51 protein-coding genes and 3 pseudogenes are annotated in these 57,671 nt (G+C 67.8%); 13 read left to right on the plus strand and 41 right to left on the minus strand.

All coding sequences use genetic code 11. The features are described from left to right. Positions 1–109 precede the first annotated feature (109 nt). Positions 110–913: a hypothetical protein gene (locus Manayef4_RS12125; RefSeq protein ID WP_023841428.1), complete on the plus strand. Its 804-nt coding sequence runs from the start codon at positions 110–112 to the stop codon at positions 911–913. Next, entirely contained in the window at positions 910–1,560 is a 651-nt protein-coding gene (locus tag Manayef4_RS12130) for a 2'-5' RNA ligase family protein (protein WP_070131670.1), read from the plus strand. Before Manayef4_RS12125 ends, Manayef4_RS12130 begins: the two co-directional genes overlap by 4 nt. Positions 1,561–2,299: 739 nt before the next feature. Here the strand turns inward: Manayef4_RS12130 and Manayef4_RS12135 are convergent. Then, positions 2,300–2,821: a GIY-YIG nuclease family protein gene (locus Manayef4_RS12135; RefSeq protein ID WP_070982392.1), complete on the minus strand. Its 522-nt coding sequence runs from the start codon at positions 2,819–2,821 to the stop codon at positions 2,300–2,302. A gap of 176 nt (positions 2,822–2,997) precedes the next feature. On the opposite strand from Manayef4_RS12135, the gene Manayef4_RS12140 reads away from it, so the two are divergent. After that, positions 2,998–3,693 (plus strand): hypothetical protein, encoded by a 696-nt coding sequence (locus tag Manayef4_RS12140; RefSeq protein ID WP_023841424.1) that lies wholly within the window; start codon positions 2,998–3,000, stop codon positions 3,691–3,693. A gap of 10 nt (positions 3,694–3,703) precedes the next feature. Here Manayef4_RS12140 and Manayef4_RS12145 read toward each other — a convergent pair whose 3' ends face one another. Further along, complete coding sequence (locus Manayef4_RS12145) at positions 3,704–4,534, minus strand: endonuclease/exonuclease/phosphatase family protein (RefSeq protein WP_023841423.1); 831 nt, start codon at positions 4,532–4,534, stop codon at positions 3,704–3,706. Beyond that, the gene (locus tag Manayef4_RS12150; RefSeq protein ID WP_070131671.1) at positions 4,531–5,631 is read right to left on the minus strand and encodes an aldo/keto reductase; all 1,101 of its coding nucleotides are present in this window, start codon (positions 5,629–5,631) and stop codon (positions 4,531–4,533) included. The genes Manayef4_RS12145 and Manayef4_RS12150 overlap by 4 nt, the downstream gene beginning before the upstream one ends. Before the next feature lie 83 nt (positions 5,632–5,714). Here Manayef4_RS12150 and Manayef4_RS12155 point away from each other — a divergent pair, with 83 nt between their 5' ends. After that, positions 5,715–6,335, plus strand: coding sequence for a hypothetical protein (locus Manayef4_RS12155; RefSeq protein WP_043590383.1), 621 nt, complete (start codon positions 5,715–5,717; stop codon positions 6,333–6,335). Between the two features lie 19 nt (positions 6,336–6,354). Here Manayef4_RS12155 and Manayef4_RS12160 read toward each other — a convergent pair whose 3' ends face one another. After that, complete coding sequence (locus Manayef4_RS12160; protein ID WP_083282427.1) at positions 6,355–8,493, minus strand: radical SAM protein; 2,139 nt, start codon at positions 8,491–8,493, stop codon at positions 6,355–6,357. Positions 8,494–9,153: 660 nt separating this feature from the next. Between Manayef4_RS12160 and Manayef4_RS12165 the strand changes: the two genes are divergently transcribed. Further along, positions 9,154–9,609, plus strand: a complete 456-nt coding sequence (locus Manayef4_RS12165) for a ribonucleotide reductase (RefSeq protein ID WP_254665615.1) — start codon at positions 9,154–9,156, stop codon at positions 9,607–9,609. A 24-nt stretch (positions 9,610–9,633) separates the two neighbouring features. On the opposite strand, the gene Manayef4_RS12170 is transcribed toward Manayef4_RS12165, so the two are convergent. From Manayef4_RS12170 to Manayef4_RS12265, 20 genes are all read right to left on the minus strand, one after another. Further along, positions 9,634–10,770, minus strand: coding sequence for a DUF6624 domain-containing protein (locus tag Manayef4_RS12170; RefSeq protein WP_070131673.1), 1,137 nt, complete (start codon positions 10,768–10,770; stop codon positions 9,634–9,636). After that, positions 10,767–12,344 (minus strand): AMP-binding protein, encoded by a 1,578-nt coding sequence (locus Manayef4_RS12175; protein WP_070131674.1) that lies wholly within the window; start codon positions 12,342–12,344, stop codon positions 10,767–10,769. Before Manayef4_RS12175 ends, Manayef4_RS12170 begins: the two co-directional genes overlap by 4 nt. Then, positions 12,341–12,994, minus strand: a complete 654-nt coding sequence (locus tag Manayef4_RS12180) for a hypothetical protein (RefSeq protein ID WP_070131675.1) — start codon at positions 12,992–12,994, stop codon at positions 12,341–12,343. The genes Manayef4_RS12175 and Manayef4_RS12180 overlap by 4 nt, the downstream gene beginning before the upstream one ends. Beyond that, entirely contained in the window at positions 12,978–14,198 is a 1,221-nt protein-coding gene (locus tag Manayef4_RS12185; RefSeq protein WP_162865127.1) for an AMP-binding protein, read from the minus strand. The genes Manayef4_RS12180 and Manayef4_RS12185 overlap by 17 nt, the downstream gene beginning before the upstream one ends. A 77-nt stretch (positions 14,199–14,275) precedes the next feature. Next, positions 14,276–15,364 carry a TauD/TfdA family dioxygenase gene (locus Manayef4_RS12190; RefSeq protein ID WP_023841414.1) on the minus strand — a complete coding sequence of 363 codons (1,089 nt, stop codon included), beginning with the start codon at positions 15,362–15,364 and terminating at the stop codon, positions 14,276–14,278. A 44-nt stretch (positions 15,365–15,408) separates the two neighbouring features. Further along, positions 15,409–16,776 (minus strand): dehydrogenase, encoded by a 1,368-nt coding sequence (locus Manayef4_RS12195; protein ID WP_070131699.1) that lies wholly within the window; start codon positions 16,774–16,776, stop codon positions 15,409–15,411. A 182-nt stretch (positions 16,777–16,958) separates the two neighbouring features. Further along, positions 16,959–17,396 (minus strand): NUDIX domain-containing protein, encoded by a 438-nt coding sequence (locus Manayef4_RS12200; RefSeq protein WP_023841412.1) that lies wholly within the window; start codon positions 17,394–17,396, stop codon positions 16,959–16,961. Between the two features lie 27 nt (positions 17,397–17,423). After that, complete coding sequence (locus Manayef4_RS12205) at positions 17,424–18,038, minus strand: AAA family ATPase (RefSeq protein ID WP_070131676.1); 615 nt, start codon at positions 18,036–18,038, stop codon at positions 17,424–17,426. 99 nt (positions 18,039–18,137) lie between these two features. Continuing rightward, positions 18,138–18,839: a hypothetical protein gene (locus tag Manayef4_RS12210; protein WP_023841410.1), complete on the minus strand. Its 702-nt coding sequence runs from the start codon at positions 18,837–18,839 to the stop codon at positions 18,138–18,140. Continuing rightward, positions 18,832–19,872 (minus strand): radical SAM protein, encoded by a 1,041-nt coding sequence (locus tag Manayef4_RS12215; protein ID WP_023841409.1) that lies wholly within the window; start codon positions 19,870–19,872, stop codon positions 18,832–18,834. The genes Manayef4_RS12210 and Manayef4_RS12215 overlap by 8 nt, the downstream gene beginning before the upstream one ends. A gap of 635 nt (positions 19,873–20,507) precedes the next feature. Further along, positions 20,508–20,963, minus strand: coding sequence for a GNAT family N-acetyltransferase (locus Manayef4_RS12220; RefSeq protein ID WP_070131677.1), 456 nt, complete (start codon positions 20,961–20,963; stop codon positions 20,508–20,510). A gap of 99 nt (positions 20,964–21,062) precedes the next feature. After that, positions 21,063–21,362, minus strand: coding sequence for a 4a-hydroxytetrahydrobiopterin dehydratase (locus Manayef4_RS12225; RefSeq protein WP_023841407.1), 300 nt, complete (start codon positions 21,360–21,362; stop codon positions 21,063–21,065). Beyond that, positions 21,355–22,914 (minus strand): hypothetical protein, encoded by a 1,560-nt coding sequence (locus Manayef4_RS12230; RefSeq protein WP_070131678.1) that lies wholly within the window; start codon positions 22,912–22,914, stop codon positions 21,355–21,357. Before Manayef4_RS12230 ends, Manayef4_RS12225 begins: the two co-directional genes overlap by 8 nt. Before the next feature lie 3 nt (positions 22,915–22,917). After that, entirely contained in the window at positions 22,918–24,258 is a 1,341-nt protein-coding gene (fxlM, locus tag Manayef4_RS12235) for a methyltransferase, FxLD system (RefSeq protein ID WP_083282417.1), read from the minus strand. 311 nt (positions 24,259–24,569) lie between these two features. Next, positions 24,570–25,355 (minus strand): SAM-dependent methyltransferase, encoded by a 786-nt coding sequence (locus Manayef4_RS12240; RefSeq protein WP_023841404.1) that lies wholly within the window; start codon positions 25,353–25,355, stop codon positions 24,570–24,572. 82 nt (positions 25,356–25,437) lie between these two features. Beyond that, the gene (locus Manayef4_RS12245) at positions 25,438–26,304 is read right to left on the minus strand and encodes a methyltransferase domain-containing protein (protein ID WP_083282428.1); all 867 of its coding nucleotides are present in this window, start codon (positions 26,302–26,304) and stop codon (positions 25,438–25,440) included. A 60-nt stretch (positions 26,305–26,364) separates the two neighbouring features. Next, positions 26,365–26,655, minus strand: a complete 291-nt coding sequence (locus tag Manayef4_RS12250) for a hypothetical protein (protein ID WP_175443372.1) — start codon at positions 26,653–26,655, stop codon at positions 26,365–26,367. A gap of 245 nt (positions 26,656–26,900) precedes the next feature. Beyond that, positions 26,901–27,374, minus strand: coding sequence for a hypothetical protein (locus Manayef4_RS12255; protein WP_254665616.1), 474 nt, complete (start codon positions 27,372–27,374; stop codon positions 26,901–26,903). A gap of 127 nt (positions 27,375–27,501) precedes the next feature. After that, entirely contained in the window at positions 27,502–27,858 is a 357-nt protein-coding gene (locus Manayef4_RS12260) for a hypothetical protein (RefSeq protein WP_023841400.1), read from the minus strand. Next, entirely contained in the window at positions 27,855–28,550 is a 696-nt protein-coding gene (locus Manayef4_RS12265; protein WP_070131680.1) for an ATP-binding protein, read from the minus strand. The genes Manayef4_RS12260 and Manayef4_RS12265 overlap by 4 nt, the downstream gene beginning before the upstream one ends. 84 nt (positions 28,551–28,634) lie before the next feature. On the opposite strand from Manayef4_RS12265, the gene Manayef4_RS12270 reads away from it, so the two are divergent. After that, positions 28,635–28,967: a hypothetical protein gene (locus tag Manayef4_RS12270; protein ID WP_023841398.1), complete on the plus strand. Its 333-nt coding sequence runs from the start codon at positions 28,635–28,637 to the stop codon at positions 28,965–28,967. A gap of 27 nt (positions 28,968–28,994) precedes the next feature. Here Manayef4_RS12270 and Manayef4_RS24200 read toward each other — a convergent pair whose 3' ends face one another. Next, positions 28,995–30,227 (minus strand): hypothetical protein, encoded by a 1,233-nt coding sequence (locus tag Manayef4_RS24200; protein ID WP_070131681.1) that lies wholly within the window; start codon positions 30,225–30,227, stop codon positions 28,995–28,997. A gap of 492 nt (positions 30,228–30,719) precedes the next feature. Between Manayef4_RS24200 and Manayef4_RS25985 the strand changes: the two genes are divergently transcribed. Further along, a complete protein-coding gene (locus tag Manayef4_RS25985; RefSeq protein WP_070131682.1) occupies positions 30,720–32,297 on the plus strand; it encodes a helix-turn-helix transcriptional regulator in 1,578 nt (525 codons plus the stop codon). A 150-nt stretch (positions 32,298–32,447) separates the two neighbouring features. Here Manayef4_RS25985 and Manayef4_RS12285 read toward each other — a convergent pair. Continuing rightward, positions 32,448–32,843 (minus strand): annotated as a pseudogene (locus Manayef4_RS12285) (kinase); the annotation flags it as partial. Positions 32,844–33,109: 266 nt separating this feature from the next. On the opposite strand from Manayef4_RS12285, the gene Manayef4_RS12290 reads away from it, so the two are divergent. Beyond that, complete coding sequence (locus Manayef4_RS12290; RefSeq protein WP_083282429.1) at positions 33,110–34,192, plus strand: ISAs1 family transposase; 1,083 nt, start codon at positions 33,110–33,112, stop codon at positions 34,190–34,192. Positions 34,193–34,528: 336 nt separating this feature from the next. On the opposite strand, the gene Manayef4_RS12295 is transcribed toward Manayef4_RS12290, so the two are convergent. The 5 genes and pseudogenes from Manayef4_RS12295 to Manayef4_RS26680 all read right to left on the minus strand — a co-directional run. Continuing rightward, on the minus strand, positions 34,529–37,276 hold the full coding sequence (locus tag Manayef4_RS12295; RefSeq protein WP_139140071.1) for a hypothetical protein: 2,748 nt from the start codon (positions 37,274–37,276) through the stop codon (positions 34,529–34,531). Between the two features lie 246 nt (positions 37,277–37,522). Continuing rightward, complete coding sequence (locus tag Manayef4_RS12300) at positions 37,523–38,143, minus strand: DUF6262 family protein (RefSeq protein WP_023841391.1); 621 nt, start codon at positions 38,141–38,143, stop codon at positions 37,523–37,525. Then, the gene (locus Manayef4_RS25385; protein WP_023841390.1) at positions 38,140–40,707 is read right to left on the minus strand and encodes a site-specific integrase; all 2,568 of its coding nucleotides are present in this window, start codon (positions 40,705–40,707) and stop codon (positions 38,140–38,142) included. The genes Manayef4_RS12300 and Manayef4_RS25385 overlap by 4 nt, the downstream gene beginning before the upstream one ends. Continuing rightward, positions 40,704–41,888, minus strand: a complete 1,185-nt coding sequence (locus tag Manayef4_RS12310; RefSeq protein WP_070131684.1) for a tyrosine-type recombinase/integrase — start codon at positions 41,886–41,888, stop codon at positions 40,704–40,706. Before Manayef4_RS12310 ends, Manayef4_RS25385 begins: the two co-directional genes overlap by 4 nt. A gap of 115 nt (positions 41,889–42,003) precedes the next feature. Then, positions 42,004–42,120: pseudogene (locus Manayef4_RS26680) on the minus strand (kinase); the annotation flags it as partial. 351 nt (positions 42,121–42,471) lie between these two features. On the opposite strand from Manayef4_RS26680, the gene Manayef4_RS22970 reads away from it, so the two are divergent. Both Manayef4_RS22970 and Manayef4_RS12320 read left to right on the plus strand, forming a co-directional pair. Continuing rightward, complete coding sequence (locus Manayef4_RS22970) at positions 42,472–42,840, plus strand: hypothetical protein (protein WP_083282420.1); 369 nt, start codon at positions 42,472–42,474, stop codon at positions 42,838–42,840. Then, a complete protein-coding gene (locus Manayef4_RS12320) occupies positions 42,837–43,211 on the plus strand; it encodes a hypothetical protein (protein ID WP_023841387.1) in 375 nt (124 codons plus the stop codon). Before Manayef4_RS22970 ends, Manayef4_RS12320 begins: the two co-directional genes overlap by 4 nt. A gap of 109 nt (positions 43,212–43,320) precedes the next feature. On the opposite strand, the gene Manayef4_RS22975 is transcribed toward Manayef4_RS12320, so the two are convergent. The 5 genes from Manayef4_RS22975 to Manayef4_RS12340 form a co-directional block, all read right to left on the minus strand. Further along, a complete protein-coding gene (locus Manayef4_RS22975) occupies positions 43,321–44,502 on the minus strand; it encodes a DNA cytosine methyltransferase (RefSeq protein WP_083282421.1) in 1,182 nt (393 codons plus the stop codon). A gap of 62 nt (positions 44,503–44,564) precedes the next feature. Continuing rightward, positions 44,565–45,005, minus strand: coding sequence for a very short patch repair endonuclease (locus tag Manayef4_RS12325; RefSeq protein ID WP_070131686.1), 441 nt, complete (start codon positions 45,003–45,005; stop codon positions 44,565–44,567). Positions 45,006–45,007: 2 nt separating this feature from the next. Next, the gene (locus tag Manayef4_RS12330; protein ID WP_070131687.1) at positions 45,008–45,610 is read right to left on the minus strand and encodes a hypothetical protein; all 603 of its coding nucleotides are present in this window, start codon (positions 45,608–45,610) and stop codon (positions 45,008–45,010) included. Next, positions 45,603–47,288 carry a DEAD/DEAH box helicase family protein gene (locus tag Manayef4_RS12335; protein ID WP_083282422.1) on the minus strand — a complete coding sequence of 562 codons (1,686 nt, stop codon included), beginning with the start codon at positions 47,286–47,288 and terminating at the stop codon, positions 45,603–45,605. Before Manayef4_RS12335 ends, Manayef4_RS12330 begins: the two co-directional genes overlap by 8 nt. Beyond that, positions 47,285–49,693, minus strand: a complete 2,409-nt coding sequence (locus tag Manayef4_RS12340) for an ATP-binding protein (RefSeq protein ID WP_070131688.1) — start codon at positions 49,691–49,693, stop codon at positions 47,285–47,287. Before Manayef4_RS12340 ends, Manayef4_RS12335 begins: the two co-directional genes overlap by 4 nt. A 408-nt stretch (positions 49,694–50,101) precedes the next feature. Here Manayef4_RS12340 and Manayef4_RS12345 point away from each other — a divergent pair. Beyond that, positions 50,102–50,620: pseudogene (locus Manayef4_RS12345) on the plus strand (ATP-binding protein); the annotation flags it as partial. A gap of 130 nt (positions 50,621–50,750) precedes the next feature. Here Manayef4_RS12345 and Manayef4_RS12350 read toward each other — a convergent pair. The 5 genes from Manayef4_RS12350 to Manayef4_RS12370 form a co-directional block, all read right to left on the minus strand. After that, positions 50,751–52,328, minus strand: coding sequence for an ISL3 family transposase (locus Manayef4_RS12350; RefSeq protein WP_070131689.1), 1,578 nt, complete (start codon positions 52,326–52,328; stop codon positions 50,751–50,753). A gap of 481 nt (positions 52,329–52,809) precedes the next feature. Then, a complete protein-coding gene (locus Manayef4_RS12355) occupies positions 52,810–54,276 on the minus strand; it encodes an SAVED domain-containing protein (RefSeq protein WP_070131690.1) in 1,467 nt (488 codons plus the stop codon). A 6-nt stretch (positions 54,277–54,282) separates the two neighbouring features. Then, positions 54,283–55,194, minus strand: a complete 912-nt coding sequence (locus tag Manayef4_RS12360) for an ATP-binding protein (protein ID WP_070131691.1) — start codon at positions 55,192–55,194, stop codon at positions 54,283–54,285. After that, a complete protein-coding gene (locus Manayef4_RS24985; RefSeq protein WP_070131692.1) occupies positions 55,191–55,700 on the minus strand; it encodes a hypothetical protein in 510 nt (169 codons plus the stop codon). Before Manayef4_RS24985 ends, Manayef4_RS12360 begins: the two co-directional genes overlap by 4 nt. 2 nt (positions 55,701–55,702) lie before the next feature. Next, positions 55,703–56,668: a CBASS oligonucleotide cyclase gene (locus Manayef4_RS12370; RefSeq protein WP_070131693.1), complete on the minus strand. Its 966-nt coding sequence runs from the start codon at positions 56,666–56,668 to the stop codon at positions 55,703–55,705. A 139-nt stretch (positions 56,669–56,807) separates the two neighbouring features. Here Manayef4_RS12370 and Manayef4_RS22985 point away from each other — a divergent pair, with 139 nt between their 5' ends. Continuing rightward, on the plus strand, positions 56,808–57,143 hold the full coding sequence (locus Manayef4_RS22985) for a helix-turn-helix transcriptional regulator (RefSeq protein ID WP_083282426.1): 336 nt from the start codon (positions 56,808–56,810) through the stop codon (positions 57,141–57,143). A 49-nt stretch (positions 57,144–57,192) separates the two neighbouring features. Next, positions 57,193–57,654 carry an ImmA/IrrE family metallo-endopeptidase gene (locus Manayef4_RS12375; RefSeq protein WP_049760801.1) on the plus strand — a complete coding sequence of 154 codons (462 nt, stop codon included), beginning with the start codon at positions 57,193–57,195 and terminating at the stop codon, positions 57,652–57,654. The last annotated feature ends 17 nt before the right edge of the window (positions 57,655–57,671 follow it).

A 57,671-nucleotide genomic window follows, 5' to 3' on the forward strand; every position in this document is an offset into this window, starting at 1 on the left:
CCGGCCAACATCAGGACCACAGGCGTCCCGCGGCCGGACTCAAATTCTCATACGAAAGGGTGGCGGCCACGCCGCCCTGGCTGCTCTTGTCGTACGCCAGCGGAAGGTCGTGCAGACCCTCATCGAGGGCTGGCAGACGTCCCGGGACCGAGTCCGGCTGCTGCGGGCCGCGGGGCGGCTGTCGGGGCTGGCCGGCTATATGGCGGTGAACCTCGGGGACTTCCCACTCGCGCGCGCCTACTGCGTGGAGGCGTTCACCCTTGCGGTGGCCGTCGAGGACAGCGATCTGGCGGCCTGGGTACGGGGCACCGAAAGCCTGTGCGCCTACTACGCCGGTGACTACCGGCTGGCGTTGGAACGGGCCCGAGAGGGGCAGATCCACGCCGCGGGCGGGCCGCAGGCGATCCGGCTGGCGATCAACGGCGAAGCCCGCGCCCTGGGCCAGCTCGGTGACCGCGACGGTGTGCGGGAAGCCGTCGGCCGCGCGTTCGACCTCGCCGAGGACGCCGAGCTACCCGAGGGCATGTCGCCGTGCATCTCCTTCGGCGCCTACAGCCTCGCGCGGATCGCGGCGAACGCCGCGACCGCCCACGTCGGCACCGGCGACACCGCCCTCGTCCAGAGCTACGCCCAGACCGCCAGCAGCATGCCGGGCGCCGACCGTTCCCGGTGGAGCGATGTCCTGATCACCCTCGATGTCGCCACCGCGCTGACGGCCGGCGCCGACCCCGACCCGGAACACAGCGCCGCGCTCGGCGTCGAGGCCCTCACCCGCGCCGGTGCCGCCCCGATCGAGTCGATCCGCCAACGCGGCCAGGAACTGGCCCGCCGCACCGCGCCCTGGCGGACCCTGCCCGCCGTCGCTGAACTCGCCGAGGTGACCCAGACGCTGCCCCGCGGCGCGTCACGGTGAGCGAGCACGATCCGGTCCACGACGACTGGGAACGCTTCCGAGTCCTACCCTCCATGACCGACCACTGGGATCGGCCCGGCTGGACCCCGGGCCGGAGCAGCTTCCACTGGTTCCTGACCTTCGACAGCGCCGCGCTACGCGACCTCGCCGCGACCTGCCAGCAGCAGCTGCACGACCTCGCCTGTCTCGACCCGGTACCCGCCGACGGGCTGCACCTCACCGTGCGCCGGCTCGCGTTCACCGACGAGATCGACCCCGCCACCCTCGCCGCGGTCACCCGCCGGGTCGCCGAACAGTGCGGTCACCAGCCGGCGTTCCGGCTGCGGGTCGGACCGCTGRCAGGATCGAACGGCGCGGTCCGCTTCACCGTCACCCCCTGGGAACCCTTGATCAGACTGCGGGACTCCCTGGACGACGTGTCCACCGCCTGCGGCCTGCCCGCCGTGAAACGGCGTTTCCGTCCGCACATCGGCATCGCCTACTGCAACCGCGACACGCCCGCGGAACCGATCATCCACCGGGTCGCGGGGCTGCGTGACCTGCCCCCCGCCGAGGTCTCCGTAGCCGATCTACGGTTGGTGCGGCTGTACCGCGAAGGCCGGACCTACCAGTGGGACACCGCGACCGTTGCCCCTCTGAGCGCCTGACACGTCTCGTCTGGTCGCCCGGGTCGGACGACGCGGCGGGGCTGCAACGAGGGTGCAGGCCGGTGGTTAGGGCCGGGTGAGGGCCAGCTGAGCGAGGCCGACCAGGACAGCAAAGATCTCGGCCAGATCTGCCGGCACCCGCTGGCTCGCATCCCCCGCAAGGAAGACCCGGACAATTCTGATCRCGGGCGGGGCTCGACGGTTCTCCCCAGCCCGGCGACGAGGTCTGCCCAGATCGGAGGAACTCCTCAAACCCGCGCAGGATGTCCACCCGGACTTGATTGGCTCTTGACGCTGCGTAGGAGGCGAGGTCCGCAGCAGGTGTACCCGCCGGTGTCTGCTGATTGAGGCTGCGCTGGAGCACACGGGTAGCGTGCGCGGCGCTGTCCAGGGCGTCCACGGCTTCGACGTGAACCTCATCCAGGAGGCCATGCAGCTCTGGGTCGTGGGCGAACGCGTCGAGGCGCAGCGTGCGGTAGGTGAGGAGGATCGCGCCCGGACAATCCGCGGGGCGTCGAGCATGAGCGTCCAGACGTTCAGGTGGCGGCGAGGTCGGATTCGCGGCGAGGAAGGCCACGGCGGTCGGGGCCAGGTCATCGACGGGCATGGTCGCGTCGATGACCTGGCCCCGACTCCCTTGTCCACCACTCGGCGCGCTTCCGTCGATGTCGTCGCTGGCAGGCCGAGTGACTCGACGGACGCGTGGACGGCCGGTATGAACGCCGAAATGGCGATTCCGCTAGTGAATGCCCTGGATGTTGAGGGTCGGCTGGTACTCCTCGATCAGCCGTCCTTCGGTGCGGTCCATCTGACGGCCGTCCCGACATCGGATCACCGTGACCCGCTGGACGCGGTAGCGCCTCGTCGAGTCGCTCATGTGCTGGCCGAGCCGGGCCAGGATGTTGGTCGACTTCCCCACGTAGAGCGGTCTGTCGGGGTCGGTCCCCCAAAGCAGGTAGACGAAGCAGCCGTGCGGGTTGAACTCCCTGTCCACGGCGGTGACGACCAGGTTCGCGAGCGCGTTGCGCACCCGTGACTCGACGACTCGAAGCACTCGCGTGTGGGCGCGCTCGGTGCGTTCTCGTCGTTCGGTCTCGACGGTGATGCGCAGCGCGGCCTCCTCCGCCAGCGCCTTGACAGCCACCAGCTCAGGTGCGATCGCGTCGAGTACGGCATCTGGGTCGGACACCAGTCCGTGCGCAGCAGCTCGCCGGATCGCGATCTTTATGCAGGTATGCGCGTCGCGAAGATCTCCGATCACGTCGTCCGACGATTGGCGTACAGGCGCAGCCAAGCCCTGATGCGTACAGGACATACCTGCCGTRTCGGTCATTGCGCGACGTTAGTCCGGCGCACCGACAGATCCGCCCATCGCCACAGGAGTCGTCGGCATCTGCACCTGGCGGAGGAGATGGCCGCAGACCGTACGCTGGGCAGATGACCTTGAAAGCGCGTCTACGGGGCCGGGAGACCGACCTCGCCCTGCTCTCGCGGGTGCTGCCCACGGGTGACACTCAGGTCTCCTGCGACGAGGAGGGCTATTACCTCACCTCGACAGCGGTGGACCACCGGCCCGAGGACACGGACTTCTACGAGGCAGCGGCCGAGGTGCTCGCCTGGGTCAACGGCATCGGTTGGCTGAACGGCACCGACTTCCACGCCGTCGAGCTGACCGGGATGTACGACGACGGTGATCGACGTCACGCCGTCCTCACGCCTGAGACAATTAGGTGTACTACCCAATTCGGGAAGGTCGTTGTAGGAGGAGACGCGGTGGCCTCCGAGCCGCCACCGCCGCCAGGCCCGCCGCAGGCGGCTGCCGCGGCCCGCGGTCCGGCGCTCGCGGAGGCCCTGGCGATGCTCGGCCGGGCCACGCACCTTGGGTGGGTCGAGCTCTACAAGGTGTGGGAGATCGTGCAGGACGGCCGCGACCCGATTGCCCTCGGCTGGGTAACGAAAGCCGAGAAGCAGGCGTTCAAGCAGGCCGCGAACCATCCCGGTATCAGCGGACAGGCCGCACGGCACGCCAGGATGCCCGGCACCCCGAGCAAGACATCGGCCATGAGCCTCACCGAAGGACGAGCCCTCATACGACGAGTGATCCTCGCCTGGATCGCGGCGGAATCGATCTGACGCCGGCGGACTACGACTGGAGATGCCGGGGAGCAACGACAGCGGCGACGGCCATCGCCGCGTGGTCGCTGAGGCCCTCGTGGCGGGGGGCATGGAGGTAGTCGCACCGGGTCAGGTCGAGTCGGTCGTGGGTGAGGAAGGTGTGGTCGAAGCGGTAGCCGTTGCCGCCGCGGCCGTACCAGCTGTGGCCCGGGGTGGTGGGTTGCAGGGTGCGGTAGGCGTCGATGAGGCCGGTGTCGGTGAAGGAGCGGTAGAAGTCGTATTCCCAGCGGCCGAAGACTGGATAGTGCGGGACGTGRCCGGGTTCGACGACGTTGAGGTCGCCGGTGACCACGACGGGCCCGTCGAAGCCGGCAAGGACGTCGGGCAGGGCCCGGGTGACCGCGTGTTGGAAGGCGCGCTTGTTCTCGTTGCGGCGTGCGGCCGGTCCGCGGGACGGGACGTAGAGGCCGACCAGACGTAGGCGCTGTCCATCGATCCGCAGGTCCACGACGGGTGCGCGGTGGGCAAGAACGTCGATGCCCGTGGCCACAGGTTCGAGGGGCGCGTTGCGGGAGGCGATGACCGTGCTGTAGTCGGGCGCGCCCGGCCGTGGGGCGTGGATGTGGGCGTAGCCGTGCTGCGCGAGTGCGTCGAGCAGGGTGTGGCCGCCGGGTCCGTGGCCGACCTCGGTGAGCACGACGACGTCCGCGTCGGTCTGCTGTCCGAGCCAGGCGGCTTGGCGGCGGGCCCGGTCGGGTGCGGCGTGCTGGGCGTTGAAGGTGACCAGCCGCAGCTCGGTCGTGGCCGCGGGAGCGACCGGTGCGGGCGGGTTTGGGAACAGGGCCTGCTGGGGGTTCATGCGGGTGGCGCCGTTTCGTCGAGGAAGACCTCGCCAGCGGCGTCGAGGTCCTGCTGGAGCTGGCCGAGGGTGGCCCGGACGAAGGTGAGGTCGTCGGCGGACAGGGGTGTGTCGAGGGCGGTGAGGTTCTCGCGGATCTGGTCGGGGGTGGTGAAGCCGACGAGCACGGCCGCGTTGTCGGCGCGCTGAAGGCTGTAGGCCAGCACCACCCGGGCCAGGTCCTGAGTCGACGGGCCGAACCGGTCGCGCAGGGGCGCGAGCCCACGGTCGACGACCGCGAGTGCGTCAGGGGTGTACCAGCGTTTGCGTCGCCGGTGATCCCCGTCGCCGAAACGGGGTGGACGGCGCGGGTCGTATTTGCCGGTGAGCAGGCCCTGGCCGAGCGGCTTGTTGATCAGAATGCTGGTGTGATTTTCGGCGGCGAGGGTGAAGATGTCCTGTTCGCCGGCAGGTGCGGGCGGGGTCAGCGGGTTGTGGCGGACAGCGAGGAAGTCAGGACGGACGCGGTCGAACAGGGCCCGGAACCGGGCGTGTTTGTCCGGCCGGGCGGATCGTGGCTGGGTGAGCCGGTGAGGGGCGTAGCGGTGCGGGCCGCGCATGCCGACGCAGCGGACCAGGCCCTGGCGTTGAAAGTCACCCATCTGGGCGATCGCGTCGTCGAGGTAGCGGTCGTCGGGGCCGAACTCGCTGGTGTGGAAGAAGTAGATGTCGAGCCGGTCGGTGCGCAGGTTCTCCAGGCTGGTCTCCAGCTGGCGGCGCATCGCGGAGGGCTGGTAGGCGTGGGCGGCGGTCCCGGCGAAGTAACCGACCTTGGACGACAGCACGAGACTGTCCCGGTCGACCTGGGAGACGAGGTGGCCGAGGAGGCGTTCGGAGTGGCCGTGGCCGTAGACGTCGGCGGTGTCGAACAGGTTCGCGCCCAGGGTGTAGGCGAGTTCCAGTCCTGCGAGGGAGGCGCGGTCGTCGGCGGTGGACCAGCCGATCGGCAGGCCCAGGTTGTGGTCCGGTCCGCCGATGGCCCAGCAGCCGACGCCGACGGGGTGGACCGTCAGCCCGCCGGCGAGCGTCCGGGCGGTCAGAAGATTCGGTGCCGTCATCTCGTTCCCCTCGTTGTCCGCCGGCGATCTCTGGGATCGACCTGTGTGTGAACGCTGCTGGCTGTGACGTTAGGGTCACCGGCATGACGACTCCGGACCCTGCCACCCTGCTGGACCTGGATGCGATCAGGGCGAAGGGGTGGGCCGACCGTAGCGACTTCCCCGACGCCGAGTTCGACCGGGCCGCGGCGTTCTACGCGGCGATGCGCGCCCACGACGAGCGACTGCACGCGGTGCGCGCGCAGGCGTCGGACCTCATCGAGCGCTGGACCGGGCACCGGCCGCGGGACGTCGGCTCGTTCGGCACCCGGTTGAACCTGGAGACCTCGGATCTGGACCTGGGCATCGGCTACCCGGTGGAACGCCGTGCCGAGCTGATGGCCACGCTCGACGGGAACGCTCGTTTCCTCGGTGAGCGCTACACCAGCTTCTCCACCACCCGGCTGGTATTCACCTTCGCCGTGGACGACGTGGAGATCGACCTGAGCGCGCTCACGGTGGACGACTTCGCGGTCGCCTGCCGGATGCTCGACCAGATCGACACCGCGATGAGCCACGACGAGCGGGTCTGCCACACCTGGGTCAAGCACCTGCTGCGCGCGACCGGCCGGCTGGAGGACTACGCGGCGTGGAAGCTGGTGACCTACGCCCGGTTCTGCCCGGAGTTCAACTGGGTGCCGATCCCGGAGAAGACCGGCGGTTGACCGGCCGCGGGTCGGYGGGTCAGCTGGCACAGGAGTCCGCCGCGTTGATCAGCGTCCAGCCRCTGGCCGCCGACCACCGTCGGTACTCGACGGTGAGTAGCTCCGCGTGCTCACGGTCGAGAGCGGGCAGCAGGTCGTGCACGGTAGTCGCGAGCTCGCCCCGGAGCAGGGTGAGGCGCTTCTCAACCTGCTGCCAGATCCGGGCGTCCAGGGTCGCCTCGGCAGCCGGATCGTGGCAGAGCGGCTGGGCGTCGACTTCAATGATCAGGTCGCCGAGTACCGTGTAGCTGGCGTCCTTGAGGACGCTGCGGGCCTCGCGTACCTGGCGGCGTGGGTCGCCGTCGAGGACCTTCTCCAGCGACTTGAAGGTGTAGTCGAGGGCGAAGTGCCGGTCGACCCAGCGCTGAGCCCAGCCGGCAACGGCCCCGATTCGCCAGTCGGCGTAGCGGGCCTCCACCCGGCCCATGCTCGGCGTCACCGCACCGGCGAGGYCGGCGTGCTGGACTTGGCGGGTGTAGGCGRCACCGATCAGGCATTCCATGCCGACCAGCAGGTAGGAGATCCCCTGGTAGAACGGCCTGCCCACGCTGGCCGTCGCGACAAAGCTGCTGTCCCTCACGCCGCGCGCGACCTCGGCGGCGGGAAGATCCGGTCGTGGGGCCAGGAGCAGGTCGGTGCGGCCCTGGAACGCGTGGGTGGCTTTCAGCTCGTCGAGGGTCATCAGCGGGTCGAAGGTGATGTAGGTGAACCGGGTCGGCACGCCGAGCACGGACAGGGTCCGGACCGCCAGCACGTTCTGGTCGCCGCTCGTCCCCTTCGCRAACCGCTCCAGGACGCTGTCCACCCCGGACTCGACACCCAACAGCATCCGCCGCAGACCCCAGGCGACCAGCATCCGCCACATCTCGGCGCGCTCGGCATGCCAACCGAGGTCCCGGTCCGGGTCGACGACCTGGTCGATGCGGCAGCTGGACTCCCAGCCGAAGCCCGCCCCGCGCAGCAGACCGGCCAGCCGCAKCGCCCGGCCCGGGGCATCGGGGCCGCGGCCGAGGAACTCCTCGTCGACCAGGTACAACGTCCGCGACACCCGCGGGTAGCGGTCGAAGACCGCGCCCAGCTCGCCCAGCAGCCACGGCAGCCGCTCGACACCGGCACCCGACCAGGCTCCCTTGTGATCGCGGGGGCAGAACGAGCAGTAGCTGGTACAGCCCCGGCTGGTCTCCAACTGTGCGACACCGTGACGGTCCAACGTCGCCGGCAGCAGATCGAGCTCGGGAACGACATTCGCTGTCACGTCCCGGACGACGGGTTTCGCGGTTCGCCGCCGTCCGACCGCCAGCCCGCCCCCACGGGGCGCTCCCACGTAGCCGAGCGCGGGGAYCTCGTCGAGGCCGCCGTCGCCGTGCCAGTGCGCCAGCAGGGCGCTGATCGTCGCTTCCCCACCCGCCCTGGCGACCAACAACTGGGGAAACCGGTCCAGCAGAACCCGCTCGACCCTGGCGGTGAGACTGCCACCGGCGACGACGAGCGGCGGATCAACGTTGGCGTAGACCACCTCCAGCAGGCGGGTGAGCAGGTCGTACTGGCCGAACGTCGCGGAGACCCCGAGGACGTCCGGCCGGTCCGCCTCGACGCGAGCGATCAGGTCGTCGAGGGGGASACCGAGCTGCATGTCTGCCAGCGACACCGTGCCGAGCAGTGTTCCCCGGGCCGCGCGCGCCACCGTGCTGATGCCCAGCGGGAACCGCGGCAGCGGAAACGTCTSCGGGTGATAGAGCGCCGCCAGGAGAACATTGGGACGCGACAGCCGGCGCACGGCATCCTCGGCCAGCATGGCCAATGACAGCGACGATCCTGGATCTTCGATGACGACCGACTCTCGCGCCCACGGGGGCCAGGCCCGGGAACGGTGCGGCTGACCGGACAGATCCGCGACGACCCACCGATCGTCGAGCCGTTCGACGAAGACCAGACGGCGGTCAAGCGTGCCCGCGACCCGGACTCGGCCCACCTCGTCCGCGAAGCGTCGTTCCACCCAGCCGCGCAGCGCACCGGGATCCAGAAAAAGATCACTCTGAGGTGGCGTGGGGGCTGAACTCGCGCCAGCGAGGCGCAGGGCAGCGGACAGCCGGGCGAAGGGCTCATGCGGATGCTGCATGGACTTTGCCTCCGGACGGACGGTGCCGAAGCCCTGCCCTGAGGCTTCCAAAAGGTTTCGGCGGTTGTAAAGGTCCTGTCACTGTCCGCGACCTGGCGACATGAGTCATTCCCCGTACTGCGAAGAAGTTCTTCGGTACCGAAAAGGGCCTCCACCTGCGTAAACAGCGGAGCCGGGCCGCGTTACTTCCAGCGTGACCGGGCCTGCAGGGCGACTCACTGGTGAGAGGTGAGTGCCTGTCGCAGCGGACGCGTCGAGGCTCCCGCGAAGCAGGCTGGATTCATCGCCGGAGAAGTCGGCGGGGCCGATCTCGCAAAGCCCCGGTTCCTCTTCGYCTCCCCCGGGCTCGTGGCTGAGACATGCGGGCGCGAGCCCCCGATGTGGGCAGGTCGCGACTGGCGCGGTCGGAAGAAGTCGGACACGCCGAGCCTCGACGTCGAGAGGGGATGACCGTTGCCCTATGCTGACCTCTCGGCCGCACCACAACATCTGGCGCCCCTCGCTATGTAGTGACGCTATCTGTTGTGATCATTACTRGATGTAGCTCGTCAGAATGAACATGTCGATCGAGAGGAACGCGCCGTGGTTGACGCGACGTCGACGATGGGAACCCGTACGCCCAGTGGCGTGGCACGGCGGGCGCCACGCCATCGTCAGTCCATGACGAGAGCCTTCACGGTTGGGGGCGCCTACGGCTTCATCATCGCGTCTCTGCATACCGACGGTTCGCTGGCGGACGTCAATCTGATCATGGCGAAGCAGGGATCCACCTTGCGTGGAATGACCGAGACCGTCTCGTCGGCGATCTCGACCGGTCTGRCACACGGAGTGCCGCTGGCGACATACGTTCGGCAGTTCGCTGACCTGCGGTTCGAGCCCGCGGGAATGACGGACGATCCGGAGATCCCGCGAGCTCTGTCGATCATCGACTATGTGGTCAGGCGGCTGGCGCTGGATTTCCTGCCGCTGGAGGATCGCACTGCGTTGGGCGTCCTCACGCCGCTGGAGCACGCCGAACTCGCGGCCGAGTCGGCACCACCGCCGCCCGCGTCGTCGAACACGCCGCAGTCGCCGAGATTCGCGCCTTTCGACATCCCCGTCCAGGTCTCCTACTGAAGCGCGTCGGCCTGACGGGCCGCCTCAGGCCGCGTCGGTAAGCGCACGACATGCTGCTGCCAGGGCACTGTCTATGTCATTACTGATTGTGACGGACRGCAGCATGTCGAAGCTGCACTGCGGTGAGCCCTTGGCGATGATCACGGGTTTGCCGTAGGCGAGTGCACAGCCGATCTCGGTCGTGACGCCGTCGCTGCGCCGGCTGAGCGGGTAGGCGAGGAGAAGTCGGGCGCGGGCGATGTCGTCGATGCAGAGTTGGGCCGCGAGCTGGTTGAGGACGATGCCCGCGTCGAACTGGCTGCTGGGTCGCGTGAGGGGGTCGAGATCGATCCAGCGAGCGGTGGATTCCAGGGGCGGTGGCATGCGGGCGCGGACGCGCCGGATTTCCTCCCGGTCACGCAGCGTCGCCGCAAGGTAGACATCGTGACGGTTGGCAGAGTCTTCCGCGGGACTGTGCGTCGTCGGCTGCGGGGCGCGTGGTGGCGGCAGGACGGCGATGGTGGCCGGTGCCGGCGGGTTGACGGGTGCGCTGCGGGCCTGCCGGTAGGGGGTGATCGGGCAGTAGGCGTAGGGCGTGTCGTCGGCCAGAGTCGGCAGTCCGATTCGCTGCCGCTCATCGTCGACCTTGCTGATTTCGGCGGTGGGGTAAAGAAAGCATGGGCGGTCGTCACGGACGAGGACGAACGTTCCGTACCGCTGCTCCTCGCCGCGCAGGGATCGGTCCCGGTCGGTCAGAAGCGCCAGATGCCGAGGGTCTGCTCCGCGATTTTTCCAGGCGTCCGCCATGTCACGGAGAAGGTCGCGGCGGGTCTCGGTCTCGGTGTCGGAGTGTTGGAGTAGCAGCCAGGCGGCGTCGCGGGCCGCGGGGTGGCTTGGAGGCGGCCAACCCCATCGGCTCAGTGACGCGAGGACCTGCGCGGTCGCGGCGGTGGAGACAGCTGCGTAGGCGGCGAGTTCGGGTGTGCCGGCGGTGAGGTGCGCGGCCCTGCTCGGGAGCAGCGTCAGGGGCAGAGGCCAGTCGGGGTAGTTCAGGGCCGCGGCGACCTGAGATTCGAGCTGGGAGTCGGTGACGAGCCGGGTCAGGACGGCGAGGAGCGCCTGCTGTTCCTGCTCGGCGAGCGCGATGAGGTCAGCCCACGCGGTGATGTCGGGTGTTGTCATGAGCTGGCCTCCTGGTCGCTGAGGAGCTGGCGGGCGCAGACGAGGTCGACCTTCCCCGCCGGGGTTCGGGGTATGGCGGCAACGACCCGGACCACCCGTGGGATCTTGTAGCCGGCGAGGTCGCCGCGGATGTCGCCGAGCACCTGCGCGAGTCTGCCTCCAGCGCGGAGCTGCAGGACGCAGCCGACGGCGCTGCCGAGCCGCGTGTCGGGAACGGCGAGGACAGCGGCATCGGCGACATGGGGATGGGCGAGGAGCGCGGCAGCGACCTCGGGGGCGTAGACCTTCTCGCCGCCGGTGTTGATGCAGTCCTGCCCACGGCCGAGCAGCTCGATCTTCCGGGACGGCAGAAGTCGGACGAGATCCCCGGACAGCAGGTAGGTGCGTCCRTCATCGGAGTGGACATAGCGGTCGGCCGGAAGGGCGCCCTGAGGGTGAAGACCGGCTGGTAGCGGTTGGCGGACGGCAAMACGGCCGATTTTGCCGACGCRGGTCGGTGTTCCATCCGCGCCGAAGACCTGGGCGTGGCGGCCGAGGTCGAAGTGCCCGGTTGCCGGCACGTGCCCGGAACGGGCAAGAGACGAGCCCAGGCCGGTGGCCTCGGTGGCGCCGAAGGTCTCGACCAGCCGCAGATGCGGGAMCAGGGCGAGGAGTTCGGTTTTGGCTTCGGCGGTCCAGGGCACACCCGAGGAGGTGACGGTGCGCAGCGCCGACAGGTCGATTTCAGGGCCGGCGTGGATGATGTCGATGAGCGGGCGCGCGTAGGCGTCGCCGACGATGGCCAGGGTGTCAGCGCGGTGCCGCACGACCGCGTCGAGCACTCCGGCGGGGTCGTAGGAGGCCCCGGGCACGGTGATGACCATCCCGCCGGCGCACAGCGCGCCGAGTGCTCGGGTCAGACCCGAGCCGTGGCTCAGGGGGCTGGCGACGACGATACGAGCGTCGGCCAGAGCCAGGGCGGTCCGCGCGGGAGAACGGGTCAGGTCATGGCGCGCCCAGGGGTTGTGGGCGTTGAGATTGTTGAGGATGTCGGCGACGCGCCAGGCCACGGCCTGAGGAGTCCCGGTGGTTCCACCCGTACATTTGATCATGATGCACTCAGTTGATTCATCCCGCGGCGGCACCGAGGAGAGGCGCTCGGCTGCGCTGGCCACGAGCAGTGGATAAGCGCCAAGCGGTCGGATCTGTGTTTCCTCGCGGAGACGGTCGCCGGCGTGGAGCGCGGCGATGTGAGAGCCGGAGTCCGGGTCGGAGATCGTCGCGGCGGGTTGCAGGAGGCGGAGCAGCTGGTCGAGTTCACGGGAGCGGTAGCGCGGGTTGAGCTGTGCGGGTGTCGCGCCAAGACGCAGAACGGCAGCGAGGCTGACGAGATGCTCAGGGATGTTGGGCAGGCAGAGGGCGACGACCTGACCGGGTGTCACTCCTCGCTGGCGCAGGTCGTCCGCGACGGCCGCTGCCGCCGTGTCGAACTCCGCYCAGGTCCACGCCAGGTCGCGGTGGACCAGCGCGGTCGTGTGGGGCTGCAGTGTCGTGATGTGCTGCCAGAGGGCCGTGAGGGTCCATGAGGTCGTCATGACATCTGCCTGGCCGTGACGGGGGCAAGGTCGTCGACGGTGCGGCGGATGAGATCGGTGTGCGGGGCGGCTTCCCAGTCCCAGGTGCCGTCCTCCAGCCGCGGGTCGAGCGTGGCGACGACCTGCCGCAACYGAATGCGCGGCTGTGTGTCGGTGGGGACCGGGAAGACGGCCAGTACGCCACTTTGATCGCGAACGGTGATGTAGGAGTGGGCGGGGTTGGCGGGGAGGTCGGCGAGGGAGGCGATGGGGTACCCGGTGAGCCGGTCCGCCAGCCAGCCGTGCAGATCCGCCGTGGTGGGCAGGAGATGGAGGTGCCCATGTTCGATCCGGCGCTGCCCGGCGGCGTTCAGGCCGTACTCGAAGCCGAGCACCGGGCTGTCGTACCGCTCGGCGAGCCGCCCAGCCATCTCGCGCATCRGTGCGTCGACGCCGGCTCGGGCATCCCGATCGAGACCTCCGAGAGACAGGACATGGGCCCTGGGGACGAGGAGCAGGTAGYCGGCCGTGTAGGCCCCGATGGTCGGGATCGCACAGGCATGCGCATTCGCCGCGAGGRCGCGAGGTTGCGCCCTGGCCAGATGCCGCTGCAACGCGCAGTCGATCACGGCCGGGTCGAGAGCGGCGCAGAGGTCACAGATCGACGGCATGGGCAGTCGCCTCCGGCGGACTGGGACGGATCAGGTCAAGACGGACGGGGCGCTCGGGCGCGGCAAGGCGGGCGGCGCAGTAGGCGTGGAGCTTCTCCGTGGTGAGCGTCAGGGCCCGTGTCTGGACCTCGGCGATCAGCCGATGGCCGTAGACGGTGTCGGGGACTGCGGACACCGTGCAGTAGTCGATCGCGGGGTGCGCGGCGAGTACTGCGTGGACGTGTGCGAGGGCGACGTTGACGCCGCCGACGATGGCCCGTCCGGCCATGGCAACGGAGGCGAGATGCAGCCGCCCTGTGCTGTCGAGATGGCCCTGGTCACCGACGGTGTGCCAGGCSCCGGGTGGTGGGCATCCCTCGGGGAGGAAATGGCTGGCGAGCCCCACGTCGCTGCGCGCCTCGACCGTGCCGACGGTCCCCGCCGGGGCCGGTGCACCGTCCGGTCCGCAGATCCGAATCTCGGCCCCGTTGATCGGGACGCCGCCTGCGGCGTCACCGATGCGGAGTGTGCCGTCGTACCCGGCGGAACCGTAGTACTCCGCGATCCGCTCGGCGCCGAACACGGCGAGAAGACGGGCACGGAGGTCGGGCGGACAGGGCTGGGAGGAATACACCAGCCTGTCCACCGAGGCGGCGGCCTGGGCGACAACGGTCTCGCCGACGTCGTCGAACAGCCGACGTAACTGGGTGGGGACCAGGAAGATCCAGCTCGGCCGATGYCGGTCCGCATATGTGACCCAGACTTCGGGGGCGTAGACCGGACAGATCACGACGGTGCCGCCGAGCAGAATCTGCCGCACGGCGAACTCGAACGGACCGTTGAGGTGTAACGGAGAACTGATCAACGCGCAGCCGTCGGGCCGCATGCTGAGCGCGAGCGCCTTCCGTGGGACGCTCGGTGGCTCCCCGTGAGTGACCAGGAGACGGTAACGACCTTCGTCGATGCCGAGGACAGCCTTCCACGGCTCGCATCCGGCGCCCGGGGTGCGCGGCAAAGTGCGCGCCAGCTCCGAGGCACCGTGGGCTGGCAGTGGCAGGGGGATTCCGCCGGCCAGCCAGGTTGCGAACACGTCGACGAGGAAGTCGACATTCGATCTGGCAGTGACGGGACGCAGCCGACGGCAGCAGTGATCGAGATTCCGTGACCTGTCGCGAGCCCGCCGGTGCAGTTCGTTGAAGGTAAGCGGGCCTGCAGAGTCGATCACCGCCGGAGCGTCGCGGCGATCATCCGCGAGGCGATCGAGAACAGCGGCAAGCTCGTGCCGCCATGGCCGCGTGCCGCTCACGCGCTTCCGCCTGCGGGGCCGGCGGGGACCGATGGCGGCGTCCAGGTGGATGCGGCGACGCGCTGGAGATCGTCGGTGAGCCATCCGCCGCGCAGGCCCCGTTCGACGGCACCGGGCCGCCGGTCGGCCACCGGCAAACTGATCCAGCATCGCAGCAGATGCCGCGCCAGCCGCGGATCGGAATCCGTGTAGGCCGTGCGGGAGTGCAGGACGCAGTGATTGTGCACGATCTGGAGATCACCGGGCTGGAGTTCCATGTCGCAGGCCAGGCGGTCCGCGACATCGTCCAGGAGGTCGAACGCGGCAAGCGCCCGCGACGACAGCGGTACGTCGGTTATCTTCTGCGTCTCCAGCAGTGTGTGCCGCACGAAGCGAGTACTGAATTGCTCGCGGTGCACGCAGAAGATCGGTGAGATGAACGTCGGTGGACCGCCAGGGATGTTCCCCCCGGCCATATGGAAGTGAAATGGCTGGTAGAGCTCGGCGACGAGGTCCGGTGCATCCGCCAGCATCGCGTTGTGCACGGCCGCAGCGGAGGCCACACGACTCAGACCACCCCGGTCGGCGGCACGCAAGCACAGCAGAAGGGCCGCGTCGGCGCCGTCGGTGTGGAACCACAGACGCTCAGCTGTCTGGTGTCCCCGCACCCGACCGTCACCGAGAGTGTGACCGGCGCGAACGTGGCGGATGAGCTGCCCGTCACGGCTCTGAGTCGCGATTCGTCCCAGCTGAGCAGCCACGCCGCGGATCAGTACGAGGCTTTCGTGTTCACTGAGTTCRTCGACCGGAAGGCTTCGGAGCACGGCAAACCCGGGCCCGTTGGTGACGGCCGCAGACAACGCGCCTAGGTGCGTGTTCAGCTGCGACAGAGAGAAATCGTCGTCCGTCAGGTCGCGGTCACGGAAAACGTCCCTAGCTGCCAGCCGTGCACTAGCTGCGCGCACTTCCGCAACCAGATCGGCACGATGGCCRTCATCGATCCGCTGAAGATAGATATCTGGGCGCAGATCCCGACCGATCCAGATCGGCGCATGGTCGGTAGAAAGCTGTACAGGGGAGAAATCTGGGTCCGTGGGATTCGCCATTGGAGCCCTCCGGATTGAAGGAACTSGCAGTTTTCGAGAGATATCTAGCGGTGCGCCTCGGCGGTGATAGCGTCGCCCGCGATCCAGCCGGTTTCGGCGGCACCGATGATTMCGCCGGTCAGTCCGGGCCCGTCGCCCACGAGATACAATCCTGGATGGCCAAGGGCTGACATATCGTCATTGACGGTGAAGCGGGACGCCCAACGCTCTACCGCCGGCCCGTAAAGGACATTCTCCGGATGGAGGATTTCAGGGCACAGGGCGGAGAGTCGGTGAAGGTATGACTGCAGGACGTGAACGATTTCGGCCGGGAATTCGGTGGTGAAGTCGCCGGGAGTAGCTGCCGGGATGCTTGGCGAAAAACCGCGTACCGCCCGGCCGGCGGCGACGTCCTCGTTCGAGAGGAAATCGCCGAGACGTTGGCTCATCAGACCGCCGTAGCGGCTGTTGATCCCGGCCACTAGCCCTCGGACATCCGCCGCGCTGAGGGGAAGCCGGCGCCCGGCCGTAGCGATGATGGCACTGTTCGAACGGTTCTCGGCGTGGGTGGAGGTCGCATGCCCGCCCACGAGCAGCAGGCCGTGATAGTCGGCAGGGACCACATTGCCGCCGTAGCACACGCAATGGGTCCGCGCCTCGACCCCGTCGGGTCCGCTCCAGATGACTTTGGGATCAGTAGCGACCTTCAGGAGAGGTGCGAGAAATTCCTTCGCCCCCTCCAATCGGAAACCGATCTTCGGTTGCGCCGGGTCACGGCGCAGGTCGAGGGCGCGGCCAACCTCCCCGAGCCACGATGCTCCTACTTTCCCGGGCGCCAGGACAACGTTGACCGCATGGACCCGCTTGAAAACTGGGCCGTCCAGCTCCAGCTCCCACCGGAAATCGCGACGTCCAGACGGGCGAAGGTCCAGACAGGTCGTACGGCAGGCGATAGTGGCATTCTCAGACAACCGCAATCTCAGCCGCTTGAGCATCCGTGGAAGCTGGTCGGTTCCTAAGTGTCGGACCGGATAGTGAACATACTCCAGGTCGGCGGTCTCGGCCAGTTTCTCCAAACCTTTTGCGGTCTCCGCGTCGGAGCCGTGAAGGTCTGCCCGTTCACCGGAACGAAGAATCTCATCGATCGCGTGCTGACGCTTCGAGACGAGAGCTGGGGGAAATCTGTGGCTGACGGTGCTCCCGATCCGCGGAGACAGGCACAGCTTCCCGTCGGAGAACAGGCCAGCGCCCCCGAAACCCCTGGTCACGACATTACGTCGATCTCCCGACCGCATGACGCCAACGCGATCGTCTACATCGTCCCCTCCGTCGAGGAGGAGAAGTCCTGGCGCAGGCACATCACTTCGGTGCGCCGCCATTAATCCGCCGGGGCCTGCCCCCACGACGACGGTATGAAACTCGCGCTCGTTCATCGTGAATATGAATCCTTTCGGCAAACTGTGCTACGGATCCCCGGGGTGATCAATTGGACCGCTGGGTGCGAGTGGATTAGCGGTGATGAGCCGAAGATCGACTGAAATCCGGCAACCTTCGATGCGGAATATCGGAGTGGAGACTCTCTCCGGCGACTCGTCGGAGCCGATATCGGTGTTCGCTAAATATTCCAGCCGGAGACGGTGAAGTTTTTCTTCTGCTTGCAGAGTTCAATTCCAACGCGAGTGTACGGGTAGGTATTTTCGGGGAGGCTGTCGAGTGGGAACCAGGCGATCCGGGCGCACTTGTGGGGTTCGGAATTGACCGGCTCTCCGCTCCATGACCTTGCGTGAAAGAAGAGTCCAAGGCGTGCTTCRCCGTGCTCGTTTCGAAAATGCACGGTCGAGGCGAGAGACAGGTCGTCCCGGGTCAGTAGAATGCCAACCTCTTCGCGGGATTCACGACATACTGCGGCGACCGCATCCTCATCGGCATCGAGTTTTCCACTGGGAAGATTCCACCACCCGTCGGCAAACCCGGTACCGGACCGCAGGGCGAGTAGAACGGTGTCGCCGCGGAGGAACAGGAGCATGACGTCGATGACGCTGCGGTACGTCATGGTGGGTCTCCCTGYGGTGCGAGGTGGTCAGCGGGTGGTCGGGTCGAGGCCGAGCGCGATGAGCTGCCCGGCGATCCAGTCGACTCTCGCGCTGGTGGACATGTTTGGTGGGATATCGTAAATGTGCTGCCCGACGCTGGCGCAAATGCTGCGTACGACTCGGTCGGCTGCTGGCTGAATGTCGAGGACTTTCGACCGGTAGGGATCTCCGATCTGGTGCTGGTCGAACTTGTCGCAGCAGTAGAACACCGCGTCGTAGACGTGCGACCAGGCCCGGCAGAAGGATTCCATGGCGCGTAGGATGGGCGCATGTGGTCCGTCTGGGCCGCCAGGCAGGACCAGCCAGGCGTAGGCGAGGACATTCGCGATGGTTTTGTCGGCGATGATCATCGTGTGTTGGCGGGCGGTGCGCAGCTGGCTGGTCAGCTGGGCGGCGAACAGGTCGACCTCGGTCTCCAGGTCGAACTCGCCGCGTCCGTGTACGACGATCTCCTCGATGAAGGGGCTGTTGCGCGCGGGTTCGGGGACGCAGGCGACGTGTACGCCGCGTTCCYGGTAGTAGGCGGCGAGCGCGTGGGTGAGCGTGGTCTTGCCGGAGGCATGGGTGCCTTCAACCGCGACAACCAGGCAGTTACGCAGCATCGGCAAGCTCCTTTCAGGACCAGAGGCCGGTCGTCGCGTTCGGCGGGACGGTGCGCGGAAACGCGCGCAAGGCCGGATCGGCCCACGTGCCTGACGACGTCATGGGACGGGCGTGGAGCACAGTTCGGTGAATTGGTCCCAAGCGGTGGCCTCGATGACTGTGTCGAGGTGGAGCGCGTTCCATTGGTAGTGGCTGGTGCTCCCCGCGGCGATCAGCGCGATGGCCAGCGCACGCGTGACGAGATGCCGCAGGATCTGCGAGCCCGACCACGATGAGCCGGCCGCGACCCAGGAAGCATCGAGGGAAAGACCATGAAGACGGTGGGCGGCGCACACGTCGGCCAGCGTGGCCGGGGCCGGTTCGCTGGCAGTTTCATACAGGCGCGCCAGACCTGGCTTCGGGGGCTGGCCGTTCCACGCGCCTGCTACCGCAGTGATTCCCCGTGTGACCTGTCCGGAGCTGGTGGCGGTCAGGGCCGCGAGTTCGCCGGCGAGCCGGTGGCCGGCGAGGATCGCCGCCTGTCGTCGGGCTTGGACAAACAGAGCGTCGACCGAGGCCACGACGGCGGCAGCCTCCGCCCGCCCTTCGGCTGCGACCGCATGGAAGCCGAACCGAACCGTCGTGTCAGCCACTTTCAGTGGGCGCGTCTGTGGCAGCGGCAGGTACACGGCGGCGGCGGCCGGTGAGTCGTCTGCCGCGTTGATGGTGAAGGCGGCAAGCAGGGAGGCCCGGTTGGCGAACGGGCGCCGTGCGCCGCCGAACGGGGTGTCGATCCAGTTCAGGTTGGTCGCGTCACGCATGTGTGATCCGCAGCGGATGGCGTGCGGCCGGCGGTCGCTCGGTGCGACTGGCGGAGTGGATCGTGTGCCCGAGGTACTTGGCGTAGTGGTTGCGCTTGAACCGGTAGCGTGCCCAGATCGCGGAGATCGGCTCGTCGAGCAGGTTGCCCAACGGTTCGAGTAGATCGGGGGCGTCGTAGACCGGCCAGGCACTCGCCAGCCCACGTGGGCTGATCACGATCATGTGACCTTCGGTGTCTGGGGTCCAGGTTGTCAGCCGCAACGCTGGCCGCCAGTCGTTCACGGTGCGTAGCTCGGCCAGCCGCTCAAACGCCGCCGTGGCCTCCTGGACCGTGAGGAACTCGTGGTCGGCGAGATCGAGGGCGTTGCCCTTGCGCAAGGGGAGGATCAGCTTGAGCTTCCCGGCGTCGAGTACGTCGGCGATCTGGAGGGTGAATGGCAGCGCCGTCAGCGTTGAGCGATAGACGACCGCCGACAGCGACAGCGGCAGGCCCGCGTCCTGGAACGCCCGCACCCCCGCCATGATCCTGTCGTAGTCGCCGCGGACCCGGTTCGTCGTCGACCGCGGCCCCTCCAGCCCAACGGTGACGAACGTGACCTTGCCGGCCAGGTGACGTGCCTGCTGAAGGCCCCGCGTGGCATTGGTCGGYAACCCGATCACGGTGCCAGCGAACATGTCGACGATGTCGACGATGTCGCGGCGCAGCAGCGGCTCGCCGCCGGACAGGAACACCCGGGGCACCCCCACCAGATTGTCCCGCACCCGCCCCAGCGTGGCCAGGGTGGGATCCGGTTCCTGCAGCGTCTCGGAACAGAACGAGCAGTCGAAATTGCACCGCTTTGTCACCTGCAGGATCACCGACAGCGGGCCGGATGCGCCTGCGGCGATCGTCTCCAGGTCGCCGAACGCCGCGAGGTTGAAATGGTGACCTTTAGTGAAGACGACAGGTTCGTCGGTGTGGATAGGGTTCTCGGCTTCGTTGGACTGGCTCGCGGGGCCRTGGGCAGGCGCGGGCGGGGAATGCGTGATCACCGTGTCCTTCTCGATGTAGGCGCGTACGACGACCGGGCCAGATACTCGCAGCCTTCATGGCGGCGGGCTGCCGAACCGATGCTGAACGCGCTCAGCGTCCCAAGCGACCCACGTGTTGGTCATTCCCCACGGAACGAACATCTGATTCGGGTCCGTAGGTGGTCRCTGACCTGCCCGAAAGCGCGCTGGCATGCCCTCATGTTCGTCTCGGCTGCGGGGAATCGTTCGGGTGCTCATTGAGCCCAGGCTCACCCGAAGCCCCCGTTTCGCCTGCGAGTGGACGGCTACGGTGGTGCTGGTTCAGTCGGTGRCCGAGATCCCCAAGGCCGATCGAGTCGAAGTTGAGGAAGGGGACACCGGGCCATGGGCGAGATCAGTCAGCGGGCTGAGTAGGAGGAGCTGCGCCCGAATGCGCGCGGTGGGTATGGCGCACGATGAGATCGCTGTCGAGTTCGCGCGCCGCTACCCTGCTGCGACCTCGTGCCGCGAAAATGATCAAGAGGTAGATGTATGGCAGGGCGAATTTCAACCTGCTCCGCAAACGAGTTCTCCTCGCGACCTGAAAGCGTGAGGGTCCACTTCGACCACAAGATCAGGGGTAGATCCTGTTTTCAGTGTCCGTTGACAGGGGTGCCTCACGCGTTGCCTGGGGTCCATTGCATCGACATGCGCGGATCCTCAATCCGCACGACTTCGAACCCGAGGCGGGTATAGAGGGCCCGTGCTGGATTGTTGACGAAGACGCTGAGCCGGACCGGAACGCCACGCMGCTGAGCCGYCCGAAGGATGCCCTGTAGCAGATGGGTGCCAATGCCACGGCCTTGCGCCTCGGGGAGCAGCGCGATCTCCTCGATGAAGTCGTACTCACTCTGGTGGATGACACACGTGTAGCCGATGGGTCGCCCGCTCTCCTCGACCACGGCACATGGCAGATTGGCGAACTCCTTGTCGGCGGTTATGCGCTGTTCCGCATCATCCCACCCCGACGTCTGTTCGACGTATGCCCGCAGGGCGGCTCGCCTCACCTCGAAGAAGAACTCTCGATCGCTGCTCAGAGCGAGCCGAACCCGAAGGTCATGGGAACAGGTCATTGCGTGAGGCTACGACTTCGATCAAAGGGAAACCTTCACGGCTGCGGCACGAGCCCGACTGGTGGCGAAGGGAGCCGGGAACGCGCCGCTGACCTGGTCTTACCCCGCACCGTGCGCTGAGGCGATTGCCTGGATGCGCCGGGCGAGCTCGATGTCGTGCTCGGCGACGTAGCCGCCGATGTCGCTGGAGCTGATGGACACGTGCACGGTCTTGTAGCCGAGCGTCGCGTCGGAGTGGTGACCGAACTCGTGCTGAATGGCGGCGATGTGCATCACGAACGCCGCTCCCTGGAGGTGGGGCAACGAGTACAGCCGTTCGATGCGTCGGCCATCGGTGGTCCAGCCGTCCAGGGTCGTGAGGTGGTGCTCGATCTGTTCCCGTGACAGAGCCTCAGCCATGTTCTCTCCCGGTCTCGTCAGTGGTGACGGGCGCGAGCGCCTCCGCCAGATCCTGGCCTACGGAGTGTGTGTGCCATGGGGTCATCGCTGCGGYGACCGCGGCGAGTTCTCGACGGGCTCGCGCGGAGCCGGTCTCCACCGCGAGCGCGGTCGCGTAGCGTGCGAGGCCCACCGCTCGTTCCGGCTCGCCTTGCTGCGCGGCGGCGACGGCATGGCGTGCGGACCAGACCCCGACATCGCGGCGGGCAGAGGGAGGCGCGGCGGGGATGATCTGCTGCCAGAGACGGTCGGCGTCGTCAGCCAGGCCGAGCCGTCCGTAGCAGGTGGCGCGCTGCACCTCGACGTAGCTGTCGGTGYGGCGGCAGGCTGTGCCCCACTCCTCGACGTCGACCTGGTCTACGAGCCTGCCGGCCTGATCGAGCAGGAGATCGACCTGCCGGCGGTCGCCGCGCAGCGAAGCACCGTGCGCCTGCTGCTGCAGGGCGAAGATCTGAACCTCGGGCGTGAGATGCCGGGCGTCGACCAGCGCGGCCTGGCACAGGTCGATCACGGCCATCGCGTTGCCCAGGTCGGTGAAGGCCATCGCCCGGTCGACCAGAGCGCAGGCGACGGCGTCGCGTTCCCCGCAGCGGTGGGCCAGTTCGAGGGCGGCGTCGTGGCAGCGCATCGCGGCGACCGGATCGCCGGCGTCCAGCCACAGCCACGCGGCGAACGCGGCGAACGACGAGCCGACCTTCGCCATGCGCTGGCGGGTCGGCCCATCCGCTGTGTCCACCAGCTGCTCGATGACCTCGAACTGGGAGACGACCGTGCCGATCAGCGCGCCGGAGCCGAGCAGCATGTCCGCGCGGTAATGGCCCTGCAGTTGGTCGTCGAAGTAGGAGACGAGCGCCGGGTCGACGCGGCGGGCACGACGTGGCCCTGCCAGACCCGCCACAAGCGCGGAGCCGGCGAGGAGGGTGAACCCGCGGCGGCCGAGAACGTCCACTCCCTCGATGCTCCCAGCCGACGCATCGAGACGCAGCCGCTTGGGCACACCGCCGAATCCCGCGTCTGCGCCAGGATCAGCCGGCGGCCGGGAATAGGGAACCGTGGGCGGTGACAGCGCCGCGGGGAATCCTRCCAGCGGTGTCGATGGAGCGTCTCCGCGTGTGGCATTGATCAGGAGTGTGTCGGCGGGGTTGAGGTTTTCGCGGTCGTCGAGGTCGATGAGGTTGTGGATGCTGGTGCCGTAGACCTCGGCGAGTAGCGCGAGGAGCTGGGGGGTGGGGCGGCGGCGGTTGTTCGGTAGTGGCCAGTTCTCCAGTTCCGAGAGTCGGGGGGTGGTCATGGGGGCGGTGCCGTGGGGGTCGAGGCCGGTGCGGGCGGCGTGGGCGTTGATGTGGTTTGCGGCCTGTGCCTGGGTCCAGCCGTGTGCGATGCGGTGCGCGGCGCGGGGGCGCAGCTTGTAGCGGCGGGCGAACTCGACCGCGATCTCGTCGTGGGACATGCCGGCCGCGCGCATCCGTGTACGCAGCTCATCCTGCTCCGCCCGCAGACTGGGCCTCGTCATGTCTCACCCTTCCTGGGCCTGTGCGCCACCCAGGTCGTCCTCGGTCGCTCGGCGCGGCTGGGAAGCGGCATCGGAGTGCTCGCCGGACAGCCGGTCCTGCGTGGAGGACGGCCAGGTAACCGCGATACGGCTGTGGCGGCGGGTCAGGATGAGGGCGCCCGGAGGAAGGGACTCGTCCGGGGCGTCTGYGGGGTGAACGCTGATGCGGGCGTTCAGACTGGTGCCGTCCCAGGATCCGATGAGGTCGGCCAGCTTCGCGGCGGTCGTGTCGGCGTGGGGGCCGTGCCCGTAGGCGCCGAACTCGAAATGCTCGCGTGTCTCGTCCGTGGGTCGGAAGGTCAGGTACGCGAAGCTGTCACCGTCGAGAAGGGTCGGGACTCCCAGCCCCCAGGAATGGGTGACGAGGCCGGAATCCACGGCGGCTTTCGTCACGGCGAGCAGCCCGAAGTCGGGCAGCTTCATGGYCATCCACAGGAACAGTCCGTCGAACCTGCCGCCTTTCTCGACGCTCCCTGCCCACGCCTCCTTGCGGGGCATCGTCAGCGCGGCGCCCAAGGCGTCACCGTCGGCCTGCTGGCCGTCGTCCAGGCGCAGGCGCACCTCGTCGCCGTGGAGCGGGACGAGGCGTTCACGTTGTTCTCCGGCGCCCTGCATCGGCACGAAGCCGCACAGCTCGTAGCCGCGGTCCACCAGACGGTTGTTCTCCCGCTCGAACGCCACCGACCGGGTCAGGCCACGCATCCGCAGCGGGACAACGAGCCGGCCGCCCTCGGCGAGCTGGTCACTCCAGGCTGGGGGCAGGTCCATCGCGCCGACGGTGACGATGATCCGGTCGAAGGGAGCGTGCTCGGGGGCGCCGAACTCGCCGTCGGTGCGCAGCAAGATGATGCTGTCGTAGCCCGCCGCCGGTAGGAACCGAGCTGCCCGGTCGATGATGTCCTGATCGATGTCGATCGAGACGACCTGGCCGGTCTCGCCCACGAGTTCGGCGAGCATCGCGGCGTTGAGCCCGCCGGTGCCGATCTCCAGAACGCGCATCCCGGGGCGGATCTGGGCCTGCTCCAGCATCATGGCCTGAACCCGCGCGGCGGACACCGAACTGATGYTGACCCCCAGCTCGTCGTTCTTCGTCACGTAGTGGCGCTCGGCGGCGTACGCCTCGGTCAACGGCAGCTCGGGGACGAACAGATGCCGGGGCACTGCCCGCACCGCCTTCTCCACCTCCGGCGTCACGATTGCCTTCAGTTCCCGCAGTTCCTGGATGAGCTCCTCGCGCAGGCGAGCGACATCGTCGGGCTGGGGGGCCACCTGTTCCTGGGTGGGCTCACTCGTGGAGGTGGACACCAGGCTTCTCCTCGCTCGGATGACGACCTTGTGTGATGGCCTGTCGACTCTACGGCGTCAACGATCTTTCGGGTGCGGGTGGATTGGTGCGACGCGGCTCTACGATGCCTGGCGCCGCGAGGCGGGTCATTCCCCTCGCCACGAACGTTTCCTTCGGTACCTGCAAGGCGGCTGACCTGCGAGAACTGTTGCTGCTGGCCGCGTTTGTTCGCCACGGGCATGTCAGTTCGTTCGGCCGGATCAAGCTTTTTCGATCTTGAACGGCGTCTCCGTCCTGGCGGAGAGGGGTCTGCGGGCTGGTTCGCTAGCGATCAGTCCTTGTGTCCGACTCCGCACATCCCGAACGGTGCGAGTGGGTCCTCCGGTTCAGGAGCGTTTCGCCAGTGTGCTGGGGGCACGATGCCGGGTTCGACGACGTTGAGGCCGTCGAAGAATCCGGTGATCTCCTGTGGTGTTCGGTACTGGTATCCGTGGTGTTCGGACAGCTCTTCGAGCTCTGTGATCTGTTCGTTGTCCGGGTCGACCGTGCCGTCGTCCAGGACGAGGTAGCTGCCCGGTGCCAGGCCATCCAGGAGTGTCTGGGTGATGGCGTACGCCTCGTCGAGGTCGACCAGCCCCATGACCGCCGTCAGGATCAGGCCCACGGGTTCGGCGAGATCGAGGGTCTCGGCCGCGCGTCCGAGGATCACCTTCGGCTCGTGGATGTCGGCATCGACGGTGACGGTCACCCCCTCGGGCGCTCCGATGAGCAGCGCGCGAGCGTGAGCCAGGACAAGAGGATCGTTGTCGACGTAGACAATGCGTGACTGCGGTGCCACCTGTTGGGCGATCTGGTGGGTGGCGTGTTCGACGGGCAGGCCGGGCCCGATGTCGAGGAACTGCCGCACGCCCGCGTCGACGGCCAGGTAGGTGACCGCACGGACCAGGAACTGCCTGGACGCATGGGTCGCCTCCGCAATGTTCGGGACGATCGAGACAAGGGCGGCGGCGTGCTCCCGGTCGACCGGGAAGTGGTCCTTRCCCCCGAGGAAGTAGTTCCGCACCCTGGCCGGGTGGGGGCGGGTGGTGGCGAAGGTGGGCGGCGGGTATGCGGCCATCGGTGGACTCCCGAACAGATGTCAGGTTCGTRGGTGGCGGTCCGCGGCGCCGCGCCCTGCGCGACGCGGCGGTGTCCAGCGGTCAGGTCCCGGTGTCTGGCTTGACGGCGGTCAGGTAGACGATCGGGGTGGTCAGCACGAGGGGGCGGCGGCGCGCGGTTACGCGCCACGCATCGGCGTAGCGGCGGGCGAAGGCGGCGCCCAAGGCGCGGTTGATTGCCTGGTAGACGGACTCGCCGGCCGGGCCCGGGGCGTGCAGTGCAGCCTCGGCGGCGGCCACATTCGTGATCCTGGCGGTGACGGTGTCGGTGATGTGCTCGATGTGGACGAGGCCGGCGAGGCGGGCGTTACCGACCGCGGCGGGCACGGTGAAGGCGTGAGCTGCGGGCTGGACGTCTGTTAGGACCTTCACGACCTGGGCGAGGTCGTGCCAGCTCAGTCCGTCGAGGTCGGTCGGGMTTCGCTGGCCGAGCAGCGGTTCGCAGATCGACAGCCGTCCRCCCGGTCGCAGGACGTGGGCGATGTCGATCAGCATGCGGCGGGGATGGCCGAGCGGCGCCAGGACGGTGCGGCCGATCACGGCGTCGGCGCTGGCGTCGAGGAGAGGTAGATCGGTGAGGTCCCACACGGATCCCCACCGATAGCGGGTTTCCGGGGTTGGCCGGATCAGGGCCAGGGCTGAGGCGGTCGGGGCGACGGCGGTGACGCTGCCCCCGGGGCAGACCGCGGTCAGCGCGCCCGTCATCAGCCCTGGGGTCGGGCTGAGCGCGACCAGGTCCTGTCCGGGCCGGGCGCGTGCGCCGGCGAGGACGACGGTCTCGCCGGCGGAGGGTCGGCGGTGACGGGGGTCGGGCTGATCGAAGCGGCGGACGACGAGCAGGTCCGACTCGGTCCACTCGCTGATACGGAGGGCGCCCCAGCTCGTGTCGGACAGGTGCTGCGAAGCCACGGCCACTCCTGGAATTGAGACGGTACCCACCTCCCGCGGGCAGGCAGACAAACAGAATGATCAGCTGGATTGATCGCCGTGTCGTCCCCCGCGGAGGGAACGTTCTGTTCGCCTGGTGGCCACTGGCCTGAGCTGCGTGAACGCCGTGATGCGGCGCCCGTTGTTCGTCGCCGAGGGCGGCAGACCGTCGACCCCGGCCCCCGCGATCATGGCGGCGATGTCGACTTGCTGGCATGCCTCGTCCAGGTCCAGTCTCTGTTCAGCTGCGTGGTCATAGGCGTCCAGCGCCGCGCAGAGGTCAATCCAGGCCGCGCCCGCGGGGTCAATGGGCGGGATGAAGGCGGCGAGCACGTCTRCCAGCTCGGTGGGCGGGAGGAGATCGCGCATCCGCGCGAGCAGGACGACCGGTCGGAGYGTGGGTGGGACCGTGCGCGGGGGCGTCATGGGCGTCGGCTTCGGTGTCGAGGGGTGAAGGCGGGCGGGCTCGGCTGCCGGGTCGTGTGACGCTTYCCCTCCAGAGACGGGGTGGTGCGTCCCAGGGGTAGGTCTGCGGGCAGTGAGGTTGGAGCCCAGTAGAAAAGAATGATCACGGGATGTCAGGGCAGGACGGGCCAGTCTGGGCTGGCCCAGCCGATCTCGGTGTAGGGCGTGATGGTGAGGAGCACCGGAAGGGCTTGGGCGTCCCAGGGGGCCATCCGCTCAGGGGGTCTGCCGGGAGAGGCCCACTGACGCCAGGCGCTGTGGGCAGGTTCGCCGTTCCACACACCGACGCTGAAGACCAGACGAATCGTGTCTTGCGCGGTGGTTCTGTGCGCGCTGACGTGAGCAAGCAGGAGATCGCGTTCGGCGACCTCGATCCCCAGATCCCTCCCGGCRAAGGCGACGACATGGCGTTGGGGTGAGACGTCGAAGCGCAGCTCGGTCGCGGGCAGGCCCCACCGGCTGTTCGCCGCCTGCTGTAGCAGGATCCGTCCCGTCTGGTCGATCAGGAGCAGGTGCGCGGTGACCGCGATCGGCACGGAGCGTGGGGGGTGTGTGGGCTTGGTGGCGGTCGGCGCCGCGCCGGCCACGGGCCCGCTGCTGCGCGGTCCGGCCGCCCGGCTGGCCGCTAGTGGGTGGATGCGCGGACCGCTGGCGTCGGCAGGGTGCGTCGGTGGATCGGCGACCGTACCGGATCGGGGTGTGCCCCGAGGCGTGTCAGACGGGGCCATGGTCGTCCTGTGTGTGGCACGGCGAGGTGGTACGGACGCGGGTGACCGCGCGGGTGAGGGCCGAGATGAGGGCGTCGATCTCATCGAGGGTGAGGGCTTCGTTGTCCGCGTCGTCGGCACCTAATCCGATGGCGATCATCGGCTGGTGGGTGGTCGTGGCGGTGACGTACTGCTCGATCGCGACCTGGATCGCGGTGGTGTCCCGCAGGCCGGGGATCGGTGGCAGGTCGATGACCGTGAACGCGGAGATGTGGTAGTCGCCGGGGCCGGCGGGTTCGGCGACCAGGTGGCCGGCGGGCTGCGTGCACCACGGTGGGCAGGAACGGTCGGCGGATCGGGTCATGCTGTGYCGCCTGTTCCAGGCTGGTGGGGGTGGCTGCTGGTGTGGAGGTGGGTCCCGTCGTCCAGGTTGCGCAGGCCGTCGCGTACTCGTTGCAGCAGCGCCAGGTCGAACCCGATCGGGTCCTGTGTCGTCTCGGTGAGGCCGGGGGATGTGGCGCGCCGCGGTAGATCCCCAGCGGCGGTGTCCCGCGGCACCTGGGTGGATGGGGTTGTGTGCGGCAGGCTCGCCCAGGTCACCTTGCCTTTCGGCCGGTGGCCGGCGGCGGTGYGGACCCGGGCCTGGTAGTGGCCGCTGTGTCCGCTCAGGGCGGTGACCAGTTGCAGGCCGCGGCCGTCCTCGGCGTCGGGTCCGGCGGTCCGGCGGGTGGGGCGACCAGCGCCTGCGTCCCACACCTCGACGATCAGGTCCTGAGGGCTGTAGGTCAGGCGCATCGCGATGCGGGAGGTCAGGTCGTCGTCCCCGCTGTGGCGTGCGTGGTGGCTGGCGGCGAGCGGGTTGGTGACCAGCTCGGAGGTCACGAGGGCGGCCGTGTCGGTCAGGCTGTTGAGGCCCCAGTGGTGGAGTTGGGTTGTCACGTGGTGGCGGGCATCGGAGGCGGACCGCGGGGCGGCGGGGTAGTGCCAGATGCGGTGCGGCAGCGGCTGGTCGGGCGGTTCGGTGGGGGCGGATGGGGCGGCAGCGGTGGTGGTCACGGGGTTCTCCCGGCGGAGGGTTGCGGGCCTGGTCGCGCCCTCGCGCAGCGGGGGCGTAGACGGGGATCGGGCGGGGGTCGTCTCGTGGACGAGCGCGAGGTTGTGCTCGGCGAGTACCGCGGTGCCGCACGGCCAGGTGCCTCCGCAGCCCGCGCACACGCCATCGCGGTGAACGTGAACATCCAGGAGGTGGACGGCGGTGCGACGAAGCCGCTCGAACGCAGCACTCGCCTGGTCGGGCGCTTGTTCGCCTACGCGGCGGCCAGCCTGCCCTTCGCCGATGATCACCGGATCGGTGCCGGCATCGGCGACGATGCCCCGCAGGCCGAGGCGCCGCTGGGGCCAGGTTCGGGTAGTGACCGGTTGTCCGCCGACGGGCGGAGAGCCGTAGCCATGCAGAGACACCTCGGGTTCTGAACGGGAAGGCGAACAGGGTCGGCAAGATCAGCGGGGTGTGGCTGTTGCGGTGAGCTCTGCGCTGTCGGTGGCGGTGCCGGCGGATGTGGTGCCGGCGAGCGCGTTGAGGGTGGCGTTCAGCGCCGCATCGGTGCCGCGGCGGCGTAGCTCGCAGGTCAGCACGTCGAGAGCGGCCAGCGCTGGCAGGGGATCGGTCCGGAGCGCTGCGGTGACGGGTGCGAGCGGCAGGGCGGCGGGCAGCGTTTCAGCGGTGACGACCCGGTCGAAGACGGTGGCCGCCCAGACCGTGAGGACGGCGGACAGCCAGCCTTTCCACTGCTCCCGGCGGGCCGCCAGCTGGCCGGCGAGCCAGGCTTCGAGGCCTTCGACAAGGTCCGCCCGTACGCTCGGCGCGGCACCGACCGCCAGCAGATGCAGGYGGCCGAGCAGCGTCCCGGTGTCCGCCGGTTCCCCCTCGGGCCCGAGCGAGGGTGCTACCAGCATCGGCGCCGGCGAACCGTCGGGATACAGCATGTGGCCGGGGGAGAGGTTCCCGAAGGCGAGTCCGGCGCTGGGACAGGCCGTGGGATCCCACCGGGCGGCCAGCCGGCCCAGCCGCATCGACAGGCTTCCCGCGAGCGCCCGCAGCTCCCCGACCTCCCCCGCCGGCGCCCGGTCGGCGTGGAAGTGATCCGTCGTGTGCTCCAGCGCCGCGGTGACCACCCGAGGCAGGCTGCGGGCCTGGGCCGGTGCCGCGACCTGCCGCAGCTGTCGCGCCGGATCACGGTGCAGTTCGCTCAGGTCGTCCATCAACGTGGCCAGCAGCTCGGTCARCATCGCAGGCTGGGCCTGTACGCGGGCGGCTAGGCTCGGCCCCGCCGCCCAGGGGGTGAACAGCACCCCGCCGGTCAGGGCGGTCGGGGCGGCCACCCGAAGCCCGCTGTGCGCGGCCAGTGCGGTGAGCTGCTCTGYCTGTGCCTGTGCCTGTACCTGGTCCGCGCACCCGCGGTCGTCCGAGCGCACCGCGGCGAGGTCACCGTGGTCGCCGCGGACGACACGCGACAGCGCACCCCCAGGTCGCACCGCCGCGCACACCACGGACCCCCCGACCTGGACCCGGCTGGCGAACGTGGTGCCCGCCGTGAACAGCGGCCCGATGTCCACCCGAAACTGCGGCCACAGTTCCGCGGTCGCGGACACGATCCGCCGTCGCGTGTCCTCGACCAGCCACCGCACATCGGCATCCGGCCAGCAGGCCGGGCAACCGGACGGCCGGCTCACCGCGCCAGCTCCCCGCTCCCCGGCAGGACGCAGTCGTCGCCCCTCGCACCGCCCGGACCTGCAGGCCCACCCACGGCGAAGCCCGTCGAGCCCGTCATGGATGCGCCTGCGACCAGCCGGCTACTCCGATGCGGCCTCTGGCCGGTCGACACCGCCGGCTCCATCCGGCCGGTGCGGGTGGCGCCGGGTCCGGGGGGATGGTCGCGGAGTGTGGCGTCGGCGATCCACGTCATGGGAACGGCCCTCACTGACGGTAGGCAAAGTGGAACCGTTAMACCATCGCCCCAGCCGTGCCGCCGGTCATTCCCTCGAACGCGAAGAAGCTGTTCGTCTTTCTCGACCCCGTGTGAGCTGGGAAAACACCAACGGCGGCAGCAATCGTTTCGCGGCGATACCGCCCCTGCCTCCCCGGGGCGTGATCGATCGACTACCGTGGACAGGCCTCCGGAATCGCGAGATGACACTCTGTCACGGAAGGGACTCACGATCGTCGTGGCCACGCCCAGCCATCGCGTCGAGCAGGACGAATTGCGGGAGCGGATGCGCGCCGTCGGCATGTCCCACGACGAGATCGCGATCGAGTTCGCCCGCCGTTACCACTACCGTCCCCGCGCCGCGCACCGGATCGCGCACGGCTGGACTCAGCAACAGGCCGCGGGCCGTATCAACGCTCACGCCGCCCGCACCGGCCTTGACCCGCACGRCAAGGCCCCGATGACCGGCCCCCGTCTCAGCGAGCTGGAGAACTGGCCGCTGCCCCTGCGTCGCCGGCCGACCCCCCAGCTCCTTGCGCTGCTCGCCGAGGTCTACGGCACCAGCATCCACAACCTCATTGACCTTGATGATCGCGAGCAGATGCCCCACGACGATCTGCTCCTCATCGCGCAGATCCACAAGAGCATTCCACGGCCGGCGCAGGACGGCACCGCACACAACGCCACCGCGATCAGCAGCCGACCGCGGCCTGAGCCGGTCAGTGTCGAACACGTGCGTGTGCCCGCTCTTCCGGGCCGGGTGAGCTCTGTCGCGCCCGCTGGCAACGATCCCATAGAGGAGGACATCGACGCGGATACGGCTCTGCGCCGCGCGCACGAGTGGCTGGTGACCGAACCACCCCAGGTCGTGGAGACCCGCGTAGGAAGGCGGATCGGCGAGGCGTTTACCCGCACGGTGGAAGGCCGGGTCGTGCAGCTGCGCCGTCTGGATGACTTCGTCGGCGGCCGGGACCTGCACGAGTTGGTCTCCCGGGAAGTCGCCGCCACGACCGCCGTGCTCGGCGACGCGATCTACGATGAGCATCTCGGACGTCGGCTGCAGTCCGCGGTCGCGGAGCTCTGCCAGCTCGCCGGATGGGTCGCGATGGACGCCGGCCACACCCAGGCCGCGCGCCGTTTCTATCTCGACGGAGTGAAAGCCGCGCACGCTGCGGGTAACAGCCCGGTCGCGGCGAACCTGATCTCGACGTTGAGCTACCAGTTCGCGAATCAGCACGACCCGCGCACCGCGATCCTGTTGGCCCGCACCGCCCTGCGCGGAGCGGAGGACTCCGCCACACCGGCCACTCTGGCGCTGTTGTACGAACGGATCGCCTGGGCACATGCGAAGGCCGGCGACCGGTCGGCCACGGAGAAGGCGCTCGCCGCGGTGGAACGGCACTACGAGCAGCGCCACCCTGACGACGAACCGACCTGGGTGTACTGGCTCGACGACAACGAGATCMAGATGATGGCCGGCCGCTGCTACGTCGAACTCGGCCTCCCGAAACGCGCCGAACCACTGCTGGTCGACGCGGTCGCCCGCTGCGACGAAGACCACGCCCGCGAAGCCGCCCTCTACCGCTCCTGGCTCGCYGAGGCCTACCTGCAGACAGGCGATCTCCACCGGGCCGTCGAGGAAGCCTCACACGTCGTCCGCCTCGACGCCCGCGCAGGATCAGCACGCACTTCCGACCGGGTCCAACACCTGCGCGCTCGTCTCGCCGCGTTTCGAGCCGATCCGGCGGTCCGCGCCTTCGAGGACCTCTACGAAGCTGAAGTGGATCTTCCAGGCCTCCCACATCGGCCCCGCTGACTGGCTTGCCAGCGGTCAGCGGCACGGTGAAGAAGGCCACGATCCCCTAAGCACRCAGCGACTGGCGGAAGCATCATGGGCTGCGGCCAGCCGACACCTGGTCTGGAGCGGCAGGCCAYGAATCCCGCACACCCGCACCCGTCGCGCGATTCATGGGGCAGGACTGCCTGGTGCCGCCCGGATGGGCGACGCGGGTACAAGCCCGGCGGCGGCTCCGATGAACGCGACCGTCTGGTCGAGCGTCGAGTGTTCCGGGACGACCTGTTCGCCATCTACCCCGAGAAGATCACGGGGCAGGTACCAGCCGCGCATGTCCTCGCTGGTGAACTCGGCCGCCTGCGGCCGGGTGGCATGACGACGCAGCGTCTCCTCCAGCGACACGTCAAGGTAGAAGACGAAACTCCGGCCCTGATGCGCACCAAGCAGTCCTTCGATCATGCTGGYGTAGCGGGCCGCGGTGAGGATGCCCTCCAGCACAACGTGGAAACCATGATCAAGACAGAAACGCACGGTCTGATCGATCAGCGCCGGAGCGAACCCGCCGGGATCGCAGGGCCCCGGCAAGTTTGCTGACGCGTAGGCGGTGGGTCAGGCCTGGGGTTTGTGGTGGGGCTGTGTAGCGGGAGACCGGCCCGCGGTCGGGGGCTTCATGGGTGCGGGCACGACACCTGGAGATCATGGAGGTTCCTACGCCATCATGATCGACCTGAGGTGCCGTGCCCGCCGTACCAGTATCACCGCCTGTTCCTGTTCTCGATCAGCTGGCTGTYGCTGTCACTGACGRCTATCAGGGCCCGTCCTCGTTGTCGGGTCTGCTGGCGGTCTTCGGCCGGGTGCCGGATCCACGGAAATCCCGAGGGCGGCGGTACAGCCTGGCCGTGGTGCTGACCTTGGCGACCTGCGCGGTCGTCGCTGGCGCGCGGTCGTTCACCGCGATCGGCGAGTGGGCCGCTGATGCCGGTCAGGCGGTCGCCGGTCCGCTCGGGATCGTCCGGGTGCCTGAGGAGTCGACGTTCCGCCGGGTGTTCGCAGCCCTCGACGCTGATGCGCTGGACACGGCGCTGGGAGCCTGGGCCGCCGCGGTGACCAGCCCGCGGGAGGGGACGCGGCGGCGGGTCGCGGTCGACGGCAAGACCCTGCGTGGCTCCCGCACCGGCGAGGTCGCGGGTCGGCATCTGCTCGCCGCGCTCGACCATGACACCGGTGTGGTGCTCGGCCAGGTCGCGGTGGACGCGAAGTCGAACGAGATCCCCGCGCTACCCGTCCTACTCGCGGGCCTCGACCTGGCCGGTGTGATCGTTACGGCGGACGCGTTGCATACCCAGACCGAGACCGCTCGCTGGCTGGTCGGCCGCGGGGCGCACTACGTCCTGACGGTGAAGGCGAACCAGCCCAGCCTGTATGCCCAGCTCGCGGCTCTGCCCTGGGGCCAGGTGAGGACCAGCGCGCGGACCGTCGAGCGGGGCCACGGCCGCCGCGAACGGCGCACGGTGAAAGCCACCGAGGTTCGCGCCGGGCTGTTGTTCCCGCACGCCGTGCAGGCGGTGCGGATCACTCGTCGACGTCAGCCACTCACCGGCGGGCTGGTCGAGACCGAGGTCGCCTACCTGGTCACGAGCCTGCCAACCCATCAGGCGAGCCCGGCTGAGCTCGCCGCGTTCACCCGGGAGCACTGGYACGTGGAGAACCGGCTGCACTGGGTCCGCGACGTCACGTTCGGCGAGGACCTCGATCAGGTGCGGACCGGTAACGCGCCCCAGGTCATGGCCAGCATGCGCAACCTCGCGATCACGATCCTGCGCCTGGCCGGTACTACGAACATCGCCGCGGGAATCCGTTATCACGCCCGCCGTCCCGAACGCCCACTGGAGACGATCATGAAGATTGCTTGCTAAGCGACAACTTTGCCGGGGCCCTGGCCGGGATCGTCCCGTTCTCTGAGCACCACCCGGCGCAGGTAGTCCTGCTCGACCTTACCAACCGCCAAAAGTGTTGAGTCGCCTCCAGGCTGGGCATCCACGTCGTGAACATGTTCGCGACGTGGGCTGTCGCATGCGAAGCCTTACACGGTTTCCCGAGAGTCGGGTGTCGGTAGCGAGCGCCGCGCAGGCGGCCGACAACGGTCATCGGGTGGGAGAAATGAGCACGGGTTCCAGCATGATTCTGGAGAGATCGGCGTCGCTTGACCATGATCGGATGTGATCGAGGCGGTGCTCTCCTTCGCTCCGCAGTTACCGGAGCTGGGGGAAAGTCCCGGTGGCCAGCCCTAGATTCTTCAGGTCGTCGCTCAGCCAGCGGGCGGCGACGCTGGACGCGGGTCGGACTTCGGCCATGTCGTCCGCGGCGGTGTGGGCCCAGCCCAGGCTGGCGGTCGACTCGCGTCCGCGCTGCGCCAGCCAGGCCCGTACCTGTCCGAGCATCGCCGGGAACCGGTCTGCTGACGGTTCCGGCTCGGCGTAAGYGATGATCGCTCGGCCGGATGCGGACCGGATGGCCGGCTCGCGTTCGGCGGCGAACTGTGGGAGCAGCGCCACCGGCACTCGCGTCAGCGATAGGCCCGGCGGTTGGTCGCCGCTGGCGCTTGTGAATTCCATGACGACGCCGAACGGCGCGAGCGCCGCACCCGGCATTGACCAGCTGAGTCGAGCGAACGCGTGCGCCGCGGCCTCGTCGTAGGCGTCGCAGGCGCGGCCGTAGACCTCGACCTCGAACTCCATGAGTCGCTGTGGCGAGAACCGGTCCCAGACCCACCCGCCGGTCGGATGCTCGATGTCCGCGGTTGGCAGGTGGGACTCCACGTGTTCCGCGGCACTGTCGTCGATCCAGCGGACGAGGTCGTCGAGGTCACTGCCGCCGATCTTCCGGCCGTTGAGCACGATCCTCGCGTTGCGTGCCCCGCCGACCGCGTCGAGGATTTTTACGGCCTGCGCGCGTACCCGTTCGGCGGGCAGCGGCTGTTGGAATCGCGAGCCCCGGTTGAGCAGCCGCCGCGCGAGGTCGAAGCGGTGCTCGGCGACCCACACGCCGTCCGAGGCACCCAGCCGATGGTCCCAGGACAGCCTCTCGATCGTCGCCTTGGCGACCTGGTTGCGGACCATGGTCCACGGCCAGACGTCGCCTTCGGGCGCTCCGCCGCTGATCCACGCCGACCAGCCCACCGTCGATCCGCCAGCCAATGGATGCACTCCCTGCGGCAGCTCGGTTACGAGATCCGCCGCCGGCGCGGACCTGGCGAACCCGACGTCGATGCGGGGCCCAGACACGGCGACGCCCAGTTCGACCGGGCCTGCCACGACCGGCCACGGGACGGTGTCGGCAGCGAGGCCTCCTAGCGCGTCAGTCCAGGTGCGCAGCGCGCGGAGCAGGCGCGCGCCGCTTGTCGTCGGGTCGAGCGCTTTGTCGTCCGGCGCGCGCCAGTCCCGGTGACCGGCGAAGGCCGTCTTGAGGATCCAGGCGGCTGCGCCCGGGTTCGCCGCGACCCACGCGGTGAGCAGGTCGTCAACGGCGTCAGGCCCGTTCGCGCTGAGGGCGGCCACAGCCGCGGCCCAGCGCCATCGGTTGAAGCTCATCGCGTCAGCCATGACTTCGCTGGCGGGCACATCTCCTGACAAGAGCGCCTGGGCCGCGAACCAGTGCTGGAAGATCGGCAGCGAGAACCGGGCCGTGCCATCGACGGCGTCGGCGACGAGCCGGCTTGACCGAGCGATCTGGCGGTCGCCGAACGAAAGCCCGTCGGTGCCGGAGCGGGTGAGTGCCACGGCCATCGCTGTGAGGACCGATCGCGTCTCGGTCGAGGTGACCGCCGCGCGCTGCTTCCCGTGCTTGAGAGCGTCCTCGACGAGCCCCCGGATCAGGTCGGCCTCACCGCGCGGCGCCTCGTCCCGCGCTAGCATCGCGCCGGCGGCGAGCGCGAAGAACGGCCGCGCGACGGTCGTGCGCATGTTGGCCGTCCACTGCCACGTGTCGTGTGCTCGCCCCCCTGCCAGTTCAACCAGGCTCTGAGCCTCGTCATCGGCCAGAAGCGGCGCCGTCAGCTCCTCTGCATCCGTGGGCGCGAGGACGCCGGGCCGCGCTGTGAGCAGCATGCGGACGTTCGTGAACGTCCGAACGGTCGTCCGCGCCGCTTCCAGCAGCGCCTGCGCGGTGAATGGGTCCACCTCGTCGGCGCCGTCGACGACGGCGGCGGCGCCGCGGCCGTGCCGCCACGCGGCGCCCACCTGCCGTTCAACGGCAGCCTCCAGCGACTCGGCGACGAGGTCGCGGGCGTTGCACCAGACGGGGAACGGCGCCGACTCGTGCGCGGCGAGGTCTGTGATGCGGGCCCGGTGCCAGGCCTCGCCGATTTCAGACTTGCCGGAGCCGAAGTCGCCAAGCAGCACCCGGACCTCGCCCGCCGGAACCTGCACGATCTCGACGTGCGCGAAGTGCGGCGCCAGCGTGTCCTCGTCCAGTTCATAGGGCTGCAGGCGTACCGCGCGCCGCGCTCGCGAGCGGGCTTCCAGGGCGCAGGCCAGGTCGGGCGAGCTGAGCCCGGCGCCGGGGCCGACCAGTTGGAGGAGCAGGTCCCGCACTTGCAAGCTGCGCTGCTGCGCCCAGCTCTCGCATATCGCCGTCCGATTGGCGTCGCCAAGTCCGGCGGCGATCGCCGGGTACGTCAACTCAACCAAACGCAGTGCCCGTGATAGGTGCTCCGGCGACTGCACCCAGTCTGTCGACGCCGCGGCCAGCATCGCGTCGAGACGAGCGGCCAGGTGCGCCTGGATCTCCTCGACCGGCGCAGCGAGCTCCTCCGCCGTGAGGGTCTTGAGCCACTTCCGATAGGCGCGCCACGGACACGGCCACTTGACCCGCTTGCGTACGCGGCGACAGACCGCCCGCCGGAACGTCGCCTTCCGCGCGAGCGCCCGAGCCGCGGGCGAAGCCACGGACGCGAGCAGACGCACCCCGCCCGCGGCGGCCAAAGCCCCCAGCCCGGTCATTGCCCTCCCTGGGTGAGGCGGCGAGTTGATATCGGTGCCTGACACGCCAGCCGCCGAGACGTGCCTGTGCCGGCGAGGAGCCGACGAGCGTTGTCTACCAGAACCCCCGTCAGCGCCGGCGGTCGGCTCATCATCCGCTCATCGATCGAAGCGCATATTGAATCATGGTCTCCAGGTCGCGATCGTCAGCGCCGGAATGACCGGGGGTCCGCCCCTGTAGGGCGGGGTGGCTTCCGACCGCGTAGGTCACCGATCAGGACGATCAGGTCGGGAGCCTGTCGGTCGGTTCAACTGTGCGTCGACGAGTTCGGCTTCAAGGTCGGCGAGGCGTTTGTCGAGGAAGCGGTTGTTGGAGCGGGCGGCGTGCAACTTCTGCTCCAGGCTCCGGTTGCCGTCGGCGAGTTGGCGAACACGCTGCTTGAGCGCGCCGTTCTCCTCTGCGAGGCGTTGGGCGGTGCCCTCGGTGTACTCGGCATGCAGGTCACGGAGTTGTCCGAGGAGGATGCTGATCCGTTCCCGTTGGGTGTCGATTTCGGCGTAAGCGACCTTGATGGCGTCCTCGGCGTTGAGAGCCCGCTGGTGCCAGGATGCTTCGACCTGCGCGTCGTGTGCTTCCTGGGTTCGGCGTCGCTGGTCGCCGCTGGCGGCGATCGCCGTGGTCATCAGTTTGTTGGCGTCGGTGTTCTGGTAAAGGAAGGTGCGCGAGACGCCGGCCCGTCGGGCGACGGCCGGGTAGGTGATCGGAATTCGCTCGCGGCGCAGGGTGCGCAGCGTCGCCTCAACACGGGTGAGCTTGTCGCGGGTGGCCTGCTGGCGGGCCTGGTTGGCGGCCGTCGTGCGCGCTACTCCCGCGTCCAGGTTGGTCATGCGCTGGCGTCCGCGCCGCCGATGGTGGCCAGGTCGGTGGTGCGGAAGCCGGTGGTCCAGAGGCGGTGGAAGTAGTCCTGGGGGCGGCGCAGGTCCAGCGCGAGTGCGTCGTCGAGCAGGCCGAGTCCGGCGAGGGCGCGTTCCAGGCCGATGATGGCGCGGGCGGTGGGCTCGAACTGCTGGTGCAGCCAGTCGGCCATCTCGTCGGTGGGTGCGCGTTCGGCCAGGGAGTACCACTGCTCGCGTTTGCGCCGCCAGTAGTGCAGGTCGGCGCCGGTCATCACGAACTTGTCGCAGTGCTCGCAGTCCAGCTTCCACGGGCAGGCGCCGCCGTCAACGACGACCTGGTAGGTGCAGATCCCACCTTCAGTCGGGGTGGCGCGCCGTCCAAGATCGATCGCGAGGGCGTGGACCTGCTCGTGCGGCAGCGGTGTCACCTTGTCGGAGATCAGCTGGCCGGGTTGGGGCGCGCCGGGGCCGGTGACCCATACCTGCTGGAGAACGTCGTCGAGGTCGCTGAGCGCGACCTTCGCATAGTGTTCGGTCATCCGTTCGGAGACGTGGCCAAGGTAGCGCTTGATGTGCGTCAGGCTGGCGCCGGCGGCCAGCAGTCTGGTCGCGAGCGTGTGGCGGGCCTGGTGCGGAACCGCCGGGCCCAGGTTGAGGCCGTGCAGCCAGCGGCGGAAGTGCCCGTGGAACCAGGTGTAGCTGACGGCGTGAGTGCCACGCGGGTTCTTGTGGCCGCGGGGGAACATCGCCATGGTCGTGCGTTCCTGCGATGTCGGGGTCCGCGCGTAGCGCTGCTCGAAACGGGTGATGGTCGTGCGTTGCCGTTCCCGCAGCCGCTCGTGAAGGTAGTCGGGGATGCGGATGGCCTCGTTGTAGTTGCCGACCTTGGTCTGATCGTGCCAGAGGAGCGGAACGCCGTTGTAGATTCCGACGCAGTCCAGCCGTAGCCCGAGAACCTCGCCGGCCCGCCGCCCGGTGACCACGATCGTTTCCCAGATGTCGCGGGCTCCCCGGCCTTCGATGTCGGTCTGGTCGAGCAGGGCGAGGTTGGCTGGGTCAGCGAGGGCGCGGGCGGTGTCGTCGGTGTAGGGGCTGCGAGGCCGGAAGATCGGCTTGTCTCCCGTGGGGAAGGCGGCGACGAACTCCCGGTCCAGCCCGATCTGCTCGGTGCGACCGGACTCCAATGCCGCCCGCATGATCCTGCGAAGAATCTCGAAGGTGCTCTTGCAGTTGACGTCGGTGACGACGGGCCGCTTGGCATGGTAGCTGGGCCGGAGCGCCGGTAGCTGGTCTCGGGCTCGGCGACGATGATCGGCAACGAACTGATCGACGTGTGCCGCGCGCAGTAGCGACGGGTCCTGGCCGGCGGCGGGAGCGTTGGCCTCCAGGAACGCCCCGAGTTCCTGGACCGCGACGCGGATCGCGAAGAAGGTGCCCCGGCCGCGGGGGCAGTCGACCGAGCGCAGAAGGTCCGCGAGGTGGTCCCAGAGCAGATCACGGAGCCACCGTTGCGGAATCTGGGTCAGGTCGAACCTGCTGTTGAGATGGGTGATCCTGCGGCCGAAGTGCTCGAAGTCGATGTATCCGGCCGTCTTGCTCTCGCTCGGCGCCACGTAGACGATCTCCAGATCGCGGCGGATCTCGGACACGATCATCCGCTCGTGCGCGCCTGCGCCGACGAGGTCGTAGTCCGCCATCGAGGTGAGGCCGCGGCAGCCGTCGACGACTCGCAGGATCGCGTGCATCCACCACCGGGTGTGATCGCTGCGCTGGCTGTAGGCATGCAGGGCCCATTTCAGTTCCGCCGTGACCAGTGGGCTCAGGCCGTGCAGGCTGATCTGCCCCGGCCGGGCGGCCGGCTGCACCTGGCGGCACCAGCGTCGAAACGCCGGCTCGTCGTCATAGGAGACCGCGACGCTGCGACCACGGCGATCGAACCAGCGGCCCCAGTTGGATGGCAGCTGGGCGCCGCCGGGGCGCCCAGCCCGTCGGTAGAGCTTCTCGTGGTCCTCACACAGCCGCAGCGGTGAGCGGGCCAGATCCGTGCAGCACTGCGCGGCGCACGCGCCGAACGAGGCGCGCGGCGCCTGGACGACCATCCACGCCTCGAACTCGCCGTCTTCCAGCACGCGCACAGACCCGGCCCGCTTCTGCCAGCGGCGCAGGTGGAAGGCGCACAACTCGGCGAACACCTTCCGCTCCGCAGGCCGGCCGCACCGCGGCACCCGACAGCCGCCAGGCGCGGCCAGCCGCTTCTGCGCGGCGACCGGCGCGGCGGTGCGCAGGAACTCCAGCCGTTCCACGCCGGCGGCCTGTGCCTCGCGCCAGCGGATCAGGTGATTCCCGCACAGCTCGCGGGCACGGATGTAACCGTCGCAGCCCTCGATCAGGCAGTTCCAGTGCAGCGCCGGATGGTCGCGCGGGACGCGGATGACATCGTCCCGAAACAGCGGGTCGAAACCCGGCCCGCCGATCAGAGCGGTCAGAACTTCCAACCGGTCCCGCGACTCCCGGCTGGGCCGCGGCAGGGCGAGTCGGGCGGCGGTCTCGGTCACGTCTGGTTCCAGACCTTGCGCAGGGCCGCGTCGAACTGGGGATCGTGGATGTCGGTATGGCCGTAGATCTGGTCCACCGTGGCGGCGGACGCCCAACCGCCGGCGTCGCGGGCGATCGTGAGGTTGCCGCCCGAGGCGTCCAGGACCGCTGTGGCGAAGGTGTGCCGCGCCTGGTGCGGGTGAACCCGGCCGAGCCCGGCCCGCAGGCCGACCCGGCGGAACATGCTGCGCGCACCCGCGGCCGACAGCGGCTGCCCGTGGTCCTCACCGGCGAGCTGCACCAGCAACATCCCGTGGCCGCTCGCCGCGGAGCGCGGGTACTCGCTGGTCATGTAGACGAAGTAAGTGTGGATCATCTCGGGGCTGACCCGGCGGATCAACCCGCCCTGTACGACCCCGTTCACCAACTGCCAGGGGTGTTTCGTCTTCGCCCTGGCCTTGTTGACGTTGCTCTCGCGGTGGCAGATGTGCACGTGGGCGCCGCGCGCCTGGGCGCAGCCGGCGTTCTCCCGCAGGTGCAGGTCYGCGAGATGCAGCCCGCACAGCTCGCCGATCCGGAACCCGCCGTCATACAGCCACGTGACGATCATGCGGTCGCGAGCCGTGGTCGCTCTCCGCAGCAGCCGGCCACGGCCCTCGTCCGGCAGCATCTTCGGATGCCGCTGGGTGCCCTTGCCCGGTGCCAGCGGGTTGGCCGGCATCGTCGAGGTCACATGCCCCAGCAACGACCTGTTCCGGTCCAACTTCGAGGGCAATCGAACCTGGTCYAGGTCTCGCCGGAGCTCGACGTGGCGATGCTCGTCCGAGAGTCCGAGGTAGAAGCCCTTCAGCACCGATGCCGCGGTGCCCAAGGTCGTCGCGCTGTAGKGCCGCTTGCCGACCCGCCATGGCTCGCCCAGCGGCATCCGCACCTCGGCGCCGACGATCCCCATGTACYGCTGAAGATCCCGCAGCCGCACTGCCTCAAGCTGGAGTGCTTCGCGTTCCAACCACCGCAGATGATCCACCAGCAAGTACGCGTACGTCCGCTGCGTACCTGGCTCGCCCTCATACCGACGCAGGAACCGGTCYGCGTCCTCGTAGACCGCGCCCTCGGGCCACAGGATCGTCCACGCCCGGCGACCGCCACCGAAGACGATCTCCTGCACTCGTATCTGCCCAACGACCCGTCTGCGGTCCACGCATCCTCACATCCCCACGTCCCGAACGTAGAGATCATGAAAGGTTAGAGGCCCAGAAGGATCAACGATCCACGCCGCCGCAGACGTCACGTGCACCAGGAGGACGGTCGGAAAGCTCCACCAGCGCGACACCACGCCCAGCCCGCGCTCGTAGCGCCCGCGCGACCGAGCTCTTCCCCGCTCCCGAGTTGCCGCGAATCACCACCAGCATGGTCGTCGCTGATCCTGCCATCGCCTCGTCCGGCACCTCCACGATGCTGCCAGTACCGACACCACGACCGACAGCCAGTCCGGACGCCCGTGAYGGTAGGTGATCGGCGCATCCGGCCGCGCTCGCTTTGCAGACGTGCGTGACGTGGGCTACGCCCACGAAGAGATAGCGCTCAGTCTCCGCATTCGCGCAGGYCACGTAGACGATGCCGCGCGAGCAGATCGTTCGTCGCGGCGGGAATGACGCCGGCGGCTGTCCGGGCGATGGTGTGACAGTGTCCGCTCGTCCGCCACGAAGGACCGTCTTGATGTCGGCTGCCCTGGTGGCGTGGAGCTGCCCCGCCCGGCGTGTAGTTGGAAAGGACCGACCTGCATGACCATTGAGTTYAGTGCCGAGCCCGACGATCAACTCCGGRCTGACGTTGCCTGGCTCGGAGCGTTCCAAGATGTGCCCGGGGTGCTGGAGTCGTTTATCGCCAGGCACGCGCCCCGTCTATTCGCGCTCGTCGAGCAGGACGTCGGTCTGTTGGAGGATGCGGTGTTCGGCTGGGGCTTCCAGTTCGACGACCACGCCTTTGTCATCGCGGGTGGCGCGACCCTTCACGCGTCGTGTGCCCACGCGGAGGACGCCGTCAGGATCTTCGCAGTGGCCGGACGGAACCTCCGCCTCGTCTGGCACACCCCTCTCGGCATGCGTTCCTCGGCAGGCAGCGGCGTCGTGACACAGCGGGTGATCCGGTGACCGCCAGCGACTCCTGCCCCGCGTGGTGCCAGCTTCCAGAGGGCCATCTCCGTCCCGAACCCGGTGGCCCCGGCGACCACCACATTGCGGAGATCGCGGAGATCGACATCCCGGAGATACCTGGGCTGCGGTCCGCGAGCGGCCTGCTGCGCGTACGGGTCGAACAGCGGATGACGGCGTCCACCGTCCATCCCGCGGTCGTCAGTGCCGACTTCGGTGATCGTGCGCCCACCCGCAGCGGCATCGAGTACCTCACCGCGCAGGAAGCGCACGCCCTCGCCTGGATGCTGATCCGCGCCGCGACCACCATCGATGCCGGAGCCTGCCTCCAGCACCCAAAACGGAAGGATGTTGCAGGCGAACGGGCCTGACCCTTTGGACGCAGCGACAGGCACGCGGCACTCCAAGCCCCGAGCTCGGTCAGCCACTTGGGACCGTAGGGGGTCTGGCAAGCCACCTAATCAGGGTGCAACCGAATAGCTATTCCGCTTYCAGTAGACCGGTGTGTTCGAGGAGGCTGCGGCCAATTCGTTCCGCCACGCTTACGGCTACGGCGTTTCCGATCGCCCGCATGGCCGCCGTCCGTGTCGCTGGGAACTCATAGTTGTCCGGGAATGATTGAATTCGAGCTGCTTCTCGGACGGTCAAGTAGCGGACTGACTCGTCGTGGAAGCGGATCATCGCTTCCCCTCCGCAGACCCCGTGCACTCCCGCCTTGAGGGTCTTGGCCGGCCAGTCTATCAATCCGCCGGTATGCCGTTTGTAGGTGCGCGCGCCGGGAATCCCGCGGTGGTTGACGAATTCCTCATGGTCAACATTGTCGATGGGTTCCKGTAGGCCACACAACCCGTCACGTGTGGTCTTCCAGCGAAACTGATCCGCCGTATCAAATTCTTGCTGGCGGAGCGTGCGTACCCGCGCAGCGAGCCGCGGCGGAATGTCTGGCCGTTCAAGAATCTCGTGCTCTTCCCAATATTCCCCTGTCAACCATTGCGCGCGTAGGAGCTGATCCCTGCTATGGCTGGCCGCAATACCAGGCCAACTATCGAAGTTCGCGACGTCGGTTCGAATGCCGACAAGGAAGACGCGCTCTCTTACTTGCGGGACACCAAGATCCGCAGCGTTGATCTTGGATCGATAGACTCGATAGGCGAGTCCATTGCGATCCCCTTGCCTTACTCGGCTCCAGTGAGTCTGCCACGACTCGTCGGTTCGGGGCATGATATCTGGGTTGGAGAGCTGGTCGAAGATGTAGTTGTAATATGGTAGAAAATTGGGTCGCAGCAGTCCTGGCACATTTTCGAACACGAATAGTTTCGGGCGAAGTCTGCGAACCGTCTCGATCGCGGCGGGGAACATGTTGCGCTTATCGTTGTGGCCCGCATGTACCCCACTGATCGAAAACGGCTGGCAAGGTGKCCCACCGGCGACAAGATCTACACCATCAAGATGTAGATCGTCAAGTTCCTCCAACCATTTGAGGACGTCCATCTCGCGGACATTGTCACTCTTCCACAGCGATGGGGTACGCTCGGCGTTGGCGCGGAGGATGTGACTGGGCTTGGACTCCTTCTCGACAAGCTGCTCGTGCTCGAAGTCGGCGTTACGCATACCGAGCGCCATACCGCCACCACCAGCGAAGATCTCTACCGATCTTGGCATTCGGCCACCACGCCCCTACTTCCCGAAAGTTGTCCACCTTAGGCCTATTATGTCGAATTTTTTCAGGTGTGTCGAGAGGCTTGGGAGCGTACGAGGTATTCGACCTCGTCCGCGACGTCGCCGAGGTTTTTCTGGAGCCGTGACTCGTAGACTCGGTAGACGGTCCACCYTGCCTGTTGCAATTCATGGGTCACCCGCTCGTCGCGGGCCATGTTGTTCCGGATCTTCTTCCGCCAGAAGTCAGGGTTGTTCATCCGCTCGAACTGACTATCGAAGGTCGGCATGCCGCGYACCMGCCAGGCATTACCGTGCCAGAAATCACCATCAACGAAGACGGCCACACGAGGTGTCGGGAAGACAATGTCGGGCTTCCCAGGTAGACGGCTACGAATACGGTAACGTAGCCCACGTCGCCACAATGCTTGACGGAGACCGACCTCGGCCTTGGTGTCCCGGGACCTGACGGCGGACATGATCCTGCTGGTGACCTCTGGATCGCGCATCGTCAGTCCGCCCCCGTGGTTGGAGTATCACGCACTGTGGTGTGTCGAACTTCGAGTCCCGCCTGCTTTGCCAGAAGGGCGTGCCGGGTGATCTCCCCGTCGCTCAACCGCTGTCCCTGGCGACTGACGACGACGAGGAGGGGCGTGGGCTCGTGGTCGACCTCAGCGTTGATACCCGCCCAGATCAGCGCGCGAAAGTTGGCCGGTTTCCCCCAAATCATCAACCGATCGGTGCGGCCGTCGCTGACTTCGCAGCGGTTGGGCTTAGCGCGAATGGTCTGCTCCCGGATGGACCAGCCAGGGCCGAGCACCTGACGAGCCAGATGATCGGGCCCAGGAAGCCGGCGGCGTACCAGGGGGGCGTAGGGGCCGATACCGCGGCGGGCGCGATCGTAGTGCTTCATCGGCACGTCCTTGATCCACACTCTGGCGCGTTCGGGAGCGAGGAAGCGGAGAAGGACCRCCCCAATCTGGGGATCATCAACCCAGCTGTCGTAGGCCCTGGAGCGCTCCGCCTGGCTGAGGCCATCCCAGTCGAGCTGGTCGGCTCGGTCGAAGATCTCCGCGATGATCTCGCGGCGTAGCGGTTCGGGGATGTCACTCATGCCATGTACCCGAGAAGACCTCAGGGGAGGGGAACTGTAGTCGTGCTTCGTCCAGCGCCGTCTCCAGGCTTGCYGCGTCCTTGATCCATTCCTGCATTAGGCTCTCGACGGCTCGGTCCATGAACTCAAACCGGGTGCCAGCGCCGGACAAGCGTAGCGTCTCGATCTCGTCGGCGGACACCCGCTCTCGCAGATTCATGATCGCGGCGACCCGCCGGATGTCGCTAACGAAGTCGAGGGCTTCGACATGCGTCTTGCCCTCTCGTAGACGCAGGCCACGACCCAGCTGTTGAACGAAGATCCGCCGACTGTGAGTAACGCGAGCGAAACAGATGATGTTCACGTCAGGTACGTCGACGCCTTCGTTGAGAATGTCGACCGCGGTGATGATCGGTGTCTCACCGGAGCGGAACCTCATCAGGCGAAGTTGCCGGTCTCGCTGGTCAAGGCTTGCGTGGACTGCCTCGGCTCCTCGCCATTGCGGCACTCCGTTAAGGAGGGTGGCCATCCGTTCGGCGTGTTCGATCGTGCGGCAGAACACTACGGCGCGAGGCTCAACTGTACGTGCCCAGGTGTCTACTAGCTGATCGCGGATTGCCTCGTCGCGTTCCGCTACGAATAGCCGAGCATTAAGATCTTTAATGGTATATCGGTGACGACTCGCTTCCCGAACGAAATCCCAGTCGATGTTATCGGCAAACAGGCGGTACCGTACTTCGGCGAGGTAACCGAGCCGCATCCCATCCTCGATGCCGAGGGTGTAACTGGGTTCGCCGAAACGATGCCGGATGTCGAACCGGTCTCCACGCCAGGGCGTCGCGGTAACTCCGAAGTGCTGCACGTCACGAAGGAGATCGAGTAGCTCCGCGAACTGCCCGTCCTCGGCGACGTGATGAGCCTCGTCCACCAWCACCAGCCCCGGTCGATAGCCTCCTTTCACATAGGACAGAGCGCTCGCGACGGTGGCGCAGGTGATCCCGCGCAGGTCGTCCGGCTTGTGGTCCCCAGTCAGGAGCTGGGTACGGGTCTCCTTACCGACGTGGTGCCATAGCGCCCGCTCTAGCTGCTCGACCAACTCCTTCGTGTGCGCCACGACGAGGACACGGTCAGYCGGCCGACGGCGAAGGTGGCGAGCAATGACCTCACCACCGATGACGGTCTTCCCGAGTCCAGTAGCGAGGACGAGTAACGCCCTACCGTGTTCCTCAAGATCCTCTACCAACCGCTGGAACGCCTCCGCCTGGTATGGCCGTAGGGGACGCTCAGGCAAGCGCGGACGGGTGACGCGCTCGTCGGCGTAGAGCTCGACGAGCTCCTTGCCTGACCACAGGTCGACCCGCACCCCTACGCGCAGCAGCTCGTCGCGGCGTCGGTCAACTGAAGGACCAAAGCGGGAGTTTGTGACGACGGCAGCCCGATCCGTCTGATAGTAAGCGCGCGCCCGAACGACCTCGTCAATCGCGCTAGATGGTACCGCCGCCCTTGCCTTCCACTTTGCCTGGAAAACCCACCGCTCGCCGAGGCGGTCGGCGAGAAGGTCGCCACCCTGATCATTGGAACCGTCGATATTGACGATGTTGGTGAACCCCAGATGCCGCAGCAGGCGCTCCACCTGCCGGGCAAACGCGACAGGGCCAATCTCGTGAAGGAACGCGGGGTCCATGAAGGAAGTCTTCACTCCACCTCCTCCCACTTGGTCTCTTGGTCTAGAATGTCCAATACCAGCCGGACCATGGCAAGGTCGAGACGGCTCTTGGCGTCAGTACTCGACATGAACTCCGCGAGGGCGTCGAAGCGACGCGCGAGGCGTTCGACCTGACGTGCCTTGGCGTCATGGCTGGGCCAGGTGGCCCACGTGGTGCCGAAGACGATTCCGTCCAGCACGAGATCGGGTCGTCCGCGGATGATCGCCGCGACGGCGCCCGCACCAATATGAGCGACGAAGCGCCCATCCATTGTCGCTTCCGGCCAGACAAGCCGCGGCTCGGTGGCTCCAGCGTTGCGTTCCGCAGCCTCTTTCTCACTGATTGGCAGACAGGCCCACAAAGCCGCAGCATGGTCTGCTGCGACGGGCGCCATCGTCTCCCGGACACTCTGGAGCAGATTGTTGACACGCTCTCGCAGCGCCGCGTCGGTGAACCTCTGGTCCGGCAGCCGTTCAGTGATGTCGGCGGCCACACGCGCGATGGCGTCGTTGCTGCGAGCCTCGGTTCGCAGCCCTTCCGCTAGCGTCATAATTGCGTAGTCGCGCGGGTCGCGACCACACTCACGAAAAACCGCGTGAGTACCGCTGACGAAGATGGTCAGCTCCCCGCGTGCGCTGCGGGACAAGGATGGTGTCTCCTGCCCGTTCGCGTCAATGAGCCGCTCGGAGGTCTCATAGACCACCACCCTGCGACGGCCAAGCTGCGGAAGGCTAACATCACCACACAGGTCCGGCAACCGCCGCGCGGCCRCCCGGTATCGGCGGAACCGCTCGTCTTCCGTCTCCGGACGCGGGTCGGGGCCAGCCGGAGCAGGCCCACCGCCGGTAGCAGGCTGCGACACGCCGAGCCCGGTCCGGGTGAGCAGGTCATCCGGTGTTTGACCTGGGTCTTTCGTTCCGCCGGGTTGGTTCCCGGGCGGAGGGGGTGACGGCGGGTCCGCCTGGCCGGTCCTTATCCGATCGTGCTCCGCCGCCGCCTCGTACCACCGCTCATCGGTAAGGTAGTCAGCCTGACCTTGCCGAAACCGGACAGYCCACTCGCGGGCGCGTTCATGCAGCGGATTCTGGCCGTCACCCGGAATTAGGCGCTTCAGACCCGCGGTATTCCTACGGTAGGCGCTGAAGATCCAACCGAGAGGTGACTGATTTTCACTGAAACCTTTTCCCTGTGCCTTCCGAGGCTGAAGGGGGCCCTCGCCGCGGACGATGTGGACTGCCGTCAGCCACTCGCGTCCTCGTTCGAAATCGTTCTTCTGATAGTGGACTGGTACGTGGTCCAGGTGGATTTCGCCGACGATCCGGCCGCCGGTTGTACTACCAAACTCGATCGGGTACTCCAGCAAAACATCGCCGGTGTCCGGATCTTCCCAGGAGAAAAGACTCTTATCTGACATCAAAATTTTTCGGCCATTGCGGAGCAGGTCGATACCAAAATCGTTCTTGTCCAGATAACGCTGAAGGCCGACCCATCCGACGACACGGCGTTCGCGAAGCTCCAGATTCTCGCTTTCGCACTTCAAGCACCGCTCGGGATCATGCTGATGCCAATGGCCGCAGCTCATGCACGCCCACGCAGGCTGAAGCTCACGGTTGATCTCGATGACCGCTGGAACCCGGGTGCCACGGTAATCGACACCGCGACTCGGCGACCATACGCAAGGTAGCCATGGCCTCACCCGCGTCTGATTGACATAGAGCCCGAAGCCTCGGCCGGCCAACACCGGTTCAGGCAGTTCTCTAACCGCGTTCCCTTGTCGGAGCAAGTAGGAGTAGACCTTGCCGAGGCGCTCACGTACCTGCGCTACGGTTGTCGGCCGGCGTAGCCGGTCGCGTGTCTCCGGACGAAGGCGCCTGACGGTCACCTCGGTCCCGTGAAGCCCCGGGTCATCCTTTGGCTCTCGCCTCAACGGGATGCTAAAGGTGCTCTCCCGCTCCATCCGCCGGAAGTCGATCTCAGCCACCAGCCAGTCGGTGTCGCCCGACCGGGTGGTACGCACCTCAGTGAGGGAGCCGAGACGCGCGGTCGCGATGTTGAACCCCATGCCGAACAGGCCGAGCGTTCCGTAGCGGAACTTGTTGCTGTAACCAGCTCGGAGGGACCGCTCCAAATCCTCCTTGCTCATCCCGCGACCGTTGTCCGACACGCAAACGATCTCGCCGCCCTCAACTGTCCTGGGTGTCGGCAGCGTCACCTGCACGGCAGGCGGGTTCGACGGGTCCCGCTCATCATCGGCGAGGAAGTCGTCGAACGCGTTGTCGATCAACTCGGCCAAGCACTGCCAGGGCTGATAGGGGATGTCGCCCAGCACCTCCAGCAGCCGCGGCGACGGCGTCAGGTCGAGGCGCTCGAACGAACCTCCACCCGACCCGCCCGCCATAGACCCTTCCTCCATCCCCAAGCCCCCCTCGCCACCAACCCGTCTCACCAGCCATCCCGCCTGCCGGTGAACCCAGGGTCTGACGCAACTACGAAGTGAAGCATAGTCATACCAAATTGTGACAGGAGGGTTGATTCGGCTCCTGCGATTCACAGCGACAGGCAGGTCGGCACCACCAGGCTCGCGACGCCCTCAGGCGTCGCCGCATGAGTAACGGTGAGAGCGCTCGGCCGCAGCCACGGGTCATGACCGCGCTGGAGAAGATCCTCGACGCCGAGATCGACGTCGAGGTGTGCCCGCCGTGRCTGCTACGCCCCGGCCGCGCGGAGTGCGCTGCTGCCTGGGCACCCCTGAGCACGATCTACCGCGCCCTCACCGGACAGGAACTACCCGAGACCGCCCCACCCCGCGAACGTCGACGCCCCGACCCAGCAGGCCCTGCAAACCCTGGAATGGGTGCACCGCCGCGAGAACCTCGTCATCGCCGGCCCCGCCGGCACCGGCAAGACGTTCCTGCTCGAAGCCCTCGGCCAGACCGCCGTCGAGGCCGGGCTGCACGTCGCCTGGTTCACCCTCGAAGCCCTCGGCGTCCTCGTCCGCGCCCACCGCGCCGACGACACCGTCACCAAGGCCGTTGAGAAGATCCTCCGCGCCGACCTGATTATCGTCGACGACATCGGTCTGCTCCCCGTCGGGCCCGACGCCGCCGAAGGCCTCTACCGGCTCGTTGACGCCGCCTACGAGAAACGGTCGATCGCGGTCTCCTCGAACCTGCACCCCGCCGGCTTCGACGAGATCATGCCCAAGACCCTCGCGACCGCGACCGTCGACCGGCTCCTGCACCACGCCCACCTCTGCCAGACCAGCGGCGACAGCGTCCGCCTCGCTCAAGCCCTCGCAGGCAAGGGRGTGAAAGCCCTGGCCTGACACAAAAGCCGCGCCGAAACGGTGGCCGCCAGTGGGCAGATCTGGTGGCCACCACCGGGCCGGAACCATGACCGCCACCGGGCCGTTCTCAGGCTCTGGCACAAATTCCGTGAACAAAGGACCTTGATCTTTAACGGTCGAGGAGGACGCGTTTGCGGAGCAGGTCGGGCTCGRCTCGACCGTACATCTGGCGTTTCAGCATCTTGATTCGGTTGACCTGGCCCTCGACCTGGCCGGAACTCCAGGGCAACGTCAGCGCGGCGGTGACCGCCTGCCAGTCGCTACGCAGTCCGGTGGCAAACCTGGCCAGCTCGGGCAGGGAGCTGGCCTCAGCCCGCTCGGTCCAGCTCTGCAGCGCGGCCAGGCCGCGGCGGTGCACGAGCAGGTMGGCGAACGAGGCGACCAGCTCACGGGCTAAGGCCAGCTCGGGGCAGCGGTCACACAGCTCGGCGAGGCGGGCCTTGTCGCCGTCGTCGACCTCGTCGGGATGGCGGGTAAGTGCTCCGGTCACCTCCCTGCGGGTGGGGTCGGTCGGACGCTCGGGGACGGGGGTGCCGGCGCGGAGCCGGGCCACGAACCGTCGCACCGTGCGTTCGCTGACGTGGACGCCGCGTTCGCGCAGTTCCTCCCGCAGCAGGCTGGTACTCGTGGCGCCTTCGGTGAACCGGGCGGTCAGGTAGTCGGCATGGYGGTCGAGGACGCTGGGCCGGCCAGCGGGCCCCGAGCCGAGCAGCTCCTCGGGGGTGGCGGCGCGCGCGAACCGGCGCACGGTCCTGCGGTTGAGCCGGAGCCGCTCGGCGATGCGGGACAGCGGCAGTCCGGTCGCAACCAGCGCGTGGACCTCAGAGTGGCGGGCTCGGGTACGCGCCGCGAGCGCGCCTTCAAGCTCCACAGGCACGACCGGTACGGCCACCGCGGCCGGCTCGGGGCACGGCGAACGCCACTGGGGCCGCAGCCGGCCCACAGCACGCTCGACCGCCTGGCACAGGTTGTGCCACAGGTGCCAGCGGTCGGCCACGTTCGTCGCGGTCGGCGCGCCGCGTGCGGCGCCTTCGGCGTAACAGGCTGCGCGGTCCCGGCAGATCACCCCCACGCCAGGATGGGCGTCCAGCCACGCTGCCAACGCGTCGGCGGAACGCTCGGCGAGAAGGTCGATCACCCGGTGGGCCTCCAGGTCGACGAGGACCGTGCCGTAGCTGTGCCCGCGCCGCCAGGAGAAGTCGTCGACCCCGAGCACCCGCACCGCCCCGACGTCCGGGTCGGGACGGGCACGGACCAGGCGCAGCAGCGTCGCCCGGCTGACCGCGACGACGAGCCGCCCGGCGAGCCGGGCCCCGGCCCGGCCGCCCAGCGCCGTCGCGACCGACTCCCACACCTGCCCCAGCAGCAGGGTGCGCCGGCCGTAGCGGACGGTCAGCCCGGGGATCTGCTCGGCGAACGTCCGGCGCGCACAATCGACGGTCGCGCAGAAGAACCGTCGCACCCGCAGGTGCACCACCAGTTCCTGACCGCCGACCGGACTGTCCGCCACCCGACGCTCGTAGCGGCTGTGGACCCGCACCGACTCGACGCCGCACCCCGGGCACACCCCCGCAGTAGCCCGGCTCCGGGCGAGCACACGCACTGACCGCCCAGCACGCACGATCTCCTCGACGATCAAGCCGGCGAAGTGAGGGAACAGGACATGGATCGGGTCAAGGACTGCCACCCGTCATGATCCACGAGGCCTCGCGCCGGCCCGCCCACCGGGCCATCACGGAATTTGTGCCAGAGCCCGTTCTCAATGGCCCTTGACAGTTTACGGAGGGTCTCGGCGGAGATCGGCCGGCTGTGTGTACTCCAGTGAAGGGTGTCCTCTGCGCGTTCTCGGTGAATCAGGTCCTGCTCAGAGGACCGCCGCCGGTGCCCGCGAAATTCGCTCTCCTCCTGGTGTGGTTGCTCCGTTTTTCYCGTCCGGTCAATGCCGCAGATCCGGTGCTGCTTTCGCCTCTTCTGAACTTCACGACAGCCGGACCAGGAACGGGTTTTTCGGGGGTTCCGGTGTTCTGGATGGCTGTTCGTGATCTTGCGCGCCGGACACGGCATCAGGGCCGTCGATCGCCCATCCGGGGCACGGTGTGGTTACACGCCGTGCCGACGGGTAGCTCGTTGCCGCAGGTCCCGGCGGAGATCGATGCTGCGGGCGTTGTTCAGTTGGGCAGGAAGAACGCCGGCTCGTAGCCGGACGCGGCGAGGTCTTCGTAGGTCTGGGTGGCGGGAACCCGATCCCACACGCCGCCGAGTAGCACCGCAAAGCCGGATGGCGCCGCCATGAAGAGGTGGAGTATTGGCGGATTGACACGGCGCGCGATCTGCCGGCTCAGRTCGCGAACGGCCAACGCGACGGCATATGCGTGATCTCTGTCGGCGATGCTACTACCCGAGATTCCGGAGGGCAGGCTGATCGTGATGATGGGTATATCGCGTCCAGTGCTAGCGATGTAGCTGGTGACGTCTGGGGTCAGGTCGGCGGAGATCGCGAGCGCGAGTGCGACCTCGCTGCCTGGCCGAAGTTCAGCGATCGATGACGAGAGGCAGATGGAAGCGGGCATGATCGTTCCGCCGGGTTTGAGCCACAGTTGGCCGTCCTTGGTCTTGGCGGGGATAAATCCGGCTGTCTCCTGGAACATGACGGCAGCGGTGAACCAGGTCGGCAGTCGCATGGTGCCGGTGATGAGGATGCGTTTCGCGCCGAGGCTGCGCAACGTCCGCTGAGCGTCGATGAGTTGTGGCCGAAGAACTGTTTCCCATTCCTTGGGGTTCTTGAGACCGCGTCGGCTGCGGGCCTCGCTTCCTCGGAATCGGTCCACCCAGTCGAGCGTCACGCGGGCGTCCGGGTTTGTGAAGCCTTCGTCGAGGGCGTTGATGGCAACCATGGTGAATGGCTCTTGCGCCCGGATGCCGAGGCGGTCGATGGCGGCCGCGATGTCGGCTGGTCGTTTCTGGCTGCGGCTGGTTTTGACCCACTCTCGAACTTCGGCGATTCCGAGCCGGTAGGCGACTTCGTCTGCTTGGACACCCGCCGCGTGGCTTATGTCTCGGATATGATAGTCGCGCCAGGCAGCTTCGGATGCGTCGGTGTGTAGCCGCAGGTTGGACAGGAATTCGTACAGCTCGTCGTCGGTGCAGTCGAGGTGACGGAGTAGGTTTCGACGTCCGGCCGCTGTAGCTGCATTAGTCGCGGTGCACAGCCGATCCGCCAAGTGATCATTGCGGTCTCGCAGGGTGAGCACCGGGTCGTCGGGGTGGATGGACCGATTYGTGACCAGGGTCAGCCTCGGGTGGGCACCGTCGACCCGCAGCTGCTGCGAGGTGCGGTAGAACCGCTGGAGAATGCTGGGGCCTCGCTTGCCCGACAGCGCGGTCAGCCACTCAATGGTCGCTGCTTTCTCGGCTGTGACGCTGGCCTTGACCTGCATGTAGTCGTCCGGCCCGTGGGCCTTCCCGATGACGACGTCGTCCACGTTGCCGGCCGTCACCGCCTCGACAGTGACGGCGTTGGCGSCCGAGTGTGGCACAAGGGTGCGCAGCGCGGCGTGCCAGGCGACTGCGTACTGGAGGTCATCGCCGGTGACGCGTGCGCCGCTCGCGCTGGGCCTGYCGCTGTCGGCTGCCATGGCGCGTCAGTGGCGCGAGGTGAACGGGGGCGTGGGCGGGTTCGCCTTGACCTGGCTGATGATCATCTGTGCGGTGACAGGCTGGTCGGGGTAGGCGGCCAGGCAGGTGGAGGCAACGAGGCGGTCGGTGAGGTCGGAGTAGGTGAAGCCGTAGCCACGTCCATTCGGGCCAGTGAGCCGCACGAGAGTTGCGATCTCCCCCTCGCTGAGGGTGACGCCATCGAAGATCCTTGCGAGGACCGCGCCGCGTTGGCTGTCGTCTGGCCGGCTGAAGTCGAATTCGGCGGCGGCCCGGCGGCGGATGGYGGGATCGAGCGCGTCYCCACGGTTGGYACACATGATCACCAGAACAGCGAGCTCTTCCGCGGCGATCTGGCTAATACCGCGGATCAGCGCGTTCACGCCGGCCCGATCCTCGTGGTGCATCTGGCTGGCTTCGCGGGACTGTGCGAGGGCGTCGGCCTCGTCGATCACCAGGATGAGTGGCCGGCGGCCACGGTTTGCTCGGGCTTCGGCAATGATCGTGTCGAACGCTGTCCCGATCAGACGGGTCATCTCGCCGACGATGCCACTCCCGCGGGTGCGCAAGCTGAGCCGTTTGACGCGCACGGTGATGTGATGCTCGCGAGCGATGGCGTCGGCGAAGGTCTCGGCGAGCGTCGTCTTTCCGGTTCCGACATCTCCGCTAAAAATGATCAAAGGTGGGCGGTGGGCCATCAGCCTCACGGCGGGCAGCACGGCCCCGTGCATGGCGGTGCTCCAGTCCTCCAACAGCGAGGGCTTGAGGATGACCTCCGCTTCCTTGAGGAGGCGGGTCTTGATGTGGTCGAGCCCGACCAGCGCCGTGTAGCGCCGGAGGGCGAGCGGGTCTGGGAGATCGAGGTCGTCGTCGAAGATCTCGGCGGGTGTTGTGCTCATAGCGGGCGGTAGCTGCTCCTGGTGAACCCCGTCCCCTGGGCGGAGTAGGTGCGGTCGGTGGTGTGGAAGCCGCCGGAGTACCCCGGCGCCGCCGCCGGGGTCCGCACGATCGGCAGCGACTTCTCGATCGTGTCGCGGATCGCGGCGTCCAGGCGCCACCAGGCGGGTGAATGGATCAGGTAGCTGGTAAACGTGGMGTCGACGACGTCGGCGTGCCGGCACACGCCTCCGGCGCGGTCGTCGGTTGTGAGTGTGCCGTTGACGAAGACGTACTCCAGGGTCAGAATCCAGGCGCCGCGACATTGGAAGCCATAGATGACCTTGTCCACGTGGCCCCCGTGGGCCAAGGCTGTGGCTTCCGCTGCGAGGTCAATGATCTCTGTGTCGGACGGCTTGCCGTAGTACCGCTGGAGCTGGGCCAGGTCGGTAGCAATCTTGGATGCGACATACCGCGCCGAGGCGATGCTGAAGGTCTCGTTGGYGGTGAGCGTGGCGGTGATGGTCATAATCAACCCCGGAACCGGTCGCCGAGGACGACCTGCCAGCACTCGATGGCCTGGGCCCTCGTCGTGGCGTGCCGGGCTTCAGTGATCGCGTMCAGTGCCCGCTCGGCGGCCGTGRCGATCCTCTGCTGGTCCTTCATCGTGTAGAGGCGTGCCGCGTTGTTCTCCGGGTTCACCGGGTCGAAGATCTCGATCACGTCGGTCCGCTGCCGTGGGAGGGCGTAGGCCGGGTAGTAGTCGGTGAAGGCGATTCGCTCGTTCAGTTCGGTCCGGACCACCAAGTCGAAGAAGCCGTCCAGGGCCGTGACGTAGTCACTGAACACGATCTTGTCTGTGTCGAGCAGGTGGGCGCACAGCAGCTCGACCATGAACGACTTGAAGCGGAAGTCCGCGTCTCGGTCTTTCTGCGCGTGGACCCACCACTTCACCAGCCGCACGACCTGCGCCCAGTCCGTAGGGCAGGCGCGCTTGCGGGCGCGGACGAAGTCGAGGTGGAGTCGCACACTGGTGAGCAGCCGGCGCCCATCGCTCTTGGAGACGAGGTAGCCCCGGTCGTCCGGATCGCCTTCGTACAGCACCGGGACGACGTCGACGTCGATGCCGCTGGACTTGAAGTGGATGTTGACGCAGTGGGTCGTCGCCTCGATCTGTGACGGGTCGATCAAGCCGCCGTATGCCTCCCGGAGCCGCTCCGCGAGCCAGTCCACCAGCTCCGCGCCGTCCTGCGGGGCTTCCGCCAGGCGGACGTACACGGYGACGTCGTAGTCGAGGACGTTCCGAAGCGCGGTCCCCTTGGCGACYGAGCCCGCGTGAAGCATCTTCACCAGCGAGAAGTTTGGGTGCTTGGCGATATGCGCGTGCAGGCGCTCGCGGAGGTGGTTCACCTGCTTCCGATCCTCGTCCGCAGTCGCCTTCGGCAGGTTCACGACGCGTCCGGCAAACACCGCGAGATCGTCATGAGTGATCTTCATGTCGTTCGGGTGCCCCCCTCCAGGAGTCKATCAAAGGGCGGCGCAACCGTACCACGGATGTTGACAAGGACAGCAAGCCTGGTCCAGGATGTTTGTATCAATCACATGATGTTGGCGTCACTCGCACACGGGGTCAAGGATGACAATCGAGCCCGCCTACCAGGAGTTCGGAGAGCGGCTAGCCCAGACACGTCGACATGCTTCGCTGACCCAGCGCGACGTCGCCGAGCGTTCAGGTATCAGCCGCYCGACTATCGCCAACATTGAGAAGGGGCGGCAGCGCCTGCTCTACCATCAGCTCCTCGACTTGGCGCACGCGATCGGGGTCGATCCACGCGACCTCCTGCCCGCCCCGCCGACACCGTCGCCGGCTCTCGCGCACCTCGATGACCTGGCGCCACCTGCTCATGTGCTTGACTGGGTCCGTCGGGGCGTAGATAGAACAGGCAGACAGGACCGTGGCGAGCAACGCTGAGCGCGCAGCYCATGACCTCCTCGCCCGTCATGCCGTCGCCGCTCCACCCGTGCCAGTCGACAAGATCGCAGCGGCCGAGGGGATCTCCGTCGTTCAGGAACCGTTCCGCGACGACGAGGTCTCGGGCGTACTCCTCCGCGAGCCCGACCGGACGATGATCATCGTCAATGCGGCCAACGCTGTCGTCCGACAAAGATTCACTATTGCCCATGAAATTGGACACTTCACGTTACATCGTGGAACTGTCTACCTAGACGGACGCGCCCGCGTGAACTTCCGGGATGGCCTGTCGTCTATGGCTACAGACCAGGAAGAGATCGAGGCGAACTCATTCGCCGCAGCACTTCTCATGCCCACCAAATGGGTCAGAACAGCATTCGAGACCACAGTCCGAAACAGCCCGGTCGGCAGCGAGGAAGAGTTGGCCGGGCTGCTCGCTGGGCGCTTCGTCGTAAGCCGTCAAGCGATGCTCTTCAGGCTCATCTACCTCGGGCTTATTGCCGCACCTTAAAGACATCCCAGCTTCCA

It is taken from the genome of Frankia sp. CgMI4 (assembly GCF_001756285.1).
GTDB classification, from domain to species: Bacteria; Actinomycetota; Actinomycetes; order Frankiales; family Frankiaceae; genus Frankia; species Frankia casuarinae.

What these genes read in the sequence shown, in the direction of transcription:
- Manayef4_RS12140 (WP_023841424.1), top strand. Translation starts at nt 2,998, where the DNA reads ATGACCTTGAAAGCGCGTCTACGGGGCCGGGAGACCGACCTCGCCCTG.
- Manayef4_RS12150 (WP_070131671.1), bottom strand. Translation starts at nt 5,631, where the DNA reads ATGACGGCACCGAATCTTCTGACCGCCCGGACGCTCGCCGGCGGGCTG.
- Manayef4_RS12155 (WP_043590383.1), top strand. Translation starts at nt 5,715, where the DNA reads ATGACGACTCCGGACCCTGCCACCCTGCTGGACCTGGATGCGATCAGG.
- Manayef4_RS12210 (WP_023841410.1), bottom strand. Translation starts at nt 18,839, where the DNA reads ATGCGTGACGCGACCAACCTGAACTGGATCGACACCCCGTTCGGCGGC.
- Manayef4_RS12225 (WP_023841407.1), bottom strand. Translation starts at nt 21,362, where the DNA reads ATGGCTGAGGCTCTGTCACGGGAACAGATCGAGCACCACCTCACGACC.
- Manayef4_RS12260 (WP_023841400.1), bottom strand. Translation starts at nt 27,858, where the DNA reads ATGACCCGATCCGCCGACCGTTCCTGCCCACCGTGGTGCACGCAGCCC.
- Manayef4_RS12300 (WP_023841391.1), bottom strand. Translation starts at nt 38,143, where the DNA reads ATGACCAACCTGGACGCGGGAGTAGCGCGCACGACGGCCGCCAACCAG.